The sequence below is a fragment of the Rhizobium sp. BK060 genome, assembly GCF_014193145.1.
Lineage (GTDB): Bacteria > Pseudomonadota > Alphaproteobacteria > Rhizobiales > Rhizobiaceae > Rhizobium.
Genome location: NZ_JACHYW010000041.1, coordinates 1 through 43,686, shown reverse-complemented (window position 1 = coordinate 43,686; position 43,686 = coordinate 1). Strand labels below are relative to the sequence as shown.

Here is a 43,686-nt window from a genome sequence, read left to right as displayed (position 1 = left end):
CCACCGATGACATCAAGAAGCTTGAAGTCCCCTACAAGCCGCTGCACGTGGGCGGTTTCTGAGCGGAGCAAGGAAGCGAACATGACGATAGAACCAATGGTCGCCGGCATCCCGCAGATGGGTTACGGCACATGGAACCGCTCGGCGGACGAAGCCTATCAGGGCGCCATCTGGGCGCTGGAAGCCGGCTGCCGCCACATCGACACCGCCCAGGGCTACGGCAACGAGCAGGGCGTCGCCCGCGGCATCAAGGACGCCGGCGTGCCGCGCAGCGAAATCTTCATCACCACGAAGGTGAGGCCCGAAAATTACGGACCTGGCGCTGTCGTGCCGTCGGTCAGGGAGAGCCTGGAAAAGCTCCAGACAGACCAGGTCGACCTGCTGCTTCTGCACTGGCCATCACCGCATAACAAATATCCGCTAGCCGATTACGTCGGCCAGCTTGCAGAGGTTTTCGACGCCGGCCTCGCCAAGCGGATCGGTGTTTCGAACTTTACGAAGGCGATGATCGACGAAAGCATCCGCATGCTCGGCCACCGCACGATCACCACCAATCAGGTGGAGTGCCACGTCTACATGCAGAACCGGCCAATCATCGATTATTGCGAAAAGCTCGGTATTGCCGTCACCGCCTACTCGCCGCTGGCGCGGGGCGCCGTGGTGGGCGACCCGGTTCTCGACGAGATCGGCAAAGCCCATGGCGCCACGGGCGAGCAGGTTGCGCTCGCCTTCCTGATGGCCAAGGGGCATATCGTCATCCCTTCTTCCAGCAAGAAGGATCGCATCATCCTGAATTTCGAAGCACGCAAGATTGCGCTGGCGCCAACTGAGATCAAACGGATCGAAGGCCTCGAAAGGGGCATGCGACTGGTGAACGGCGATTGGTGCCCCGTTTGGGACGTGTGAGGATGGCTCGCTGCACTTTCTTTCAGTGCTGTCGAGTTCGAAATGACGGCCGCCGCCTGGTGTCGCGGCTGTGTTCAATGAGGAGATAAACATGGACTATCGCAAACTCGGCCCGAGCGGCACGATCGTCACCGCCTATTGTCTCGGTACGATGACCTTCGGCGCAGAGGCGGACGAAGCCGCTTCCCACAGACTGCTTGACGACTATTTCGCCTGGGGCGGCAATTTCATCGATACTGCTGACGTTTACAGCGCCGGCAAGTCCGAAGAGATCATCGGTCGCTGGTTGAAGACCCGGCCGGCCGAAGCAAAACAGGCGGTGATCGCCACCAAGGGGCGCTTCACGATGGGACCGGGACCCAACGATATCGGTCTTTCCCGGAAGCACCTGAACCAGGCGCTCAACGCTTCGCTCCGCCGCCTCGACGTCGAGTATATCGATCTCTATCAGATGCATGCGTGGGATGCGTTGACTCCGATCGAGGAGACGCTGCGTTTCCTCGATGACGCAGTCTCCGCCGGCAAGATCGGCTACTATGGCTTCTCCAACTTTGTCGGCTGGCATATCGCCAAAGCCTCTGAAATCGCCAAGGCGAAAGGCTATACCCAGCCGGTGACGCTGCAGCCGCAATACAGCCTTCTGGTGCGCGATATCGAGCTTGAGATTGTCGCCGCCTGCCAGGACGCCGGCATGGGTCTGCTTCCCTGGTCGCCGCTCGGCGGCGGCTGGCTCACCGGCAAATACAAGCGCGACCAGATGCCGACGGGTGCCACCCGGCTCGGCGAAAATCCGAACCGCGGCAGCGAATCCTATGCCCCGCGCAATGCGCAGGAGCGAACCTGGGCGATTATCGGCGCTGTCGAGGAGATCGCCAAGGCCCGCGGCGTCAGCATGGCGCAAGTGGCACTTGCCTGGACGACGGGACGGCCGGCTGTGACGTCGGTCATCCTCGGGGCCCGCACCTCCGAACAGCTCGCAGACAACCTCGGTGCTGCAAAGCTGGTGCTTTCCGATGAAGAGACGGCGAAGCTTAACGCGGTAAGCGCGCCGCAACCGCCTTCCTATCCCTATGGCGAAGGCGGCGCGAGCCAACGCAACCGCAAGCTCGAGGGCGGGCGGTGAGACATCGACCGGGACAGAGCACGTTAGCGGAGCGATCAGAATGTGGGATCTGGCTGCATGACCAGATTTTCGCGTGATCCACTTTTACGCCGTCCTGTGGCCGGTTTTTACTCCGCCGTTGACAGAAGACAATGCATCGCCGTTTCAGCCGCTGGTGTCATGCCGGTGTGTGGGAGCGCGAGTTCGGGACGCTGACGGCAGATCGAGACAATCAGTATCTGATGATCGATAGCACCATCGTGCGCGCCCACCAGCAGGCGGCCACCGGAAAAGGGGGGGGCCAAAGATCAGGCGTTGGGCGTTCCCGAGGTGGACTGACAACGAAGATCCACCTGCTGGCCGACACACTTGGCCGGCCACCCCGCTATTTCAGTGCTAGATGTTTGATCCGCAAGAATGCGTAGGTCGATCGAAATACTATGGAGCGCCGCAAGGTTACCAAGCTTTCTACGTCGTCAGTTAGGGTGCGTCGGCAATGTGACTAGTCATCGTGGCGGCCTTTGCCATCTCCATCCTTCAAGCAACAGGTCTTGAAAGGAAACGAAATTAAGAAACCTACATGTACACTGTAGTTATCTGGACCAGGGATTGATCACTTTCAGCCCAGCAGCCTCAAAAGGGCTCGTGTCGCGAGTTGCGATCGCGAGGCCATTCGCTGCGGCTGTGGCTGCAATGTAGCCATCAGCCGTGCCAATCGCTTTCCCAGATACTCGAGCGCGGGCCATCAGTTCGGAATAAAACTGAGAAGTAGCCAGATCGAAGGGCAAGATTCGCTCGAAAAAGTGGGGCAGCACTTCGCTCTCAAGGCGGTCGAGAAGGATAGTTTGTCGTTTCCCTGAAGGCATAGCAGCGATCCCGAAACGAAGTTCGGCAATCGTTATTGCGGAGAGGAACAGCGTCTCGATAGCTTGGGCGTCCAACCAGGCGATCACTGCCTCATCAGGAACCGGTTTCCAAGGCTCGGATATAACATTGGTGTCCAGCAAGATCATTCGAAGGTCATCGGTTCAGCAGGTGTCTTGTCGCGGCTTTTCTGCAGGGCTTCAACGTTGCTGTCGGAAAGCCCGGCGTCGCGACCAATGGCTGTCAGCAAAGAACCGAGCTTAACACGTTCAGGAGGACGAACAGCGGCTTCAATAATGTCACGGATCTCGGCCTCGGTGCTCCGGCCATGATGAGCCGCTCGCACCCGCAGAGCACGATGTGTTTCGTCAGAAAGGTTTCGAATGGTGACTGCCGGCATTGATATCACCTCCATAGGAATGATTGCTTTGATATCAAAATATACAAAACGACGCCAAAATTCAAGATATTCATTAATGAGGACAAACATCCTGTCTGATTAGATATCCCACCGTGATGGGATCTGAACCGGCGACATCCTATTCATCCGAGGTCCGTTCGCCTGCAACAGGCTTGAAATTGATCCGGGGCTAAATGGGCAGGCAGTGCGCCACGCTCAGCGTTCAAACCGGTCCAGCATTCTTCTCAACTGGGCGTTTTGCAGCCTGAGCTTTATGGCCAACTGGTTCCTCAGCACCTTGATCTCGTCATCGAGGCTCATCTCGTTTGCAGTGTGTATAACCTGGCGACCGTCCGCTATCGCCACCGCTTCCTTGCCGCGGCTCCTTTGCTTGCGCGGAGCGACCTCGACAGTTCGCTTGATCCTAGGGGTATCTTGTGCAGCGGTGACGTCGATACCAGTACCCCCGGATATAGCCGGATTAGCGACCTCCACCATTGTGGCGACATCGCCGTCACCGGCGCGGCCGGCGCTGTCGGACAACGGTCGGCACATCGGCACTCATTGCCGTATCAGTCTCGTCGGCCATGCTGTCAACAACGACTCGGGCTGATCTGCCTTTGGTAAAGACACTTCATCGCCGGATTTGCCATTCTGAGAGCTGCCCGGCAGAAACGTCATTGCGTCTTCCTCCAGGTCTCGAGCGGCGGACTTTAGATCCACGTTGCCCCAGCTCGAGTTGGACCTGGCATCGAGTTTTCGCCTGCCGGTTTTGTACTCGACGGCAAAGCTGCGTCGCACTTTTTTCAATATAAGAGGCCTTGGAAAATCCGCGGAAGGGTTTGCTGATATGCTGCTACATCACGAATAGCGCCTACCGGACTACCAATCTACACCCATCGTCATTTCGATCACCGCACCATTCCGGGAGCAGAATTTGTGGCCAATCGGATGGGGCTGAGGGCGGTCTATGCGCTCAACGTTCTTGAAAGGAAACAGCGGACCAGTAGTTCGTCCCGAGACTTTCTCACAGGTTCCCCACGATCCATTATGCGATCTTTCTGGCCTAAAACATGAACCCCATAGCAACAAGCAGGACGCTGGCCTCGAAAGCTCTCCCCGCGCCAGACCGTTGACCCCGCTATTTCAGTGTTGATGGCGTAAGGGGTATTTATGGAACTTCTCAATCATAGCGCTTTATGCTTACGCGCGACGCCGCCGGGCTCGTTTCGGCGATTTGCCGGAAACTGGATGGTGTCGCCCTTGCAATCGAGCTGGCGGCGGGACGTGTCGAAGCACTGGGACTGCGACAGACCGCAGAACTTCTCGACCAGCACCTCTCACTGTCGTGGCCTGGTCGCCGATCAGCTCCGGGACGACAGAGGACCCTCCAGGCTACCCTCGACTGGAGCTACGACCTCCTCTCGGCGATGGAGCGCGTGATCTTAAGATGCGTCGCTGTTTTTTCGGGTCATTTCACACTCGATGGAGCGATTGGCGTCGCCCCGAGGGAGATCGCCGCAGGTCTGGTCATCGAAGCGCTCGAGAACCTGGTCGCGAAGTCCATGGTTGCGTCCCGTCAGCTGAACGGTGCTACGCGTTATCGGCTGCTTGCGACGACTCGCGCCTACGTCCTTGCACTGGAAGGCGACCCGGTTGCGGGCCGAAATCTCTCAAGACGCCATGCGGAATACTGCATTGGGTGGCTCGAAAACAATGCTCTGGCAGGCGTTGCACTTCGCGAGACCAGCGCCCGTGCGCGCTATCTCGACAGTCTCAACGACGTCAGAAGTGCATTGGAATGGTGTTTTGGAGAGTCGGGCGATCAGCCCTCTGGAATACGCCTTGCAGCGCGGGCCGCCCCGATCTTTCTCGGTCTGTCACTTCTGGGCGACTGCTACAAATGGTGCGGGACGGCAATTCGCGCCCTTGGCCCCCAGGAGTCCGGCTCTCCCGACGAAATGCATCTTCAGGCCGCATTTGGCTTATCGGTGATGTTTACGCGGGGCAGCAACGATGACGCGCGCGAGGCATTGAACCGAAGTCTCGCAATTGCCGAAAAGCAAAACGATATCCGCAGCCAATTGCAGCTCTTGGCACCCCTGACGATGTACCATCTAAGGATAGGCGATTTCAGAACGGCGATCGAACTCGGCCGAAACGCTTCGCGCTTGTCAAAATTCGTCAACGATCCAGGGACCGAAGCGCTTGCACATTCAATCATTGGAATATCGCTGACCCACACAGGAGACCTTGCTGGCGCCCGCGCCGAACTTGAGGCCGCCCACCAGAATCCATCGCCAATCCTCGATCCTGGCGCAATCTACCTCGGCTTTGACGGGCACGATCTCGGACGCGTTCGAAAAGGACCATCCAGTCACACTGTCCATCGCATTGATCTGGGCGATCTCACTCTACATTGCCATGGAAGACGTGAAGGTGGCGCACGAGCTCCTCGACCGGTTTACAGCCCGCGCAGAACTCCATTCGCTCGAACCATATCTGGCGGCAGCACGCGCCTACAGGGGTCTGCTCGCCGTCCGGTCCGGCGATGCGGACAGCGGCGTTCCGATGCTGAAGTCCGCGCTGGCCGATCTGCACGCCGCTAAGTATGAACTCTTCACGACGACCTTTACCATCGCGCTCGCACGAGGGGTGGCTGAGATCGGTAGCAATGACGAGGCGCTGACCGTTCTGGGCGAAGCCATAGCCGGAGTAACTGCGAGTGGTGACGTCTCTCACATGCCTGACCTGCTGCGCGCCAAAGGAAACTTATTGCTGAAGGGCGGCTATCGCGAAGAAGCCGTCGAAGAATGCCTGTCTGAGGCCATCACCTGGAGTCGGGACCAAGGCGCGGTCATCTCTGAGCTCGCTGCCACGATCGACCTTGCAACCTTGCCAGCAGAGGGGAATGAGCGGCGCGAGAACAATGCTTCAAAGCGTATATCTTCGACTGTCCGAGGGGTTCGAGAACCCACTTGTGCGTCAGGCCGAACGTCTTCTCGCTCGACTGCCATAGGGCCACGTGCCTCTGTGAGAGACGAGCAGGAGCGCGCCTTTCGGACAAACGCCCTAGAGGTCAAGAACGGCATCGCTTGTCGGATGACAGCAGCACAAAAGGACATTGCCTTCTGCTGGTTGGTCGATCGGATCCGGTTGATACGACACGTCGCCTGCGATTACCGCCGTCTCGCAATTGTGACAAACGCCCGTACGACATGACCAACGCGCCGGCACATCGCAGGCTTCAGCCAGTTCGAGCAGGCTGGCGAATGTGAAACTCCACTGCACAACAAGGCCGCTGCGGGCAAACGAGATCATCGGACCAGAACCGGTCACGCCCTCTGGGGCATGTGGAGGGCGCACAGGTCTTTCAGCGATGCCGGGCGTCAGGGATTTGCCCGCGCCAAATGCCTCGGTATGAATGCGCGTTGCCGACACGCCCAGTCGTCCGAGGTCGGCGGCAATATCGGCCATGAACGGGGACGGCCCACAGAGGTAAAAGTCGCCGCTCAGAGGCAATCGCAACGATTGGAGAGCCGTTGCATCGACACGAGAGTGCAGATCATAGTCGCGCCCCTTGATGTCCGTCTGATCTGGCGAACTGTAGCAGATGAGACTGTGTGCATGTGGAAGCGATTGCAGCAGTTCGTGCACTTCGGTTACGAATGGATCTTCCCGACCATTGCGCGCGCCGTACAGCCACCATATGTCGCGTTCCGATTTCTCGGCTGCCAGTGCCTTCAACATCGCGATCATCGGTGTGATGCCAATTCCCGCGCTGATGAGCACAATCGGGCCGACGCCCTGGGACAGGATGAAACTGCCGCGCGGAGCGCTTACTTTGACCAGCGCTCCAACACTGAGACTGTCGTGAATGAAGCGGCTGGCGGCTCCCATGGCTTCCCGTTTTATGCTCACCCTGTAATGCGTGTCGGAAAGGGCCGATAATGAATAGCTGCGCAGCAGCTTCGAGGCCGCAGCCGGATTCAGTTCTAGAACGACAAACTGTCCGGGCAAAGCCTCGCCAAGGCTCCTCCCATCGGTCGGCTCCAGTTCGAGTGACACGACGTCCGCGCTCTGTCTTGTCTTTCCACTGACGCGAAACTCGCGAAAGCCGGTCCATGCAGGAGCAACCTGGGAAATGCCGACGAGGCCGGCGTTTCCGGTCCGCATGAGCGTGCCACTGGCCTGCAGGAGCAGCTCCTCAAATGACCGTCGCCACCCCTTGCTCAGAGCGGAATTGCCGATGGCAAGTTCCAGGCGGTCTTTGGGGTGTCCCGGCATGTAAAGAAGCCCGTCCGTCTCCGAGATCGTCATAGCTCCCTGGCCTGAAGCCACCTTGACGATTTGCTGGCCGGCCTCGACAAGCCCCTCCTCGACGACCCGAAAGTAGAAGCCCGGCCTGCCGTGGGAAACAACCAGCGCGGCCATCTCAGGAACACCCATCCTGATCCCGAGGCGGTAACAGGTCACGCGCGGCTGGGAGATCTCAAACAGCGCGCCGCCGATGCGAAACCGGTCGCCGACGCACACTTCTGCATCGGGCAACCCATCGACGGTAAAGTTCTCTCCGAACTGCCCGTATACGAAGTCGTCCCGGCCGAGGAACCGTTCCCAATATCGATAGGAGTCAATCTGGTAGACGAACACCGCCCGGTTTTCACCGCCGTGGCCGGCGGTGTCGCCCTGGCCGTCTCCATCAATGTTCAATCTGCGAACCATGCGTGGCCCCTTTACGGGCTCCTTCCAGATGGCGGTGCTGACCACCTGTCCCCGCCATGGTATGTTGCGCGGAAGTCCGACATTCAGGGAAAGCAGTTGGGCCATCGACACCTCTCCATTTCATGGGCTTCGCAGGGCGGAACGGGCAATTGCGCAGCACGCTCATCCGCCCGGAATGCAGCGTAGATCATTTCGAGCTTTTGATCGGGCCATCACGCCACAAGTCTGACGATTGAGCCTATCCCTGAGACCGGAGCTCGCGCTTTTGTCTCCTGTGCTCTTCCTTTCCAACCAGCATGGCGCGCTCAACGGCAGGCCGGATCGACATTCTCGAAACCCATTTGCCGACGCTTGGGAAATCCGAAAGATCCATCCCGGCATTCTTGTGCTGCACGACCCACGGGAAGCATGCCATATCGACGATCGAATAAGGTCCGGCGATATATTCAATGTTCGAGAGTTGTTTCTCAAGCACCTGGTAGAGACGACGAACCTCGCCGCTGAACCTCTCGATTGCGTAGCGAACGTGTTCAGAGACGATATTGCGGAAATGGTTCGCCTGGCCCGCCATCGGCCCCAGTCCAGCGACCTGCCAGAACAGCCATCGTCAACCCTCGCCCGCTGCCTTTCGTCTTCGCCATAGAAGCGGTTAAACTTCCGACCGAGATACTGAAGAATTGCTCCGGATTCGAAAATGGAAATTGCCCGACCGCCCGGCCCGTCGGCGTCCACGAGAGCGGGAACCTTGTTGTTGGGCGCGATCCGCAGAAAATCGGGCGCAAACTGTTCGTCGCGTCGGATGTTGGCGCAGGTCAGCCTATAGGGGACATCGAACTCCTCCAGCATGATCGTAATCTTGCTGCCATTGGGTGTCGGCCTGAAATATAGATTGAGGGCAGCGTGGGCCAAGTCGTCTCCAATTGTCTCGACCATCCGTATACACCCGCGTTGAGCGTCCTCTCGAACCGGTCCACCGCCGCTCCAGCGAACACCATGATCTGTTCATGGCGGTCACTGTCGCACTTCAATTTGCCCCCGTCGATTACACGATGGTATTCGCAATGGGAAAAGAAGCCGATGTCTCTGATGACCACCAGATCATCGTAGCCGCCGACATCCGAGAATGTCCGCGACATCAGATTCCGGATCGGAACACTGTAGCCGGAAAATAGCGCTTTGTAGGCGCGAACAACTCTTGGAGGCGTATCGATCAGCCCCTCTCGACCAGGATCATCTGCCGCCCAACGAATTAGGGTCCGCACTGCTGCTTCAGCCTCTTCTTTGGTCGGTTCACTGTCCGGACTGACAGAACTCCCTTCGACGATCGCATCCATCAGCCTTCTCCGTTTCAAACGTCAGAACATGCCGGCGTCAGAATATTCTTGGAAACAGACGGGAAAAGATTGCGCGTTTGGCGCAAGCATTGCCGAAAACGGCTGCGGTCAAAGGTAGGGGGTCGAAGGATAGGCTATCCTTCTTTCCGTCGGTCGCTCCCGGAAGTCGGATCTCGCCTTCGGCTCAGGTCGGAAGGACACCTCAGTATAATAGTATCGCAGAGGCTGCGACGTATGATCATCCGATAGTGAAACCTCACATGGGCCATGTCCAATGCTGTGTCGCGCCTCCGCCAACCCTTCAGAGTTTTCGCCAGATGTCGTGGCAGTTCTCCTCGAGCCCTGGCAACCAAGATTGGGACTGCCGGTGGATTTGCGCCATGGCAGATCACGGCAATCTCGAAATACATTGGCGACCATATCCAGGTTCCGATAAAGCTCGATGAGCTTGCCAGTCTCGTTCAGCTTAGTCGCAGTCAACTTCAGAGATCCTGCAAGGTCTCGTTCGGGCAGTCTCCTCACCGTCTCGTCGTCTATCGGCGCATCGTCACGGCGCAGACATTGATGAGACAAACCGACCGGCGTCTATCCGATATAGCGTTGTCTTGCGGCTTCGCCGACCAGTCACATTTCAGTCGGGCCTTCTTGACCATCACCGGTATCACTCCACGTCGCTGGCGGCACATCCACACTTTTGTCCTGCCTCAAGCCGGCGCGAGGCGCGATACGGACTGACCCGGACATCGAGGGACCGCTGCACATCGGGGAGCCGAGTTCTTAGGCTCAACACGCGCTCTCGATCGCTCATATGCAGTTCCCTTATCGAGCCAAGCCCGGCTAAAAACGAATAGCTGAGCATGCCTATTTTCACGGGTTGATTATTGTTAGAACGATACGTATCGTTTATATAGCAATTCAGCCGCTGCCGGCGTGTTGCTGCAGCCATGCCGTGAAAGACTTTTCCGGGTGGTTGGCCGCGAATGCCGATCAGCGTGGGTTGCCGGCTCTCCTTGGCGAGAAGGCGCGATCGGGTCGGCAACCAGATGTGTCAAACCGCGAAGCGATAGCGAAGCAAACGGTATCCGCCGCATGGTTTTGAAAGCGGCACAATTCGTTGGTGTCGAGGTCGCTCCTGTTTCGAACCGTCGATTCGCAGATATCTACTCGAAGGATTTAACAAATGGCTTGGTTGCGAAAAAAGAACCAGCAAAACATACAGTCGGAGACCAATATCACTGTCTTGACGCAAGGCACGCGTGAAAGCCCAGCGGCGAGCCCGCTTCCGGCGAACAAGGCGTCGCCGTCTGCCGTCCTCGTGCCGGTCTTTGCCATTGCGGTAGCGCTTTCTGGCGTCGTCGGCGCGGGCGCCAATTGGGACTGGTGGGTGGCGAGCCAGGCCGTGCAGACGACGGACGACGCGGCAGTTTTTTCCGACGTTTCGTCTGTCAGCACTCGTGTCAGCGGTACCGTCGAGGCGATCAATGTTTCCGACTACGCACAGGTCAGGGCCGGTGACCTTCTGTTTTCCATCGATCGCAAACCCTTCGAAGTCGCCCTGCAGGCGGCGAGAGCAAAGCTTGCCGCTGCTCGCGCTCAGTTGGAAGACAACGACATCCAGCGTGCGTTCCAGCTGACGCAGATCGATATTGCGATCGCACAGCAACAGGCGGCGACGGCCGACGAAATTCAGGCGAGCAAGGAGCTTGGGCGTCAGACCAGACTCGGCCTCGACGGCAGGGCGAGTTCGATTCAGACGCTCGAGAAGGCGACCGCCGGACGCGAGCGCGCCGTTGCGAATTCAAAAATGGCTGAGGCGACCGTTGTTGCGCAACGGGTCAAGCTGGAAGTGATCGCAAAACAGCGCGACGTGCTGATGGCGAACGCAGACACGGCCGCTGCGGACGTGGCGGCACGAGAATTGGACCTCGGCTATGCCGACATTCGCGCGCCTGTCGACGGTATTGTTGCCAAAAGGAACGTTCAGCTCGGAAACTTCGTCGCGACCGGCACAAGCATGATCTCGATCGTTCCCCTTCCGCGGGTCTATATCCTGGCCAACTACAAGGAAAACCAGCTTTCCCTTGTTCGGGAAGGTCAGCGTGTGGAGGTGTCAGTCGATCTGCTGCCCGGCAAGCGCCTGCACGGCACCGTGTCGAAGATTTCGCCAGCGAGCGGATCGACCTTCGCCTTGCTTCCTCCTGACAATGCCACCGGCAATTTTACCAAAGTTGCCCAGCGCCTCACCGTCAGGATCGAGCTCGACCCCGATCAGCCCAATTTCGATCGACTGCGTCCAGGCATGTCGGTCACAACGCGGATAGCCACGAAGGCAGGAAACAATGTCTAGCAGCCCGCAGCATGGCGATCTTTCCCGGCAGGGAAGCGTCGCGGTTGCCATGATTATGGCATCAATTCTGACCGCCTTCGACGTTCGCACAGCGAGCGTCGGATTGCCCGATCTTCGCGGCGCGTTCGGTCTGAGTTTTGACCAGGGCGCATGGTTGAGCAGCTTTGCAACGGCCCCGCAGATACTGGTCGCGCCGTCGATCGGTTGGTTGATAGCGGCCTTTGGCGTCAAGCGGGTCATGATCGGCCCGTCGATCGTCTATGCCGTGATCTCCACCACCATCCCTTTCGTTCAAGGCTTCGAGCTTCTGATTCTGTTGCATGCGATCAGAGCCCTGGTGCTCGGCATTTTCGTTGGGGCGACGCTCTTGGTTGCGTTTCGTAACCTCGAGAAGAAGTACTGGATTTTCGCCCTTGCCTTCTATGTGCTGAGAATTCCGTTTGCGCAGAATCTCGGTCTTTATACCGCCGGTAGCTATAGCCAGACTATTGGTTGGCAGTGGCTTTATTGGCAGGGCGCTATTGTCGCGCCGGTCATCGGGATCCTGTTCTGGTATGGCGGCAAGTCCATGCCTGTCGATCGCGATCTCCTGAGCCGGGCCGACTGGGGCGGAATGGCGCTGTTTGGGGTGGCCTTAACGACGCTCTACTTCGCGCTGGACCAAGGCAATCGTCTCGACTGGTTTGAATCGGGCTATGTTAAGTCGCTCCTCGCCGCGACAGCATTTCTGGCCGTTATTTTTCTTTGGCATGAAACCCGCGTCGAACATCCGTGGGCGCACGTCTCGATCCTTTATCACAGGAACATCGCGCTCGGCTTTGCCGCCATCGCCTGCTTCATGATCGCAAGCCTCGGAAGCTCTCTGCTCGAGCCGAACTTCCTTGTCAGCGTTGCGCGACTGCGTCCGGAACAGATCGGAGACTTCACCGCGCTCTACGCCATCCTGTTGCTCCTGCTGGCGACAGCCACGGCGGTTGCGCTCGTCAGGACGCTAAAGCAGCGGTCGACGCTCGCGATCGGGTTCAGCTGTTTTATGCTTTCGGCATGGCTTGGGACCCAATTGACCAGTCAATGGTCCGTACCGGAATTCCGCCTGATTGTCGTCCTGCAGACGTTCGGTGAAGAGCTCGTCTTTCTTGCCGCCGTCGCCACCCTGTTCGGCAATGTCAATCCGGCTCGTGCAATCTCGCTCGTCGCCTATGTTCAGGTCATGCGCCTTATCTGTTCGGAAACCGTTGCCACGACGATGACGACGTGGATCCGCAAGCGTGAGCAACTGCATTCCTATTTTATAAGTCTTCACGTCACTGGCACAACGCCGGGCTGGAACACGACACTCGCTCAACTCGGATCGGGATCGACGTCCGGCGCCTCGCCGGCAGAGATCGCAAAGCGGGGCCTCGGCAATCTTGCGGGCATAATCCAGCGGGAAGCCAATGTACTCGCCTATATCGACGGATTCTGGATCACCTTCATCGCGGCTGTGGTCGGGATGATCGTGGTGTCGCTAATGAAACCCTCCCCCTCGCACCCGCTGACGACGCGCTAAGGAAAAAAGGTCGCTCCGGTCGAGACTGGGAGAGAATGTCATGGACGATCATCATATCAAGGATATCGCCAACTGGCTGACACAAGGAGGGCTAACAGGCCTTTCCGAAGCCGACCTCTTGGCAGGCTTCTGCGAGCGCTGCGCCACAAGCGGCCTTCCTGTCGAACGCGCAAGCGCGGTGATGGATACGCTCCATCCGCTCTACGAGCGCCGCGCCTTTCGTTGGGATCGCACTCAACCCGTGCAGCGTGTCGTGGAGTTGGGCATTGTCGCGCCTGTCACTGTGCCCGACAACTGGCGCCGCACTGCCTTCCACTACCTGAAGGCGACCGGTGGAAATGAGCTCAGGCGGCGCATAAAGCTTGGGGATCCGGCCGATTTCTATCTGCTCGACGCGATGAAGGAGGATGGATTTTCCGATTTCATCGCCATGGCACACCGCTTTGCCAACCAGAACACGATCGGCGAAATCGACTGCTTTTTTCTCCATTTCGGGACCAGGGCGCCGGCCGGCTTCACAAAAGCGGACGAGCTTGCATTACGGGAACTGCTGCCCTGCCTGGCGCTCGCGGTCAAATGCGTCGTCGTCAGCGGTGTGGCCAGCACCATCGCCAAGGTCTACCTTGGTGACGATGCCGCCGACCAGGTGCTGCATGGTCGGATTACACGCGGTCGCAGCGAGCGCATTTCCGCTGCACTGTGGTTCTCGGATCTCGCCAATTTCACCCGGATCTCCGACACGGTCGACCCGGAAGAAATCATTCCCATGCTGAACGACTATGCCGAGGCCGTTATCACGTCCGTTCGACAGGCCGGCGGTGAAGTACTGAAACTGATGGGCGACGGAACACTTGCAATCTTCCGCGGCGGAACATCGAGCCAGGCCTGTGCCTGCGCCCTGGAAGCGTCCCGGCTGCTTGACGGGCGGCTCATCGATCTCAACGCCCGGCGGTGCGGAGAAGGTCGCCCCGCTACCGATCTCTACCTCGGTTTGCATGTCGGCGACGTCTTCTACGGCAATATTGGTAGCCAGGATCGTCTCGACTTCACGGTGATCGGCCCGGCCGTGAACGAGGTCAGCCGCATTACCTCGCTGTGTCGGTCACTGCACCAAGGATTGCTGATGTCGGGCCCCTTTGCAGCCTGCGTGTCTGCCTCTGAAATTGATGGCCTGCACTCGATCGGCCGGCATGTCCTGAGGGGTGTTAGCCGACCCCAGGAACTGTTCACCATCGCGTCCGAAAAGCGGCCGGCCGGCAATCGTATGTCGCTTCAAACCGACCCTCTTGAAGGCTCCCCGCCTCGTGCGCGAGCCCATCGACACCAAAGTACAATTGGTCGTGACAGCGTCACGACGTAAAAAGGAAGGAAACAGAAATGCCCTTGAAATCCCAGTTGTTCATGGCGGGCGAGAGGCCCGTCAAGCCGTCTTATCCGGCATTCAAGCTGTAGGAGCAGTTCGCATGGAAGCCTCATACATGCTTCGCTACAAGAAGATTCCCCTGGCCGGCGGCGTTGGCGAGATGCCTGCCGTTGGCTTCGGCACGCTCATTCCCGACCCGGTCGTGACAAGGCTTGCGGTCGCGAAAGCGCTCTCGGTCGGCTTTCGTCATTTCGACTGCGCGGAGCGGTATCGCAACGAAGAGGCGATCGGGGATGCAATCGCCGAGGCGATCGCCGAAGGTACGGTCCGCCGCGAGGACTTGTTCATCACCACGAAGCTCTGGAACACCAACCATCGTCCCGAACGGGTAAAAGCCGCATTCGAGGCAAGCTGTCGCCGTCTGCAAGTCGATTACGTTGACTGCTACATCATCCATACCCCTTATGCATTTCGTCCGGGCGAGGAGATGGATCCAAGGGACGACAACGGCCATGTCCTCTACGATCGGGAGGTCACCTTGATCGAGACGTGGCGCGCATTGGAAGATCTCGTCGACAGTGGCCACTGTCGCTCGATTGGTCTGTCCGACATCTCACTGGACAAGCTTAAGGAAATCGTAGCCAATGCACGCATAAAGCCCGCCGCCATTCAGGTCGAAGCGCATCCTTATCTGCCCGAATGGGAACTGCTCGAATATTGCCAGGCGAATGGGATCGTATTGCTGGCATTCGCGGCTCTCGGCCACGCGATGGAACCTAATCTGCTTGAAGATCCTGTCATCACCGGGATTGCGCATCGCGTCAACAAGACGCCGGCCCAAGTGGCGCTTGCCTGGGCCGCACAGCGGGGCACGGCGTTCCTGACGACCTCGGTCAAGCCCCTGCGCATCGAGGAAAACTTCGCGATTTCGACCCTGTCGGAAAAGGATATGGAAAAGATCCATTTCGACATATCGACGAACGTTCGCTTCAATGGCGTAGTGGATACCGGCGTGCCTGGCTTCATACCCCGCGTCAAAGCGGAGCAGGCGGTAAAATAGGATCTGATCGTTCCGCCATAGAGTGTGTGGGGCGCAAGGTTAGCTGCCTCGCACACAACGTGGGAAGACGCCGCAGCTCGCGAGAGCCGGGTGTTGCGATTGAAATGTCTGGAGGCCTGGATGGAAAATCAGAATGTCAGAGTGGCGCTCGAACAGCATTGGGCCGCTTCGGACGCCGGTAATTTCGAGCGCGAGCACGAAATCTACCATGCGGATGCTTTGCTCAACTATCCGCAGTCCGGCGAGCGCATCAGCGGTCGTCGAAGCATCCAGGAAAGCCGTTTCGTACAGCCCAACCACAAGCAATTTGATGTTCGGCGGATCGTCGGGGACGGCAACCTCTGGGTCACCGAATTCCTACTGACCTATGACGGCAAGCCCACTTATGCCGTGAGCATCATGGAATTTCGTGATGGGCTGGTTGCGCACGAAACACAGTATTTTGCCGATCGGTTCGAGCCTGCGCCGTCTCGCGCGCATCTTGTTGACCGATGATGCCGCGATCCTTGTTGATTGGGCCTGCGCAATTGGGATACGCGTTGATCATGAGCTCGACATCAAACACCGCCTCTCCCAGAAAACGGACCTCCGTCGGTTCGCGGCGCAATCCCGAGGCGGAGGCCGCCGTTCTTGCGGCCGCGAGGGAGTTGATTTGGGAAAAGGGCTATTCTGGCTTTTCGGTCGATGAAGTGGCACGCCGGGCGGGCGCGGGGAAGACGACCATCTATCGCTGGTATCCGACCAAGGCGGATCTTTTCATCGCGATCTACACGAGCGAACGTTCGGTCTCGGTGCCGGTACCCGATACTGGGAACCTGATCGAAGACCTCGTGCAATACACGACCAGCCTCTGGAGGTTCTGGGCATCGCATCCGGCAGGCGCGGCGCTGCGCGGCCTGATCGCCGAAGCCCAGGGCGCGCCGGAGGCGTTGAGCGCGCTGCGCGACAGGTTTCTTCCAGACCGAACGGCGGACGTGAGGAAGATCATGACGGACGCCGCTAAACGCGGTGAACTGCGCGCGGAAGAGGTCGAGGACAAGGTCTCGCTCTGGGTCGGCTTTAGCTGGTTCAAACTCCTGGTGGCCGAACTGCACGAAGAAAAGGCCATCCGTTCGGTGATGATGCATATAGCCGACATTCCACGGATTGCTGGTCAACAATAGCGGCGGTTTAACTGCGAGCAGATAGCGGACGCTTCGATGATCGTGTTAACGGCCCGGCTCGATGCGTTCTCGCCGGGATCGACAAAGATCCACGTCGACATTGACCCTCATCGATCGGAAAGACAGTACTGGTCAAGGTCGGCATCTTCGGCGATGCACTATCCGTCTCGGAACATCTGATCGCCGCCTCGCGATCCGAGGATGAGAAAAGCCGGGAGGAACGGCTAGAGCCGTGGTGGCGCAGATCCTGGTGGGCAACCAAGGCATTTAGCTGATATCGTGGACCTTGGCTCTATCATCACGGCGGGACGCGTTGCACTGGTCTGAGAATGAGCGAGGATCGAGAGGATGGCTATGTTGTTGGAGATCGATGTCGGCGCGCCCGTCCCGGACGCTGGACTTGCAGACGTGCTCGCGCCCGGCCTTCAGGTCGTTTTTTGCGGTCTCAATCCGGGCCTCACCGCCCGTCGCGATGGCCATAATTTCTCCTCGCCGAGCAATCGCTTCTGGCGCCTCATGCATCTGGCGGGTTTCACGCCTCGGCTCTTGAGAGCGGACGAGGAGCGGGACCTGCTTGAATTCGGCTGTGGCATCACGGCTGCGGTAGCGCGTCCGACAAGGTCGGCAGCAGAACTTAGAACTGGCGACTATTTGGCCGCGGCCCCCGACCTAGAGGTAAAAATGCGCAGGTTTGGACCAGCCAACCTCGCCTTTCTCGGAAAAGCGGCGTTCTCGGCAATCAACGGCAGGAGCGACTGCGACTGGGGCAGGCAGAACGTGGTGTTTGAAGGAGCCAGAACGTGGGTTCTTCCCAATCCAAGCGGTCTCAACAGGGCGTTCAGTCTGGATCGCCTAGTCGGTTACTACAGGTGCCTGAAAGCGGAAATCTAGTTCGATGACTACGGCTCGAAATCGCCAAGGACTACGGACGTGAAGACCATCACCTTCAGTTGGTTTTGTAGATCGAAACAGCACTGCGAGACCATCATACTCCTGCAAGCCAGTTGCGCGGATCAACTGACGCCGTTTAATACCACCATCTTGTCGTCGGCCATCTCCTCCATCGTCCAAGGAATACCCCCGACACCATATCCCGACTGCCTGCGCCCGGCAAAAGGCATCCAGTCGGTTCGAAAGGCCGTGTGGTCGTTGACGAGCACTGCCGATGCATCGAGATGCCTTGCCGCCTTGAGCGCGACGGCTATATCGGTGGAAAAGACGCTCGCCTGGAATGCATAAGGCAGAGAGTTGGCTACACGGATCGCCTCGTCAATGTCGCTATAGCCATAGACACAGGTTAGAGGTCCGAAGACCTCAAGCCGCGACACCTTGGCGTCCGCCGGCGGATCGAGCAGGACGGAGGGCAGAAGCGTGGTCTCGGACAACCGTCCTCCCCCGAATTGCCTTGCTCCCGCATCGGTCGCTTCCTTGATCCAGCTTGCGACACGTTCCGTCTCGCGCGGCAGGATCAGCGGCCCGACTTCCGCCTCCTTCAACGTGGGATCACCGACACGGAGGCTTGCGACCTTGGCGGCGAGCGCGTCGGTGAAGTTGGATAGGATGTCATTGTGCACGAAGAGGCGCTGCACCGACACGCAGACCTGCCCCGCGTGATAATACCCGCCTTTGACGATCGTCCCGATGATTGCATCGACACTGGCGCTGCGATCGACGATAACAGGGGCTGCTCCACCATGTTCCAGCGCACATCTCGTGCCTGGCGGCAGCTTACTTTTCAGATACCAGCCGACCTTAGCCGAGCCGATGAAGCTCAGGAAGGCGACGCGCTGATCCGTAGCAAAGCTCTCGGCAAGCGCATTGTCCTCCGTGATGAAGGTCTGACACCAGCGCTCGTCCAGTCCCGCCTCCCAGAACAGCTTGACGATCTCGATGCAGGAAATCGGCGTGGTTGCCGCCGGCTTGACGATGACCGGGCAGCCGGCCGCCACTGCGGGCGCAATCTGGTGGATGATGAGATTAAGGGGGTGGTTGAACGCCGATATCGCCGCCACGACGCCGATCGGCTCCTTGGTGGTGAAGGCCCATCGGTTGGTACTGGCAACAGTCAGGCCCATCGGGATTTCCTTGCCGCCAAAACTGCGCAGCTCGTCTGCCGCGTTGACGAGACCATCGATCGCGCGCGTCACCTCGATGATCGCATCCGTCAGCGGCTTGCCACCTTCGCGGGCGATCATGATGGCAAAGCGGTCACGGTTCTCGGAGAGAAGCTCGGACACCCTTCTGAGGATAGCCATCCTGCGATGCGCCGGCAGCCAGGCGCTTCGATCGGCATAGGCTTTCGCGGCAACTTCGAGCTTATGCTCGAGAGCAGCGGCGTCATCGGCCGGTATTTCGGCAATGAGCGCGCGATCGAATGCCTGATAGACCTTCAGGTTAGGCATCATCTTGATCCTCCAGAATGGCGGGAAGCCGCTCGCGCAATTCCCTCACCAGCACACGTTCGTTTTCCGAATAATCGACAGGAACGTTCACCAGATGAACGCCACCGCCGGAAAAGGCATCTTCAAGCGCCTGCTTGAACTGGCTGATGTCGTCGACCCTCGTCCCCTTGGCTCCGTAGGATTGCGCATATTTCACGAAATCCGGGTTGCCGAACGTCATTCCAAAGTCCGGAAACTCGTCCACCGCCTGTTTCCAGCGGATCATGCCATAGGCATCATCCTCGATGACGAGGATGACGAGGTTCAGCTTCAGCCGGACGGCCGTTTCGATCTCCTGCGAATTCATCATGAAGCCGCCATCCCCGCAGACCGCCATGACACGCCGTTCCGGATAGAGCATCGAGGCGACCATGGCCGATGGGAGACCGGCGCCCATCGTTGCAAGGGCGTTGTCGAGCAGCAGTGTGTTCGCCATGCGCGTCCGATAGTTCCGTGCGAACCAGATCTTGTACATGCCGTTGTCAAGCGCCAGGATGCCATCATGCGGCATGACTTCCCGCATGTCATGGACCAGCCGCTGCGGCGTGAAGCGATCTTCCGTTGCCCGAACGGCGATGCGCTCGAGGATGCGCTCCCGCAGGTGAAGAAGGGCTTGCGCGTTCGGCAGCTTGCCTTCGAGGCGATCCGCCAACGCCTTCAACGATGGACCGATATCGCCGATGACTTCCGATTGCGGGAAATAGACCTGCTCGACCGTCGCCGGCTGATATCCGACATGGACGACGTTCGGACCACCCTTGCCCATGATAAAGGGCGGCTTCTCGATCGTATCATGGCCGATGGTAATGATGAGATCGGCCTGCTCGATCGCCTCATGGACATAGTCCCGCTCCGACAGTGCGGCGGTACCCATGTAGAGCTCGGTTCCGCCCGGGACCGTTCCCTTGCCCATCTGGGTCGTGAAAAAGGGGATGCCGGTGCGGATGACGAATTGCGCGATATCAGACGTCGACCGAGGACGCGAAGCGGCTGCCCCGAGCATGAGGAGCGGGCGTTTTGCCGCGGTAATGAGGACGGCCGCGCGATCGAGCGCCGCGTCACTTGCGATCGGCAGCTCCAGCTGATGCGGGGCGACCAGAGCGACCGGTGCGCATTCCTCGGCAGCGATATCCTCCGGGAGCTCAAGATGGACCGGTCCTGGCCGCTCCTCCTGTGCGATCCGGAATGCCTCCCTGACCATCGTCGGGATCATTTGCGGCGAAACGATCTGCCGGGCAAGTTTGGTGAGCGGCTTCATCGACGCCACCACGTCTACCACCTGGAACCGGGCCTGCCGGGACGAAAGCACCCCTTTCTGGCCGGTGATCATCACCATTGGCATGGCGCCGAGCAGCGCATATGCCGCGCCCGTCGAAAGGTTCAAGGCGCCCGGCCCGAGCGTCGTCAGGCAGACACCCGGTTTGCCGGTCAGGCGACCATAGGTCGCGGCCATGAACGCAGCCGCCTGCTCATGCCGTGTCAGCACCAGCTGAATGGACGATTTGCGGATGGACTCGACAACATCGAGATTTTCTTCGCCTGGAATACCGAAGATACGGTCGACACCCTCGTTTTCGAGTGCGGCCACCAGAAGATCGGAGCCTTTGGTCATGACGGATGCCTCGTTTGGTTATCAGGTCGATCCATGAGCGATTGAGATGAAGCGAGTGCAAACATAAGCGCCTTCCCGATCAGATCCAACGGTAGTTCGGTGCATATATCCCAGATTAGGTGTGCTTAATCGGCCTGCAGAGGATCGCCGGAAAGGAGACACCTTTCGGCCCAATTCGGGGTACCGCAAATATTCGCCTTGAATGGGATCGAACCGGCGACCCAGTATTTTCAAATCCGTTTGTCTGACCACAAGACGAGAACAGCTTTCGGTCACGTCACATTGGTCCGGGCAAATCGGGTTGAGGTACTTCAGACTTGGCAACCACGACCACTCGACCCGCTGCCCTCCACATATCTTATAAACTGGCTTCGCTCCTTGCCGCGATTTTACAGCAGAATAGGCCTCCCAGAGTTCCTCTGGTTGCGCGCCCATTTTGCCATTGCAATCGCAAGAATTTCGCCGGCTCTGCCAACAGAGAAAGGCGATGGCTTGAGAGCCACTGATGATGTCCCAGGGAGTGGTGTAGCTCGTTCGATTGTCGAGCTTTCCAGTCAAGGCCGGGAGCAGGTCAACTTGCGGCAGGCAAGTTGATGAGCGGATCATCACTCATTGTGGCGATCGTCTCAAGTGTCATGTAGCGCGAGCGCTGAACAGCCCACTCATCATTTTGCTCCAGCAGGAGAGCGCCGACGAGACGGACAATGGCTTCGTCGTTGGGAAAGGACGGCTGCTGCCTATCTGTGGCTTGAGCGATGCAGAGTCCTTGTCTGAGCCCAACCACGCCGCTTTCCGCGATTGGCCTGACCGCTTCAGGTCGCCTATGCGTATGTCGAGCCGCTGCCGTTGATAGGTGTCCCTGCCAAATTCTCCATGATGCTTGTCACAGTCGGCATTGCCTGTGGCAGAGCAATGAATCCGCTATAGATCTGAGGGCGGGGGATGCCACCTTTCCATCTCGGCAAAAGCATATGATTTAATCACGCAACCGGCATTTTCCACCGATCCGACGTCGTAAGGGGATTGGATATGGCGCTGACATATCTCTCGCTGATCTCGTCAGCTTTGGTGATTGGCGGCAGCATATTGCTCTCCTAGCAATTGATAACCCGTTTCCCAACTTCAATTGTTATCATCTGACCGCATGTCAAGCTTGGACTGCGGCCGCCCGAAAAGGGGGCCAGACGGTGAAACTCTCGAATAGATTTCGAACCAAAGACCAGTTGGCTCTGGCCGAGAATGTCGAGCACGAGCCCGTCCTGGTCGACAGCAGGCGAAAACCAATTCTTTCTGGCTGCTACGCCGATTGTAACGCGATTCAGGTTTCACCGATGACGAACTGCCTGCCAATTTGCCAGCTCACAGGTCATCGCCTCTGGTCGCGTCGAAGATGGGAGGTCCTTCCATCTCAAGCCGGACGCGGCCTCTGCCGACGCGGACGAGGCGTATGGGCGCCCGCTTCTCTTCGAGCCGGCGACGCAACAGCAGGAGCCGGGTTTCGAGATTGTCCTTGATCTCCGGCATCCGGGCGCCGGCCGCGAGCCGCATTTCCCGGTTCGTGAATTCGCTTCGGCCCTCGTTCAAGTGCCATTCGAGCATCAGGCGCAGCAGCGAGCCGGCAACACCCTTCACGATGTAGGTGCCGTCGACGAACACGCTGTCGTCGAAGCGGTGATGGACGACGCGGACTTCCCGCCCGGCGGCGGCAGGTTCGGGCAGCGTGGCCACCGGCCTCGGCTCGGCGGCCGCCGCTTCCCGTTCGCTGGCCCTGAGGGCGCTGGCGGCCTGACCCGCCAAGATTTCGAGAGCCGCCTCGTCCTCCTCGCGAAAAGCCAGCCGTTCCGTGCTCTCGATGAAAAGTACGCCTGTAGCGGCGCCGCGGGCGGTCATGGGAACGGCGATCTGGCTCATGGCCGTCGGCAGTTGCGGGAAGGCGACGGTGCGTGTGGTATTTTCAGCCCCTTCCGCATCCAGGCCAATCGCTTCGCCGAACCTGCGGACGCGGCTCATGTCGCTGACCTTGATCGTCTGGCCGCTTGTTGCCGCAGCACCGATCAATCCCTCGCTGCCGGCGACTTCGGATCCAAGGCCCGAGCGCCCGTAGCCGATGCTGCCAGTGGTGATTAGACAACCGCGATGGTTGTCGCGGATGAGCACGAGCGCATTGTCGTATCTGAGAACGCGCTGGACGCTGCCGAGCAGGCTGTCGATAATTTCGTCGGCTTCCTGCTGCTGCTCGATCACCCTGATCGCCTCCGAAAGGGCGGGGAGGCTGACGGGTGGACGGCCAGCCATGGCCAGCGCGCTTTCCACCGGCGAGAGGACCTTTTCGATCCCGTGTACCCGGAAAATATCGGCGCTCCTGAGCCGCATGACGTCCGACATGCCGACCTGCGCGCTGCTCGCCTTGAGCTGGCGGGCGATCTTGTCAAATAACGCGCCTGCATCGACGGAACGCACGAAGCCGATGTCGAGCAGGAACTGGTCGCCCGTCAAACCGTCGACAAGGATCAGCGTGACCTTGGGATTGGCGCGCACATTTGCTGCCGTCTTGGCAAAGAACTGGTTGGAAAGCGCGACATGCTCCTCATCGATCCGCACCACATGGGAGAGATAGGATATGTTCGGCATGCCATCGGCCGAGGCCGTGGCGATGATGGAGGGGATGACACCTTCGAAGCAGGCGGAAAGATCAGAAAGCCGCGGATTCATCGGGAGCTCGCACCAGATTGCTCGCCTGCCAGCATGCCGGCGAGCGGGCCGGGAGTCTGGACGTAGATTTCGCTGATTGCGAGCCGGGCGACCCGCGCCTCGCGCGCCGTCAGCCAAGGCGCGATGAGGCGCCGAGGCACACCGAGGGATTCGAGCTCTTCCGTCGCCGAGGCCATGAAGCGGTCGGCGCGATCGAGGTCGCGCCTTTCCGTGTCGCGCATCGTGGCGGTGCCCTTCAGCTGGAAGCTCACATAGTCCGAGGGGCTGACGAAGGTGGCGGCGATCCGCCCGGTCTGCTTGATGCAGGGCTCGAGTCGCGGCCACTGCCAAGCGGAAAAGACGACGTCGATCGTTTCGCGGTCTTCCAGGAGATGAAAGCCGACGCCGCGTCCCGCGGAGGGCCGGCGGCGATCGTCGGCCACCGCGATGATGCACATCAGCGGCCGATTGAAAAAGTCGAGGAGCCTGTCATCGAGCCTCACTGCCACCCCCTATTGCTGTTCCCCAGACTTCTTAGCAAACTTTTAGGATATTCGGCACGGCTTGCACATTCATTTAGGAACGCCGGATTTCGCGGCGCGCTATAGAAACGCCGTACCGGCTGGACGGCCTGAACAATCATCATCTGCCCGTCTTCGGCGGCCCCCGCGCCGCCCAGGGGAAAGACGTCGATACCACGCCTCGCATGTCGGGGCGAGACACGATTTCTGCGTCCTGCCGCAAGAGTGAAAGCATCGAGGATCGATGCGGTCCGAACCTGGAGAGAGAGATGAAAAAATTCACCGACGCGGCGGTTTCGCCGTCGGGACATGGGACGCAGGCGATGGCGTTCGGCAGGCATGTCATCCGCATGATGGCAGCCCATACGGGCGGCTCGCTCGGCATGTTCGAGGCTTTCGTGCCGGCCGGCGAAGGACCGCCGCTGCATGTGCACGAGCGCGAGGACGAGTTCTTCCGCGTCCTTGCCGGCCGCTTCGGCTTCTGGTGCGCCGGCGACTATGTCGAATTGACGGAAGGCGGTTGCATCGCGCTGCCACGCGGCGTGCCACACCGCTTTAGCAATGTCGGCAAGACGGAAGGCCACCTCATGGTCGTCGTCACGCCGGGCGGGTTCGAAAGCTTCTTTCCGATCGTCGAACTCTGCAGGCCCGAAACACACGAGCAAATCGCCTCGGTCGCCAGGGACTTCGGCCTGATCTTTCCACCCGACAACGACCGCAAGGTCGCCTGACCCACCCGAACACACCACGGAACCTGAACACCGATCCATCGAAAGGAGACTGAAGGATGACACACGCGCCTTCGAACACAGACGAAATGACCCTGACGGCAGCGCAGCTCGACGCCTATCTCGCCCGGATCAGGATGGAGCGACCGGCTCACCTCGACATCCGCAGCCTGTCACAGCTGCATCGCGCCCATCTCAGGACCTTCACCTGGGAAGCGCTGGATGCCTTCATGGGATGGCCCTCCGCGATGACCCCGACCGCGGCCTTCGCCAAAATGGTCGAAGGCCGGCGCGGCGGTTGGTGCTACGAGATGAACGGCCTCTTCGGCGCCGCGCTTACCGCGCTCGGCTTCCGCGTGACCCGCCTTTGCGGCGGCGTCGATCGGGAGAAGCTCGGTGACATCGCCATTGGCAATCACCTCACCCTGCGCATCGATCTCGACCGTCCCTATCTCGCTGAAGTCGGCGTCGCGGACGCTATCGTCGAGCCGGTGCCGCTGGCCGTCGGGCCGATCAGCCAGCGTGGTTTCGACTTCTCGATCATGCCGGCCGACGGCGGATGGCTGCGTTTCAATAACCATGTGCGCGGCATTGCAAAAAGCTTCGACTTCCGGCTCGACCACAGCGACGAGGTGGCGATGGCCACGACGCATGGCTGGCTGATGCAGGATCCGGGCTCGCCGTTCACCAATGCGCTCGCGGTTCTGCGGCACACGGTGGACGGTTATGTCGCCCTGCAGAACGACTGCCTGCGCCGCGTGACCGCAAAAAGCCTCACCGAGCAGCGCATCACGAGCGCTGACCATCTCGCCGACACGTTCGAGACCGTGTTCGACCTCGACATTCCCCGGCACAGCCGCGTCTGGGAGCGCCTTCAGGCTATCAGCCGCGACAAGGCCGCCTGAACCGGCACCATCACGTCAAAGTCAAGGAACCACCCATGCTTCGCATTCCTGTATTCTCACTCGTTATTGCCTTGAGCACGACCTTCGCCCTTGCCGCCGCCGGCGACCCGGCGCCCGGCGGCGCCTACAAGACTGATCCCTCGCATTCTAGCTTCAACTGGTCGTTCAACCATTCCGGCCTTTCAAATTACACCGCGCGTTTCACCAAAGTCGACGCTCGGCTGGAGTGGAAGCCGGAAAAGCCGGAAACCTCCACGCTCTCGGTCACGATCGATCCGCTTTCGGTCCGCACCGACTATCCCTGGCCGGAAAAGGTGAACTTCGATGCTGAGATCGGCGGCGAGGAGACGTTCCTGGCCGCCAAGCCGATTACCTTCATTTCCAAGACGATCCGCGTAACGGGCGAGAATACCGGCGCCGTCGAAGGCCTCCTGACCCTGCGCGGCGAGACGCACCCGGCGACGCTCAACGTCACCTTTAACGGTTCGATGGCCGAGCACCCGATGATGGGCGTCCCGAAGATCGGCTTCTCGGCGACCGGCAGGATCCGCCGCAGCGAATGGGGACTGGATTTCGCAATCCCCGAGCTCGGTGACTTGGTCACCTTTGCCATAGAAACGCAGATGGTGCCCGCCGATTACTCATTCCAGTGAGAAACGAAATGAGATGCAGGTCCGGCCGGACCTGCATCTCAATCACTGCAGCAGGGTCTCATGGCTCAGTCGCCACGTCAACGAAACTAATGAGCTTGGCAAATGTTGTGAAGCTGATTTGTGGGAACGTCGGAACGTCGGAGGGTGCTCGGCGCCGACTCATGATGGCGCATCAAGGCTCTTCAACCGCTGTTCACGGGATGTGAAGTATTGGACTCCCGAAACTGTTCCCCGCCTGGCCACGTTCGATATCAGTGGCGTGAAGTGGAACCTTGAGTCATGGGCAAAGAGAAAGCAATAGTGGAAGGCGCCTCTGCAATGATCCTTAAGCGGAAATACTGGCACCAGATGAAGGGCGATAAGGTAAGGCGCCGGCTGGCGTCTCCTATGTCATCGCCCGATCGTGCGGGCCGCGGCTTCAGCAGTCCACTTCCTCCGGCCAAACTGGGACCACCGCCAACCGTGTCGATTTTCGCCATCGAGAGCACGCGCGCTACTGCAACCAATCGAGATATTGGTGTATCGAGATCGTTGCTTGACCGTCGTTACCCCCATGAAAGTCGCGCGTCATGTCCGGGAGGCGGCAAATGCCTTGGAGGCGGTCCGGGCCACGGAATTCCTGGCACGGAATGAGCTGGATGCGAGGGATCGGAATCCGGCTGCCGTTCACTGAATGCTTGCTTTGACATCTTTTGGAATCAAAAAGCCCGCCGTGTTGGCGGGCTTGGGAAGATTTGGTTGCGGGGGCACGCAACCAACGATTCCTGCGATTGGTTGAGCGAGAAATACCGAAGCTGGCACGCATCACAGGACCGATGCACACGGTGAAGCCAGACGGTGGTCCACCAATGATGGCTTCACAGTGAAGCTCCCTCTGCCTTCAACGATCTAGGCGTGATCACACCGATACCAACAGCGGGGTGATGTCGCCGCTCGCATCGCCTGCACGAAGCGTGACGACAAGCTCGAATTCACCCCCTCGCGATCAAGAGAACATATTGGCTAAAGAGCTCTGACATGCGGCAGAGCGTAGTGACCTGGGCGTTCCCAATAGTCTGGCTTGTCAAATCACGATCGAGACGTGCAACGACATCAAGCTTAGAGCTTGGATCGATGACCACAAAGCCGGCGATGAATCGATCCGACGCGAGATCTGTGATATCAGCCTCGCCTGGTCTGACAGATGCTGGAGCCGCAATGTTCAGTCGAAAAACTCACCTTATATTCGCAGCGTGCCTGGCATCTCTTTTCTTTTCGCCATCATTTGCAACGGAAAGAATTTCGTGGAACTCGCTGAGACCGATGGACCAGCGGGGCGCGCTCCTGCCTCCAAGTGAAAGCGTGCCTGACGAAGTGGTCGCCAAGAGCCTCACTTGGCCCATTAACGGGCCCGCGGTGGAGTTGACAGGGTTTCTCCTGCCGATCGACCAGGAAGGAGAGCTTGTCTACGAATTCATGCTCGTCCCGTGGGCGGGAGCTTGCAGTCACGGTGCCGCTCCGCCACCAAACCAGATGGTTCATGTGTTCCCGGCTCAGCCATACCGAATTTCGCGAATATATGAACCGATCGTCGTGAGCGGTCGACTGAAGCCCGGGATCGACCAGGCCCAGCTTTTCATCATGGATGGCAGACGGGTCCTTACCTACGGATACAGCATGACGAAGGCCGATGTCGTTGCCGCGAATAAACTCGACGATCCCGATCTCCGCGCAATCCCTCCCGGAAATTTCCTGTCGAAATAGGGCGCAAGAAGCGAGACATGATCGCACGCGCGAACGAACCAACGCCTTGGCGAGGTATCTCAAGCTACAGTCCTCCACCTCGAGACATCGGCACATGCCTCGAACCGCATGAGCGGCAACGGCAGCGCTGGCGCGCAGAGATCTGCTTCGAGCGATCGCAGCGGCCGATCAGGGAGCTTCCAGACGAAGCACCTGATCGCTGACGGCGGTCAGCAGCGCTTCGTCATGGCTGACGACCATGATCGCCACGTCCCGTTCCCGTGCGACCTTCACCATCAGCTGCATCGTTTCCGCCTGCGTTACCGGATCGAGGCGCGAGGTCGGCTCGTCGGCGAAGAGGAAGACCGGATCGAGGAGCAGCGCACGCAGCAGGGCGATCCGCTGAAGTTCGCCGCCGGAAATCTCACTGGGCAGCCTGTTCAGGAGGTCGGATGACAGCTTGAGGTTCTCGAGAGATGATGCGATGCGGGCACGATCGATTCCGTGAAGCCGCACAAGGTCTTCTAGTCCCTGAGCCAATGTGATCCGGGCCGGAAAAGCAGCCGGCGGGTCCTGCCACAGCTTCTGGTAGCCCAGGCGCCGGATGGATGGGTCTCGCCAGAGCGTGCCTTGATGCGGCAGCAGACCAAGAATTGCATTGCCCAGGCTCGACTTGCCGCAACCCGAGGGACCGAAGATGCCAAGCACCTTCCCCGGCGATAGCGTGAAGTTCACCGGCGCGAAAAGTTGCCTTCCGCCTCGTGCGACCTGAAGACCTTCGGCCCGGATCAACGGTGGCATTTCCGCCGCCGGAGTGCGTCGAGCCCAGCGTCCGGGATCGGAGGCGACCAAAGCCCGGGTATAGGGATGTTCGGGAATGGTCAGCACGCGTCCGGCCGGACCACGCTCAATCACCTCCCCGCCCTTCATGACGAGAATCTCGCCGCCGAGACCCGCCGCAAGGGCAAGGTCATGGGTGATGGTCAGGAGGCCGCCTCCTCCTTCAAGGCCACGACGCAGGAGCGCGAGTACATCGTCACGACGACCGGCATCAAGACCCTTGGTCGGTTCGTCGGCGACGGTGACGGTCGCCCCGCCCGCCCGCGCAGCGGCGAAGGCCAGACGCTGCGCCATGCCGCCGGAAAGCTGCCAGGGATATTTGGAGCCTGACCCGTCCAGACCCAGCGCCGCCAGGTCCGCATTGGCGCGGTCATCCGGGCGTTGATCACTCCGGAAGAATTCGTAGACTTCAGCGACCTGGCGTTTTGCGGGCATGAGCGGATCAAGGGCGAGCCAGGGCTCCTGCGGCAGAACCGCGACGCGGCGACCCCAGAGCGCGCGGCTGGCCCGGGACCGGCCCGGCTTCAGCCGCTCGTTTCCGACGATGATGCTGCCGGCCGCCTCAAGTCCCTTCGGCAATGTGCCGATGATCGCCTGCGCAAGCAGGCTCTTGCCCGAGCCGCTTTCGCCCAGGACGGTGACCGCTCTCCCCGCCGGCAGGCTGAGCGAGACCGGATTGACCAAGGCCTCCTTACCTGCATGTACCGTGATGTTTTCGGCGATCAACAAGGTCATCGGCGGCCTCCCGCAATGAGGTTGAGCGACAGGAGCAGGATGAAGCAGGCGAGCACCGGCTGGATGAGCGCCACGGGCGCTTCCCGCCAGCTTGGCAGAAGCTCGACCATCATCAGGCCAAGTTCAGGTGTCGGCGCGCGCATGCCGACGCTGACGAACCCAAGTGCCGCAATGGCGGCAATAGCGTTGGCGACGCCGAATGCCGCTGCCGTGCGCAGCATCGGCCCGATTTCCGGCCACAGAATGCGACGAAACACCCAAAGCGGGCCGAAGCCCTGCAGCGTCGCTGCCTCGACCGCCGGGCTCGCCAGGTGGCTGCGGGCCGCACTGCGTGTCAGCCGGAAGAATTCGATCCATTGCACGGCAGCGATGCCCGCCCAGAAGGCGAGCGGGGTAGACGGCAGGATGACGCCCATCATCAGCACCATCAGCAGGGCCGGCAGCGCCAGGAAGGAGTCCGCCAGCAGCGACAGCCCCCGGTCAATGAGACCACCTCGCCAGCTGGCCAGGGCACCGAGAGCGACGCCAATCACGGCGGCCGTCGCCGTCGCGGAAATGGCAATGACCAGAGAAAGGCGCAAGGCGTAAGCCAGGCGCGAATACATCGACCGGCCCAGATGATCGTATCCGAATGGAGCACCGGCATCCGGGCCTGCCAGCGCCTTCAGGAGCGCCTGCTTGAAGGGACCCACGGTGTCGAAGAGCGGCCCAATCAGGGCGTAGGCCAGTATGGCCACAAGCAGCACCCATCCCATGCGATAGCTTGACATCGTCACGCGCGCACCTCACGCGGATCGATCCGCCGCGCGACCAGATCGATGACGGCGTTTATGACAACGAAGGTCAGGCCCATCACAAGCGCCGTGCCCTGCACCATCGGGACATCGCGGTGGAACACGGCGTGAATGAGCGCGTGACCGATGCCTGGCCAGCCAAAGATCGTTTCGACTACCACCACGCCTTCGGCCAGAAGCACGAACTGAAGGCCGAGATAGGTGATCACCGGAGCACCGATATTGCGCAGGCCGTGGCGAAGGAGAACCTGGATCTCGCTCAACCCTTTCGTGCGCGCGAAGGCGTAGTGGGGACTTGCTTCAACGGCGGCCATTGCATCGCGGGTGATGCGTGCCGAGGCAGCCGCGAGACCGAGCGCCAGCGTCCCGGCCGGCAGGAAAAAGTGGCTTGCCTGGCCATAACCGGCCGATGGTAGCAGACGAAACTGCACCGCAAAGATCACGATCAGAACCAAGCCCAGCAGGAACTGCGGCACAGCCCTGAATGCTGCCGCGATTACGAGCAGCGCCCCATCGAAGCGGCCGCCGGCATTGAGTCCAGCGTAGATTCCGAGCGGCGGGCCGATCAAGAGCGATAGTGCCAGCGCCATTGCCGCCAGTTCAAGGCTTGCACCCAGCTGATGGACAATCTCCCCCCAGACGCTTTGTCCTGAGACCAGCGATTTCCCCAGGTCGAATTGTGCCAGGTCGGACATCCAGCGCAGGAACTGGGCCAGCGGATCGGCGCCCAGTCCCAACTCTACACGAACCGCCTGGGCAAGTTCGGCCGAGGCCAGATCGTAGCCGTAGCGGGCGGCGGCGATGCGATAGGCCATGTCTCCCGGCATTGCCTGCATCATCAGGAACGACATCACGCCGACCACCAGAGCTACGCCTGCCGCCTGCAGCAGGCGGAAGGCTATGATACGCAATGCCGCCGTCACTTGATGAACTCGGCCGACTTCAGCCCGAGCGTACGCTCGTAGGGATCGATCACAATGCCCTTCACCTTCTTGGAAATGGCCGCAGTCTGCTGATACCAGGCGATCGGAATGACGGGCATTTCGGCATGAAGGACACCGGCAAGAGCGGCGCGTTCGGCCGGGGTCCCGCCGTTGGCCGCCATCTTTTGGACGGCAGCCGTGAAATCGGCATTCTGCCAGCCCATCGCACCCCAATCACCGGTCGGCGCGTAGTCCTGCATCAGCGTTCCGATCGGATCAGGCACCAGCGCGAAGTTGCGGGCAAACAGCGCCATCTGAAGAGTTCCTGCGGCGTGCTTGGCGGGGACTTCGGATGAGTTGGTGGAGTTGATGGTGACGGCGATACCGACGTCGCGCAAAAGCTGTTCCAGCACAGCGGCCGTCAGGGGCAGTTCTGGCCGGTCCGGATAAGTCAGCAACTCGACCTCAAATCGCTGGCCGTCCTTTTGCAGCACTCCGTCGGCTCCTGGGGTCCAGCCCGCTTCGGCAAAGGCAGCCTTGGCGGCTTCTGCATCATATGCGAGAGGAGCAAGCGCAGCGTCGTGCCAATCCGCCATGGCCGGGGGAAACATCTGCGTTGCCGCCGCCGGGTAGCGGAGAACTGCCTGCGCCAATCCAGCGCGGTCGATAGCCAGCGACAATGCCCTGCGCTCTTCGATCGTGTCGAAGAAAGGTGAGGCAAGATTGATCTTCAACAGCAACAGGCGCGGCAGAGAGACGGATTCCACATTCACGGACTCCACGGCCTTGAGTCTCGAGACGGAGGCCGGATCGAGGTTGACCACCACTTCCGCATCCCCCGCTTCCGCCATCAGCGCGCGCGTCTCGGACCGACTGATGCCGCTATAACGCACAGCCAGCAATTTTGGCGCACCACCCCAATAGGCTTCAAACCGTTCTGCCTCCAGCGTCATCGGCGGCTCGAGCTTGGTTGCCTTGAAAGCGCCCGTGCCGATCAAAGCCGTCACCGTACCGTCGGCGGCATAGGACGCGGGTGCAAGGATGCCGGTGCGGTATTCGGCGAGGAAGGCGGGCAGCGCCGCGAAGGGCTTGGACAGCGCGATGACGACCTCTTCCCCCTCGGCAGCGATGGAGGCGATCGGCGCTTTCGTCAGGCCCCCCTCCTTCTTGGAAGACCAGTTCAGCGCGTTGGCCGCGGCTTCCGCGGTCAGCGGACTGCCGTCATGGAACGTCACGCCCGATCGAATGTGAAAGCGCCAAGCCAGATTGTCCGCGCTGACCTTCCAACCATCCGAAAGGCCGGGCAGAAGCTGTCCCGAAGCGTCGGCACTCACAAGCGTCTCGACCACATCCATCTTGAGGTAGATGTCGCCTGAGAGCACTGGATCGGCCGACTTGATCTCGAACGGCGCGGCCACGTTCAGGACCGTGTCATCCGCAAAGGCGGCCATGGGGATGAGGGTGGCAAGCAGGGCGACAAGTGGAAGGCGCAGCACAGTCGATCTCCGTTATGTTATAGCATGACGCTCCTCTAGCGGCGTTGTCACTCGTATTCAAGATGCTCCTGCGGAAAAATGTTGCACCCACTATTGCCCCAACATGCAGCGCGCTGCCCGCTCGTCGACGTCCCGTCATACGTTCTATTTTCTGACGGATCGTGCCGCTACCGGCGGTCTGACCGTCATTTCCTTGCTGTCGCGATAAGGCGGATGACGAGACACAACACGATCAGTCATACTGCGCTTCGCGAGAGCCACGGGGTGCAGGCTTCAGCAATATCCTGCTCGGTCACGTCGACCATGGCCTTGTGTACCGAAATCTGTCGGGTCGAACGCCCGGCACTCATGATGACAATGACCGTTTCCTTCGGTGGGCAACCGGGAACGGAACAAGCGAGCTCGTTGACGAAGACAGCATCGGCATCGCCAAGGCGGAAGGCATCGCGGGACCATTGCTTGATGGCACGTGCCGCGCCAACGATCGCCGGTGTTTGGCGCGCGAGCGGATTGGTGAAACCAGACTTCATATGACTCTCCGTTTTCGCGTCTTTGAAGTAGACACCAAGTAGGCGAAAAGCTCCTGGATTTGCTGGCTGCGCAGTTCGTGGCCGATCAACACGAGTTTCGTCGCTCTTGGTTCTCCGGGCCACGCATCGAGGCGCTGTATCGGATAGAGCCTGTGCTGGACTGCGTGGACGATAGCGGGGCGAGAAGGGTCATCCGCCAATGCCACGATTCCCTTCAATCTGAGCAGGCCCGATTGGATGTTGCTGACGATCAGGTCGAGGAACATTTGCAGCTTGTGCGGGTCGAGCGGCTGCTCTTGGGTGAGCGCCACGGCCTTGATCCCGTCACCATGACGGTTGGGGTCATGGTCATGCACCCGGTGTCTGGAAAGTCCTTCCATGGCGAGCCATCCCACCACATCGTCGGTCTTGCCCAGCGTCGAATACCGTCCCGCTTCCAGAATGATCTCTGCAGGTCGGAAGTCGGGATCATGCCTGTCGTGAAAGCGGGCAGCTGGATTGAGCCATTGCAGGTCCGAGAAGGCGGGGCCGGCCAGATCGGTCTTTGTCGCGACAACATGATCGGCGAAGGCGAGCTGTTTCCATCCTTCGACATGGCGATCAAGCATCTCCCGACCGTCAAGTGCATCCAATGTGGTGAAAACCTTGGAAAGATGAAAATGACGGCCGACGACATGGTCGCGCAATCCTATCGCAGGTGCGCCACCGGCTACGAGGCTATTGATGATCGGTGCCGGATCAGCGAGACCTGTCGTCTCGATCAGGACACGCGAGAACGGCGCAATCTCTCCCAAACGCCGCGCCTCGTGAAGCTCGAAGAGCGAGGCTCGCACGTCGCTTGTCGCCGTACAGCAGATGCACCCAGTCGTGGTCCGAAAATAGCGCTCGCTCCCGACCTTCACCAGCGCATGGTCGATGGGAACGGAGCCGAACTCGTTGACGATCACGGCGCTGTCCGCCATCGCTGGATCAGCAAGCAATTCGTTGAGCAGCGTCGTCTTGCCGGAGCCGAGAAAGCCCGTCAGCAGCACGACAGGCACCGAGTCGTAAAGTGCCATGATCTCCTGCTCGCCTCGATCTGCTATGCCGCGCCGTTTGAAGATGCCGAAAGGCATGTCACCTCTCCCCTGCCTGGCCGGCACATGAATGGTGGCGGGCGTTGACCCGCCACCCTGTGCATTCAGCTCCCGAGAATGGCTGCCTTCATCGTCTTCACATTATGATGGAACATGTCGATATAGGTCGACGCCGGGCCGTCGGGACCGGAGAGCGCATCGGAAAACAGCGTTCCGCCGACCTTGAGGCCGGTCTCGCTCGCGACTTGTTCCATGAGACGCGGATTGGTGATGTTCTCGACGAACACCGCCGACGCCTTGTCTTCCCGCACCTGGTCGATGATCTTGGCCACGTCGGCGGCCGAAGCTTCGGCTTCGGTCGAGACGCCCTGGGGAGCAAGGAACTTCAGGCCATATTCATGCGCGAAATAGCCGAAGGCGTCGTGCGAGGTGATAATCGTGCGCTTGGCCTCGGGGATCGAGGCGATCTCGTCGCGCACTTCCTTGTCCAGTGCCTTGAGTTTGGCCAGATAGGTATCCGCGTTGGCCGTGAAAGTCGAGCAATCGGCCTTGTCCGCGGCGCATAGGGCTTCCGCGATGTTCTTCACATAGATTTCGCCATTGGCGACCGACTGCCAGGCATGCGGGTCAAACTCGCCGTGATGATGATGTCCTTCTTCCTCCGCATCGTGGCCGGCTTTGGCGTGGGTCCCGTCCGCATGTTCATGCTCTTCTTCCTCGCCCTTGAGCGGTGAGACGCCCTTGCTGACTTCGATGACCGGAGCCTTGGTGCCGCTGGTCTCGATCAGTCGCGACATGAAGCCTTCGAGGCCGAGACCATTGACGAGCACGACATTGGCGCTTTCCAGCGAGGCGGCATCGGCCGGGCTGGGCTCATAGGTATGCGCGTCGCCGTCGACGGGAACGAGCGTCTTGATCTCGATCTTGCCGCCTCCAACGTTCCTGGCGAGGTCCGCGATGATAGAGAAGCTGGCGACGACCTTCAGTTCCGCGGCAGATGCCGAGGAGGCGATGCCGCCAAGCACGATGGCACTGGCATAGCTGGCGAGGCGTAGGGTCCTGAACATGGGAAGCTCCTTCTGTTGATCAGGCTGTCTTGTGGCGGCGTGACTGGAGGAGGCCCATCAGCACCCCCCTTCGGCCGGCCAAAGCTGAGATGAGGTAGAAAGCGCCGGCGACGAAGATGATCGCGGGGCCCGATGGCATGGATGCATGATAGGACAACAGCAACCCGCCGACGGATGACGCGACGGCGATCGTCGCCGCAATCAGACAGAGGCTGCGGACGTCGTTGGACCAGAAGCGGGAGGCGACTGCGGGCAGCATCATCAGCCCCACCGAGAGCAGCGTGCCCAGCGCCTGGAAACCGCCGACCAAGTTGAGCACGACAAGCATCAGAAAGACGAAATGAACAGGGCCGCCGATTCGGCTGACCGATCGCAGGAAAAGCGGGTCGAGGCACTCGGCGATCAGCGCCCGCCAGAACACAAGCAAAGCGATCAGCGACACGCCAGAGATGGTTCCGATCACCGAGAGCGCCTCGTTGTTTAGGGCGAGAACGGAGCCGAAGAGCACATGCATCAGATCGACGCTCGAGCCATGCCAGGAGACGATGAGAACGCCGACCGCGAGCGAGATGAGATAGAAGGCCGCCATGGATGCGTCCTCCCGCTGCACGGTGATGCGCGACACGATGCCGGAACCGATGGCGACCAGCATGCCGACGGCGAGACCACCGAGCGTCATCGGCAGGATGTCGAGACCAAAAATAAGAAAACCGATCGCCGCCCCCGGAAGGATGGCATGCGACATGGCATCGCCCGTCAGACTCATGCGGCGCAGCATCAGGAAGACGCCGACCGGCGCGCAACTGATCGACAGGACGATCGACCCGAGCAGAGCCCGTTGCATGAAGCCATATTGCACGAAGGGGAATATCAGCCAGTCATACATGGGCGGTCGTCCTGTGGCTGTGCGCCGTGTCGTCATGGCCTTGCGAGTGGACTTGTGACTCGGTGTCATCCTCGCACCAGCCCGCGTTGTCGTCCCAGGCTTCCTGGAAGATTCGCGCCCGGGAGAGGTTATGCTCCGTCAGCACCTCCGATGTCGGACCCCAGGCCACGGGCTTGCGCGCCATCAGTAAGGTCTCAGGGAAATGGGACCTAACCAGCGCATGGTCATGCAACACGCAAAGTACGGTCCGGCCCTCGGAGACCCACGCCTCGATGACGTCCATAAGATGGCGAATCGTCGGCTCGTCCACGGCATTGAAGGGTTCGTCGAGCAATATGAGATCGGCGTCCTGCAACATGGTCCGGGCAAACAGCGCCCGCTGCATCTGCCCGCCCGAGAGACTGTCGAGGGGACGATTTTCGAAGCCGTGCAGCCCCACCTCGGCGAGACAATTAGACAGGTCGTCCCTGTCGCCTCGCGTCAGACGACCGAAGAGACCGCGCTTCTGCCAGAAGCCAAGTGACACGAGGTCTATGACCCGGGCCGGAAAGAAACGGTCGATTTCGGAATGCTGCGGCAAGTAGCCGAGACGGTCGAAATGCAGTTCGCACGTGCCGCTGATCGGCTTCAGGATTCCCGCGATGCCCTTCATCAGCGTCGACTTGCCGGACCCGTTGGCCCCGACGACGGCAGTCAGCGAACCGCGCGCGACGCTGCCGTTCAAGTGGTGGACGGCGGCATGAGAGCCATAGCCCAAAGTGAGGTTTTTGAAGTCGAGGCGGTTGGCGTTCATTTTCGGCACCGGGGATTGACAACTGCGTCTTATGTAATGTTATTACGTTCGTCAAGGGGACGTTATACCGTAACAATCCATCCGCCAACCACCCGCGACCAAATAACGCGCTGGAAAGGACGATCCCGATGTCAGTGGAAGCCGTCGCAAAGCTAGACCCCACCCCCGTCACTGTTCTTACGGGCTATCTGGGTGCGGGAAAGTGAACCGCATCCTGTCCGAGCCGCACGGACGAAAGTACGCCGTCATCGTCAACGAGTTCGGCGAGGTCGGCATCGACAACGACCTGATCGTTGACGCCGACGAGGAAGTCTTCGAGATGAACAACGGCTGCATCTGCTGCACCGTTCGTGGCGACCTCATCCGCATCATCGAGGGACTGATGCGCCGTCGCGGCCGTTTCGACGGCATCCTGATCGAGACAACGGGCCTCGCCGATCCCGCACCGATCGCCCAGACCTTCCTCGTCGATGAGGACGTGAGAGCCAAGACCCGGCTCGATTCAATCATCACCGTCGTCGATGCCAAGCACTTTTTGGGTGAGATCGACAAGGCACACGAGGCGCAGGAACAGCTTGCCTTCGCCGATACCGTCATCCTCAACAAGATCGACCTCGTGTCCCCAGATGAGATCAAGGCCGTCGAGGAACGCATCCGCAGGCTCAATCCATTCGCGGCGCTCATCCATGCCAACCGTTGCGACGTCGATATCGCTGCCTTGCTGGACCGCAGGGCCTTCGACCTCGATCGCCTCCTCGAGGTGGAACCCGATTTTCTCGATGAAGTCCACGAGCACGAGCACGACGATCATGTGACCAGCATTTCGCTCGTGGAACATGCGCCGCTCGATCCGCAGAAATTCTTCCGCTGGATCGAATATATCGTGCAGGCTTACGGCACCGACATCCTGCGTATGAAAGGGATCATGTCGTTCGGCGATGACGACGACCGCTACGTTGTTCAGTCCGTCCATATGCTGATGGAGGGCGATCATCAGCGCCCCTGGAAGCCGGACGAGCGACGTGTTTCCCGGCTCGTCTTCATAGGCCGCGACCTGCCTCGGGACATCATTTCCGATGGATTTGGCAAGTGCCGCGCGACGCGTGTCGCTGCTGAATAAGCGAGCTCACGAGGGGGATCGGAGGTCCGCCGCTTGCTCCGATCAGCTGATTTTACCTCTAAGAGTCCGAGCCACATCATGCCTCAAGACGCTGCCACCGAACATAGGAAACTGACCCGAAACCAGGGCCTCGTCCTGTCTGTCCTCGAGGGAGCTGGGCAGCCACTCAGTGCCTATGGTATCCTTGACCGGCTGCGCGGCGAGGGCCTGAAGGCACCGCTTCAGGTCTACCGCGCACTCGACAAGCTCGTCGAGGTAGGCCGAGTTCATCGTCTCGAAAGCATGAACGCCTTCGTCGTCTGCTGCCACTCGAACCACGGGCACATCCATTCCCGGTTCACGGCCTTCGAAATCTGCGACGCTTGCGGCAAAGCCTCCGAATTTCACGATGAAGCTATGGAAGACGCGTTGATGCAGCACGCCCGCAACGGCCGCTTCAAGATCAGGACGACAGCCATCGAAGTCAGGGGCATCTGTCGCGAGTGCCGCTAGCCGCTGTCCATTTCAATGACCTATCCCAAGGAGATTACAACCATGCGGGACAAACTCCCCGTTACCGTGCTTTCAGGCTTTCTCGAGGCCGGAAAGACCACCCTTCTCAATCACATACTTGCAAATCGCGAAGGCCTCCGTGTAGCACTCATCGTCAACGACATGAGCGAGATCAATATCGATGCCGCGCTCGTTCGGGACGGCGGTGCCAACCTGTCGCGGACGCAGGAGCAACTGGTCGAGATGACCAACGGCTGCATCTGTTGCACCCTGCGCGACGACCTGCTCAAGGAAGTGCGGGCACTCGCCGATCAGGGACGATTCGACTATCTCCTCATCGAATCGGCAGGCATTGCCGAGCCGCTGCCGGTCGCCGCCACCTTCGATTTCCGTGACGAGAACGGAATGAGCCTGTCCGACGTCGCCCGGCTCGACACTATGGTGACGGTGGTCGACGCCGCCAATCTGCTCAAGGACTACAGTTCCTCGGATTTCCTCTCCGATCGGGGTGAAACCGCCGGCGAAGGCGACGTCCGCACCATCGTCGACCTCCTCGTCGAGCAGATCGAGTTTGCCGATGTCGTCGTGCTCAACAAGGTCAGCCTCGCCTCGTCGGCCGAGCTTGATGCGGCGCGCAAGATCGTCGTCGCACTCAATCCCGATGCCACGATACTGGAGGCGGACTTCGGCTGTGTCGAGCTCCGTGACGTGCTTGGGACCGGCCGGTTCGATTTCGACCGGGCGGCCCAGCATCCGCTCTGGTACAAGGAATTGCACGGTTTCAAGGACCACGTGCCAGAGACCGAAGAATACGGCATTCGCTCCTTCGTCTACCGTGGCCCGGCGTGGTTCGCACCACGGGTTTCTTCTGGCTGGCGACGCGGCCCAATTTTGTCGGCGAGATCAGTCAGACCGGCGCGCAGGTTCGCACAGGCAAGGCCGGTCTCTGGGCGGCATCGGCATGGCGACGCTCGATGCGATGCGGCAAGCATCGCAGCCATTATCGACATGTTTGCCCGGCTTGCCATCTTCTTCAGGAATACAAAGCGACGCCACCGAGCCATCTGGAAGGACGTATGTCGCCAAATTGTCCGTTGGGGCAGCGACCACAGGGCGATGAGAAAATCCGAGAACAACGAGCAGCATCGCGCAGAATATGCGCGACGCGACGCCAAACGTTTTCCCGTGCTTGCTCATGTGCCGATTCGAACCGAATTGGCTGGATTGACAACCTCGTCCGCGGAGAATGACAATGCGGCAAAATGGTGACGCCTATTCACGCTTCGGTACGCTATTGATAGCGAAAGCAGCAGATTTTCCGCATTGCAATTGGCTGCGGGTGTCAGCCAACCCGATTTGCACCTGCGACACTAAGCCGTTGATTTTATTGGCGGTAGAATCGCGGCGCCGATTTTGGCGCAAGACAAAGAACCAGGTAACCTATTGTGCCACCAAGGTTTTTTCGTCTTATATTGGTTGCGGGGGGCAGGATTTAATCTTAACTTGCGATCATCGCCCCTGCCCCGTGCTCTACTGAAATCTCTTCCTATCGGTGGCCATAGATGCGTCGCCTGAACGGATGACGGTTTCCCTTGTCGCCGATTAGTCTGAAGTCGCCCCAAAAGCTCAACCCATCGCTTCCTTGACCAGCGTTAGCGTCTCAAGTCTGTCGATGATCCGTTTTGCCCGCTCTTCACCAAGCAATTCGGGAGCGGCTGACGGCCATAGCTCCAGCGCGCGTTCCACGGCCAACGTCACTTCACGAACGATCCATTTCGGATCGACCTGGAGAAAACTCGCCACCCGCTCAAAGCGATGTAAATTTACGCTTTCAAAACTGTGTGTTTTTACAAACCTGAGGGCCATAGTATCTCTGGGCATGTAAAGTACAGTAGGCACGATGTCGTATGCTGGTGAAAGACGGATTTCGCCTGGCTGTGGAAAGCAGAAAGACCAGTTCTTCAGGTGATTGTCGCCGTTTCCCAGCAGGACATCCGCGACCACACGACGAATAGCCTCCGATATGTCGGCGCGATGATCGGTGCTGAAGCGTCGAACCATGTTGATGATCGTCTCGGTCGTAGCCATCGTATACTTGCGATCGCCAATCGCCCCGATGATCTGCCCTGCGTCTTCGATGTGAATGCGATGCCCATCGGCTGTACGGTCGAACCGATCGACGACAAGGACGTTTTCACCACGCGTCAGAAACTCGGCAGGCACACCTGTTATCGCGTCACGCGAGACAAGACGGCATTTGGCGGTCCGGACTCCGATCAACCCGGCCAAACGCATCGCACCGTACTCTGCTTCGGGAAGGCTGGGAAATTGTTCGCTCGCCACTTTTATGATGCAGCGGCCGGTGTCGCCGCGTCCAGGCACGGTCAGACGCTCGCCATCCGGATTGGCCGTGAACTTCAACTGAATGCCGGCGAGCGAGAATTTGACGGCGCCTTCCGGCAGCGGTGCCTGGAAGCCCTGGACCCTATCCAGAGTAAGCGGGCCTGCGGAGGATGGCACCCCAGTTTCCGGCACGATGAGAACGGCACCTGGGAGATCCGCGCCGAGCCTAGTCAGCACGTCGAACTCGTCGTGATCACCGGAGCCCATTTCGGCCAGGACGAGCTCCCGAAGAGCACCTTCCGGTAGAAGCCCGGAAAACCAAGGGGGCAACGTTCCGTGCAGACCGATTTTGTCCCCTCTATTCGAAAGCCGATCGCGCGTGCCCTCGTCGTTTTCAGGATCATACCAGCCGAGGCTTAGAATCGGGCGCTCAGGCTCTCTCAGATAGGTCTCCGCAACGGCAAACGCGACGCCGCCATCGGCATCACGTGTCAACGTCCCTACCCTCACCGCGCCTAACCTGCGATCGAGAAGATGAACACCGAGGATAACGGGGGCCTTTGCCATTAGTTATCCTCCTCATCCTCTTCGCCAAGATCGATGAACAACTCGTCGAAGGCTGAGGGCGTCTGCTTCGATTGTCGCTTCTCTGAGCCAGTCTCCTCGATCAATCCGCGGACTTCGGCAACCCGCGAGCGCGGAACCAAGACGGGTGTCAAATCGAGAGCATCGCAAATCTCGGCAAAAAGGGTCAGACGATCGCGACCCCAGCGATTGCTGGCCAGATCGCGCTCCAGTTCGGAGATGCGTGCCCGATTGCGGCCAAGCCGGGCGGCGATTTCCGGCTGGCTCAAACCACGCCGCTTTCGAGCGGCGCGAAGCTGCGTACCTAAGATATTGAAGACAGTCTCCAGCATACGGAATTCCGATCGCTTCTGGCTTAACATGCGGAATATCGCTACGTCTTAGTCGCCGACTTTGCAAGCGGAATTCCGCTATATTGCGCTTCTTGATGCGGAATAACGCAACTTAGCGACTATCAGTGACGAATTTTCCAGAAATGTCATGGCTAAGTTCGCGGCTCTCCTTCGAAAACTTGCCGCTCTGCGGGCAATTTCCATCCCGTTTCGGAAAATCTCATCGACGGTTGCGATCGGAGACGGCAGACTGCTGACGATCACAATGTGTGGCCGGCGGCCTTCAGTGCTGCCGCAATCGTGGTGAGCGGAAGCAGCAGCGAGCGTGGCGTGTCGATGAGCGGAAGCGCGCCGAGTGTCTTGTACCAATCAGCGACCTGATCATTCTTGGCATCGATCGCCAGAACCACGCCACCGACTTCGGTGGCGGCAGGCCGATGTTGCCACTTTCTACAAGCATCTGAAGTTCGCGGCGTGCCGATCGTCACGCTGGCCGAGGGAGAGATCAGCGAACTGCATCTCGGCCTCAAGGGCACGATGAACGCGCTGTTCCTCAAGGACCTTGCCGCCAAGACTCATCGCGGCATCCGTGGTCGCGTCGAGGAGGGCAAGTCAGGCGGCGGACTCTGCTTCGGCTACAATGTCGTCAAGCAACTGGATTCTCGCGGCGATCCCATTCGCGGCGACCGCGAGGTCAACGAGGCCGAGGCCAATGTCGTGCGGCGGATTTTCCGCGAATTCGCCGCCGGCGTCGGCCCGCGCACGATCGCCCGCACCTTAAACGAGGAAGGCATCCCCGGCCCGAACGGCAAGCTCTGGAGCGACACGACCATCCGCGGCCACGTGAAGCGGGCACGGGTCTGGTGAACAATGAACTCTACATCGGCCGTCTCATCTGGAACCGGATGCGCTATATCAAGGATCCCTCCACCGGGAAGCGTGTCTCGCGGCTGAACCCCGAATCGGAATGGATCATCAAGGACGTGTCGGAACTGCACATCATCGATGTCCAATTGTGGCAGGCGGTCCGCGAACGTCAGGGCGAGATCGCCGCGAAGTACGCCAACGTCACCGAGGCCGTACGCATGCACCATAAACCGCCTGAACGGCACGCGCCGCCGAAGTCACTGCTGTCGGGGCTGGTGTTCTGCGGTTGCTGCGGAGGCTCCTACTCGCTTCGCGGCGTTGCGGCGCAGGATTTGAACCTGCGGCTCACGCCGCCTCCCCTTCCTCATGCTCCGGCTGCAGATGATGCAGGTAGCTGACAGCGCGCTGGGCATGGCCGGCGGCTGCGAATATCGCGCGCTTGTCGCCGGCAAGAACCTTCAGCCAGGAGGCGAGGTAGCTGGCATGATCGGGCCGTGGCTCGAGTTCGGGAACAATTCCGAGATCGGCGCAGAGGAAGCAACTGCCGAGCTCGGCGATCAGTTCCTCGCGGGCACGTTCGCTGTTGTCCTTGGCGTAACGGCTGAGGTCGCGATTAAGACGATGCCGGGCTGCCGTCCAGTGGGTCAGCTCATGACTGAGGATGGCGACATAGGATTGAGCATCCCGGAAGGCTTCGAAGGCCGGCATCTGGATGTAATCG

The 43,686-nt window shown here is 59.8% G+C and carries 38 protein-coding genes and 6 pseudogenes; 20 read left to right on the top strand and 24 right to left on the bottom strand.

What is annotated here, in order from left to right; genetic code table 11:
* Positions 1–81 precede the first annotated feature (81 nt).
* The 3 genes and pseudogenes from FHT71_RS29255 to FHT71_RS32005 all read left to right on the top strand — a co-directional run.
* Positions 82–906: an aldo/keto reductase gene (locus tag FHT71_RS29255; RefSeq protein ID WP_132593852.1), complete on the top strand. Its 825-nt coding sequence runs from the start codon at positions 82–84 to the stop codon at positions 904–906.
* A 91-nt stretch (positions 907–997) separates the two neighbouring features.
* Positions 998–2,029 (top strand): aldo/keto reductase, encoded by a 1,032-nt coding sequence (locus FHT71_RS29250; RefSeq protein ID WP_132593854.1) that lies wholly within the window; start codon positions 998–1,000, stop codon positions 2,027–2,029.
* Positions 2,030–2,229: 200 nt separating this feature from the next.
* Positions 2,230–2,361, top strand: a pseudogene (locus FHT71_RS32005) (IS5/IS1182 family transposase); the annotation flags it as partial.
* Between the two features lie 240 nt (positions 2,362–2,601).
* On the opposite strand, the gene FHT71_RS29245 reads toward FHT71_RS32005, so the two are convergent.
* The 3 genes and pseudogenes from FHT71_RS29245 to FHT71_RS32000 all read right to left on the bottom strand — a co-directional run bounded on the left by FHT71_RS29245 (position 2,602) and on the right by FHT71_RS32000 (position 4,082).
* On the bottom strand, positions 2,602–3,021 hold the full coding sequence (locus tag FHT71_RS29245) for a type II toxin-antitoxin system VapC family toxin (protein WP_132593856.1): 420 nt from the start codon (positions 3,019–3,021) through the stop codon (positions 2,602–2,604).
* The gene (locus FHT71_RS29240) at positions 3,018–3,272 is read right to left on the bottom strand and encodes a plasmid stabilization protein (RefSeq protein ID WP_132593926.1); all 255 of its coding nucleotides are present in this window, start codon (positions 3,270–3,272) and stop codon (positions 3,018–3,020) included. The genes FHT71_RS29245 and FHT71_RS29240 overlap by 4 nt, the downstream gene beginning before the upstream one ends.
* A 216-nt stretch (positions 3,273–3,488) precedes the next feature.
* A pseudogene (locus tag FHT71_RS32000) lies at positions 3,489–4,082 on the bottom strand (transcriptional regulator).
* 389 nt (positions 4,083–4,471) lie between these two features.
* Here FHT71_RS32000 and FHT71_RS29230 point away from each other — a divergent pair.
* Entirely contained in the window at positions 4,472–5,881 is a 1,410-nt protein-coding gene (locus tag FHT71_RS29230; RefSeq protein WP_183723047.1) for a hypothetical protein, read from the top strand.
* Positions 5,882–6,344: 463 nt separating this feature from the next.
* Here the strand turns inward: FHT71_RS29230 and FHT71_RS29225 are convergent, their stop codons facing one another.
* The 3 genes and pseudogenes from FHT71_RS29225 to FHT71_RS29215 form a co-directional block, all read right to left on the bottom strand.
* A complete protein-coding gene (locus FHT71_RS29225) occupies positions 6,345–8,102 on the bottom strand; it encodes an MOSC and FAD-binding oxidoreductase domain-containing protein (RefSeq protein ID WP_183723045.1) in 1,758 nt (585 codons plus the stop codon).
* A gap of 133 nt (positions 8,103–8,235) precedes the next feature.
* Positions 8,236–8,843, bottom strand: a pseudogene (locus FHT71_RS31995) (glutathione binding-like protein).
* Positions 8,810–9,331 (bottom strand): GTP cyclohydrolase I, encoded by a 522-nt coding sequence (locus FHT71_RS29215; RefSeq protein WP_183723043.1) that lies wholly within the window; start codon positions 9,329–9,331, stop codon positions 8,810–8,812. Before FHT71_RS29215 ends, FHT71_RS31995 begins: the two are co-directional and overlap by 34 nt.
* Before the next feature lie 1,180 nt (positions 9,332–10,511).
* Here FHT71_RS29215 and FHT71_RS29205 point away from each other — a divergent pair.
* From FHT71_RS29205 to mug, 7 genes are all read left to right on the top strand, one after another.
* Entirely contained in the window at positions 10,512–11,678 is a 1,167-nt protein-coding gene (locus FHT71_RS29205) for an HlyD family secretion protein (protein WP_183723041.1), read from the top strand.
* Positions 11,671–13,227, top strand: coding sequence for an MFS transporter (locus tag FHT71_RS29200; protein ID WP_132593868.1), 1,557 nt, complete (start codon positions 11,671–11,673; stop codon positions 13,225–13,227). Before FHT71_RS29205 ends, FHT71_RS29200 begins: the two co-directional genes overlap by 8 nt.
* 40 nt (positions 13,228–13,267) lie before the next feature.
* Positions 13,268–14,587 (top strand): adenylate/guanylate cyclase domain-containing protein, encoded by a 1,320-nt coding sequence (locus FHT71_RS29195; RefSeq protein ID WP_183723039.1) that lies wholly within the window; start codon positions 13,268–13,270, stop codon positions 14,585–14,587.
* 103 nt (positions 14,588–14,690) lie between these two features.
* A complete protein-coding gene (locus FHT71_RS29190; protein WP_183723037.1) occupies positions 14,691–15,650 on the top strand; it encodes an aldo/keto reductase in 960 nt (319 codons plus the stop codon).
* A gap of 120 nt (positions 15,651–15,770) precedes the next feature.
* Positions 15,771–16,145: a nuclear transport factor 2 family protein gene (locus FHT71_RS29185; RefSeq protein WP_132593872.1), complete on the top strand. Its 375-nt coding sequence runs from the start codon at positions 15,771–15,773 to the stop codon at positions 16,143–16,145.
* 50 nt (positions 16,146–16,195) lie between these two features.
* On the top strand, positions 16,196–16,813 hold the full coding sequence (locus tag FHT71_RS29180) for a TetR/AcrR family transcriptional regulator (protein ID WP_132593874.1): 618 nt from the start codon (positions 16,196–16,198) through the stop codon (positions 16,811–16,813).
* Positions 16,814–17,167: 354 nt separating this feature from the next.
* Positions 17,168–17,704 (top strand): G/U mismatch-specific DNA glycosylase, encoded by a 537-nt coding sequence (gene mug / locus FHT71_RS29175; RefSeq protein WP_132593928.1) that lies wholly within the window; start codon positions 17,168–17,170, stop codon positions 17,702–17,704.
* Between the two features lie 122 nt (positions 17,705–17,826).
* Here mug and FHT71_RS29170 read toward each other — a convergent pair whose 3' ends face one another.
* The 5 genes and pseudogenes from FHT71_RS29170 to FHT71_RS29150 all read right to left on the bottom strand — a co-directional run bounded on the left by FHT71_RS29170 (position 17,827) and on the right by FHT71_RS29150 (position 24,060).
* Positions 17,827–19,215 carry an aldehyde dehydrogenase family protein gene (locus FHT71_RS29170; RefSeq protein WP_183723049.1) on the bottom strand — a complete coding sequence of 463 codons (1,389 nt, stop codon included), beginning with the start codon at positions 19,213–19,215 and terminating at the stop codon, positions 17,827–17,829.
* On the bottom strand, positions 19,208–20,866 hold the full coding sequence (locus FHT71_RS29165) for an acetolactate synthase large subunit (RefSeq protein ID WP_132593878.1): 1,659 nt from the start codon (positions 20,864–20,866) through the stop codon (positions 19,208–19,210). Before FHT71_RS29165 ends, FHT71_RS29170 begins: the two co-directional genes overlap by 8 nt.
* A 571-nt stretch (positions 20,867–21,437) precedes the next feature.
* Positions 21,438–21,590, bottom strand: a pseudogene (locus FHT71_RS29160) (IS256 family transposase); the annotation flags it as partial.
* Between the two features lie 635 nt (positions 21,591–22,225).
* A complete protein-coding gene (locus tag FHT71_RS29155) occupies positions 22,226–23,578 on the bottom strand; it encodes a GAF domain-containing protein (RefSeq protein ID WP_183723035.1) in 1,353 nt (450 codons plus the stop codon).
* Positions 23,575–24,060: a pyridoxamine 5'-phosphate oxidase family protein gene (locus FHT71_RS29150; protein WP_183723033.1), complete on the bottom strand. Its 486-nt coding sequence runs from the start codon at positions 24,058–24,060 to the stop codon at positions 23,575–23,577. The genes FHT71_RS29155 and FHT71_RS29150 overlap by 4 nt, the downstream gene beginning before the upstream one ends.
* Before the next feature lie 287 nt (positions 24,061–24,347).
* Here FHT71_RS29150 and FHT71_RS29145 point away from each other — a divergent pair, with 287 nt between their 5' ends.
* The 4 genes from FHT71_RS29145 to FHT71_RS29130 all read left to right on the top strand — a co-directional run bounded on the left by FHT71_RS29145 (position 24,348) and on the right by FHT71_RS29130 (position 28,107).
* Positions 24,348–24,809, top strand: a complete 462-nt coding sequence (locus FHT71_RS29145) for a cupin domain-containing protein (RefSeq protein ID WP_183723031.1) — start codon at positions 24,348–24,350, stop codon at positions 24,807–24,809.
* A 56-nt stretch (positions 24,810–24,865) separates the two neighbouring features.
* Positions 24,866–25,711 (top strand): arylamine N-acetyltransferase, encoded by an 846-nt coding sequence (locus tag FHT71_RS29140; RefSeq protein WP_132593888.1) that lies wholly within the window; start codon positions 24,866–24,868, stop codon positions 25,709–25,711.
* 35 nt (positions 25,712–25,746) lie between these two features.
* Complete coding sequence (locus tag FHT71_RS29135) at positions 25,747–26,364, top strand: YceI family protein (protein ID WP_132593890.1); 618 nt, start codon at positions 25,747–25,749, stop codon at positions 26,362–26,364.
* 1,302 nt (positions 26,365–27,666) lie between these two features.
* Positions 27,667–28,107: a DUF3299 domain-containing protein gene (locus FHT71_RS29130; protein ID WP_246699369.1), complete on the top strand. Its 441-nt coding sequence runs from the start codon at positions 27,667–27,669 to the stop codon at positions 28,105–28,107.
* Between the two features lie 168 nt (positions 28,108–28,275).
* Here the strand turns inward: FHT71_RS29130 and FHT71_RS29125 are convergent, their stop codons facing one another.
* The 9 genes from FHT71_RS29125 to aztA all read right to left on the bottom strand — a co-directional run bounded on the left by FHT71_RS29125 (position 28,276) and on the right by aztA (position 37,226).
* Positions 28,276–29,661: an ATP-binding cassette domain-containing protein gene (locus FHT71_RS29125; RefSeq protein WP_132593892.1), complete on the bottom strand. Its 1,386-nt coding sequence runs from the start codon at positions 29,659–29,661 to the stop codon at positions 28,276–28,278.
* Positions 29,658–30,431: an ABC transporter permease subunit gene (locus FHT71_RS29120; RefSeq protein ID WP_132593932.1), complete on the bottom strand. Its 774-nt coding sequence runs from the start codon at positions 30,429–30,431 to the stop codon at positions 29,658–29,660. Before FHT71_RS29120 ends, FHT71_RS29125 begins: the two co-directional genes overlap by 4 nt.
* Positions 30,432–30,433: 2 nt before the next feature.
* Entirely contained in the window at positions 30,434–31,378 is a 945-nt protein-coding gene (locus tag FHT71_RS29115; RefSeq protein WP_245505555.1) for an ABC transporter permease, read from the bottom strand.
* Positions 31,375–32,874: an ABC transporter substrate-binding protein gene (locus tag FHT71_RS29110; RefSeq protein WP_245505556.1), complete on the bottom strand. Its 1,500-nt coding sequence runs from the start codon at positions 32,872–32,874 to the stop codon at positions 31,375–31,377. Before FHT71_RS29110 ends, FHT71_RS29115 begins: the two co-directional genes overlap by 4 nt.
* 236 nt (positions 32,875–33,110) lie before the next feature.
* Positions 33,111–33,404, bottom strand: a complete 294-nt coding sequence (locus tag FHT71_RS29105) for a hypothetical protein (protein ID WP_132593893.1) — start codon at positions 33,402–33,404, stop codon at positions 33,111–33,113.
* Complete coding sequence (locus tag FHT71_RS29100) at positions 33,401–34,462, bottom strand: GTP-binding protein (protein ID WP_132593936.1); 1,062 nt, start codon at positions 34,460–34,462, stop codon at positions 33,401–33,403. Before FHT71_RS29100 ends, FHT71_RS29105 begins: the two co-directional genes overlap by 4 nt.
* Positions 34,463–34,584: 122 nt before the next feature.
* Positions 34,585–35,547 carry a zinc ABC transporter substrate-binding protein AztC gene (gene aztC, locus FHT71_RS29095; protein WP_132593895.1) on the bottom strand — a complete coding sequence of 321 codons (963 nt, stop codon included), beginning with the start codon at positions 35,545–35,547 and terminating at the stop codon, positions 34,585–34,587.
* Positions 35,548–35,566: 19 nt separating this feature from the next.
* Complete coding sequence (gene aztB, locus FHT71_RS29090) at positions 35,567–36,433, bottom strand: zinc ABC transporter permease AztB (protein ID WP_132593897.1); 867 nt, start codon at positions 36,431–36,433, stop codon at positions 35,567–35,569.
* A complete protein-coding gene (gene aztA, locus FHT71_RS29085) occupies positions 36,426–37,226 on the bottom strand; it encodes a zinc ABC transporter ATP-binding protein AztA (RefSeq protein ID WP_132593899.1) in 801 nt (266 codons plus the stop codon). Before aztA ends, aztB begins: the two co-directional genes overlap by 8 nt.
* Before the next feature lie 128 nt (positions 37,227–37,354).
* Between aztA and FHT71_RS29080 the strand changes: the two are divergent.
* The 3 genes and pseudogenes from FHT71_RS29080 to FHT71_RS29070 form a co-directional block, all read left to right on the top strand.
* Positions 37,355–38,346 (top strand): annotated as a pseudogene (locus tag FHT71_RS29080) (GTP-binding protein).
* 78 nt (positions 38,347–38,424) lie between these two features.
* Positions 38,425–38,838 (top strand): Fur family transcriptional regulator, encoded by a 414-nt coding sequence (locus FHT71_RS29075; RefSeq protein ID WP_132593901.1) that lies wholly within the window; start codon positions 38,425–38,427, stop codon positions 38,836–38,838.
* A 42-nt stretch (positions 38,839–38,880) separates the two neighbouring features.
* Positions 38,881–39,797 (top strand): annotated as a pseudogene (locus tag FHT71_RS29070) (GTP-binding protein); the annotation flags it as partial.
* Between the two features lie 667 nt (positions 39,798–40,464).
* On the opposite strand, the gene FHT71_RS29065 reads toward FHT71_RS29070, so the two are convergent.
* The 3 genes from FHT71_RS29065 to FHT71_RS29055 form a co-directional block, all read right to left on the bottom strand.
* Complete coding sequence (locus FHT71_RS29065; RefSeq protein ID WP_183723027.1) at positions 40,465–41,748, bottom strand: type II toxin-antitoxin system HipA family toxin; 1,284 nt, start codon at positions 41,746–41,748, stop codon at positions 40,465–40,467.
* Positions 41,748–42,098: a helix-turn-helix transcriptional regulator gene (locus FHT71_RS29060; RefSeq protein WP_132593905.1), complete on the bottom strand. Its 351-nt coding sequence runs from the start codon at positions 42,096–42,098 to the stop codon at positions 41,748–41,750. The genes FHT71_RS29065 and FHT71_RS29060 overlap by 1 nt, the downstream gene beginning before the upstream one ends.
* Before the next feature lie 260 nt (positions 42,099–42,358).
* A complete protein-coding gene (locus tag FHT71_RS29055) occupies positions 42,359–42,508 on the bottom strand; it encodes a hypothetical protein (RefSeq protein ID WP_165933187.1) in 150 nt (49 codons plus the stop codon).
* A 64-nt stretch (positions 42,509–42,572) separates the two neighbouring features.
* Here FHT71_RS29055 and FHT71_RS31990 point away from each other — a divergent pair, with 64 nt between their 5' ends.
* The gene (locus tag FHT71_RS31990) at positions 42,573–42,965 is read left to right on the top strand and encodes a recombinase family protein (RefSeq protein WP_348649328.1); all 393 of its coding nucleotides are present in this window, start codon (positions 42,573–42,575) and stop codon (positions 42,963–42,965) included.
* Entirely contained in the window at positions 42,962–43,363 is a 402-nt protein-coding gene (locus tag FHT71_RS31985) for a recombinase family protein (RefSeq protein ID WP_348649327.1), read from the top strand. Before FHT71_RS31990 ends, FHT71_RS31985 begins: the two co-directional genes overlap by 4 nt.
* Here FHT71_RS31985 and FHT71_RS29045 read toward each other — a convergent pair.
* The coding region (locus FHT71_RS29045; protein ID WP_246718108.1) for a zincin-like metallopeptidase domain-containing protein at positions 43,311–43,686 on the bottom strand (376 nt) is incomplete at its 5' end. The genes FHT71_RS31985 and FHT71_RS29045 overlap by 53 nt on opposite strands.

What these genes read in the sequence shown, in the direction of transcription:
- FHT71_RS29100 (WP_132593936.1), bottom strand. Translation starts at nt 34,462, where the DNA reads ATGGCACTTTACGACTCGGTGCCTGTCGTGCTGCTGACGGGCTTTCTC.
- aztB (WP_132593897.1), bottom strand. Translation starts at nt 36,433, where the DNA reads ATGTATGACTGGCTGATATTCCCCTTCGTGCAATATGGCTTCATGCAA.
- FHT71_RS29170 (WP_183723049.1), bottom strand. Translation starts at nt 19,215, where the DNA reads ATGCCTAACCTGAAGGTCTATCAGGCATTCGATCGCGCGCTCATTGCC.
- FHT71_RS29240 (WP_132593926.1), bottom strand. Translation starts at nt 3,272, where the DNA reads ATGCCGGCAGTCACCATTCGAAACCTTTCTGACGAAACACATCGTGCT.
- FHT71_RS29140 (WP_132593888.1), top strand. Translation starts at nt 24,866, where the DNA reads ATGACACACGCGCCTTCGAACACAGACGAAATGACCCTGACGGCAGCG.
- FHT71_RS29195 (WP_183723039.1), top strand. Translation starts at nt 13,268, where the DNA reads ATGGACGATCATCATATCAAGGATATCGCCAACTGGCTGACACAAGGA.
- FHT71_RS29245 (WP_132593856.1), bottom strand. Translation starts at nt 3,021, where the DNA reads ATGATCTTGCTGGACACCAATGTTATATCCGAGCCTTGGAAACCGGTT.
- FHT71_RS29255 (WP_132593852.1), top strand. Translation starts at nt 82, where the DNA reads ATGACGATAGAACCAATGGTCGCCGGCATCCCGCAGATGGGTTACGGC.
- FHT71_RS29200 (WP_132593868.1), top strand. Translation starts at nt 11,671, where the DNA reads ATGTCTAGCAGCCCGCAGCATGGCGATCTTTCCCGGCAGGGAAGCGTC.
- FHT71_RS29075 (WP_132593901.1), top strand. Translation starts at nt 38,425, where the DNA reads ATGCCTCAAGACGCTGCCACCGAACATAGGAAACTGACCCGAAACCAG.
- FHT71_RS29215 (WP_183723043.1), bottom strand. Translation starts at nt 9,331, where the DNA reads ATGGATGCGATCGTCGAAGGGAGTTCTGTCAGTCCGGACAGTGAACCG.
- FHT71_RS29135 (WP_132593890.1), top strand. Translation starts at nt 25,747, where the DNA reads ATGCTTCGCATTCCTGTATTCTCACTCGTTATTGCCTTGAGCACGACC.
- FHT71_RS29145 (WP_183723031.1), top strand. Translation starts at nt 24,348, where the DNA reads ATGAAAAAATTCACCGACGCGGCGGTTTCGCCGTCGGGACATGGGACG.
- FHT71_RS29205 (WP_183723041.1), top strand. Translation starts at nt 10,512, where the DNA reads ATGGCTTGGTTGCGAAAAAAGAACCAGCAAAACATACAGTCGGAGACC.
- FHT71_RS29105 (WP_132593893.1), bottom strand. Translation starts at nt 33,404, where the DNA reads ATGAAGTCTGGTTTCACCAATCCGCTCGCGCGCCAAACACCGGCGATC.
- FHT71_RS29120 (WP_132593932.1), bottom strand. Translation starts at nt 30,431, where the DNA reads ATGTCAAGCTATCGCATGGGATGGGTGCTGCTTGTGGCCATACTGGCC.
- FHT71_RS29165 (WP_132593878.1), bottom strand. Translation starts at nt 20,866, where the DNA reads ATGACCAAAGGCTCCGATCTTCTGGTGGCCGCACTCGAAAACGAGGGT.
- mug (WP_132593928.1), top strand. Translation starts at nt 17,168, where the DNA reads ATGTTGTTGGAGATCGATGTCGGCGCGCCCGTCCCGGACGCTGGACTT.
- FHT71_RS29125 (WP_132593892.1), bottom strand. Translation starts at nt 29,661, where the DNA reads ATGACCTTGTTGATCGCCGAAAACATCACGGTACATGCAGGTAAGGAG.
- FHT71_RS29230 (WP_183723047.1), top strand. Translation starts at nt 4,472, where the DNA reads ATGCTTACGCGCGACGCCGCCGGGCTCGTTTCGGCGATTTGCCGGAAA.
- FHT71_RS29225 (WP_183723045.1), bottom strand. Translation starts at nt 8,102, where the DNA reads ATGGCCCAACTGCTTTCCCTGAATGTCGGACTTCCGCGCAACATACCA.
- FHT71_RS29060 (WP_132593905.1), bottom strand. Translation starts at nt 42,098, where the DNA reads ATGCTGGAGACTGTCTTCAATATCTTAGGTACGCAGCTTCGCGCCGCT.
- FHT71_RS29130 (WP_246699369.1), top strand. Translation starts at nt 27,667, where the DNA reads ATGGACCAGCGGGGCGCGCTCCTGCCTCCAAGTGAAAGCGTGCCTGAC.
- FHT71_RS29250 (WP_132593854.1), top strand. Translation starts at nt 998, where the DNA reads ATGGACTATCGCAAACTCGGCCCGAGCGGCACGATCGTCACCGCCTAT.
- aztC (WP_132593895.1), bottom strand. Translation starts at nt 35,547, where the DNA reads ATGTTCAGGACCCTACGCCTCGCCAGCTATGCCAGTGCCATCGTGCTT.
- FHT71_RS29065 (WP_183723027.1), bottom strand. Translation starts at nt 41,748, where the DNA reads ATGGCAAAGGCCCCCGTTATCCTCGGTGTTCATCTTCTCGATCGCAGG.
- FHT71_RS29180 (WP_132593874.1), top strand. Translation starts at nt 16,196, where the DNA reads ATGAGCTCGACATCAAACACCGCCTCTCCCAGAAAACGGACCTCCGTC.
- aztA (WP_132593899.1), bottom strand. Translation starts at nt 37,226, where the DNA reads ATGAACGCCAACCGCCTCGACTTCAAAAACCTCACTTTGGGCTATGGC.
- FHT71_RS29155 (WP_183723035.1), bottom strand. Translation starts at nt 23,578, where the DNA reads ATGAATCCGCGGCTTTCTGATCTTTCCGCCTGCTTCGAAGGTGTCATC.
- FHT71_RS29190 (WP_183723037.1), top strand. Translation starts at nt 14,691, where the DNA reads ATGGAAGCCTCATACATGCTTCGCTACAAGAAGATTCCCCTGGCCGGC.
- FHT71_RS29185 (WP_132593872.1), top strand. Translation starts at nt 15,771, where the DNA reads ATGGAAAATCAGAATGTCAGAGTGGCGCTCGAACAGCATTGGGCCGCT.